Origin of the sequence: Thalassoglobus sp. JC818, assembly GCF_040717535.1 — a bacterium.
Lineage (GTDB): Bacteria > Planctomycetota > Planctomycetia > Planctomycetales > Planctomycetaceae > Thalassoglobus.
The window spans coordinates 403,701-461,371 of the sequence record NZ_JBFEFI010000006.1 but is presented as its reverse complement, the minus strand read 5'-3'; the positions used below and the strand labels follow the sequence as shown (position 1 = coordinate 461,371).

The 57,671-nt window shown below is 52.7% G+C and carries 41 protein-coding genes and 1 tRNA gene (2 of these 42 cut by a window edge); 20 read left to right on the top strand and 22 right to left on the bottom strand.

From position 1 onward, the window contains the following. Positions 1-1,591, bottom strand: partial view of an efflux RND transporter permease subunit gene (locus AB1L42_RS17805; RefSeq protein WP_367059001.1) — the 5' portion only. The gene continues 1,556 nt to the left of window position 1, outside the view; 1,591 of the gene's 3,147 nt are visible here — the first part of the coding sequence; it begins with the start codon at positions 1,589-1,591; its stop codon lies off the left edge, out of view. Between the two features lie 180 nt (positions 1,592-1,771). Then, complete coding sequence (locus AB1L42_RS17800; RefSeq protein ID WP_367058998.1) at positions 1,772-3,106, bottom strand: efflux RND transporter periplasmic adaptor subunit; 1,335 nt, start codon at positions 3,104-3,106, stop codon at positions 1,772-1,774. A 328-nt stretch (positions 3,107-3,434) separates the two neighbouring features. Between AB1L42_RS17800 and AB1L42_RS17795 the strand changes: the two genes are divergently transcribed. Continuing rightward, complete coding sequence (locus AB1L42_RS17795; protein WP_367058995.1) at positions 3,435-4,154, top strand: hypothetical protein; 720 nt, start codon at positions 3,435-3,437, stop codon at positions 4,152-4,154. A 5-nt stretch (positions 4,155-4,159) separates the two neighbouring features. On the opposite strand, the gene AB1L42_RS17790 is transcribed toward AB1L42_RS17795, so the two are convergent. The 5 genes from AB1L42_RS17790 to AB1L42_RS17770 all read right to left on the bottom strand — a co-directional run bounded on the left by AB1L42_RS17790 (position 4,160) and on the right by AB1L42_RS17770 (position 11,187). Further along, complete coding sequence (locus tag AB1L42_RS17790) at positions 4,160-5,740, bottom strand: permease (RefSeq protein ID WP_367058991.1); 1,581 nt, start codon at positions 5,738-5,740, stop codon at positions 4,160-4,162. Continuing rightward, positions 5,733-6,236, bottom strand: a complete 504-nt coding sequence (locus AB1L42_RS17785) for a hypothetical protein (protein ID WP_367058988.1) — start codon at positions 6,234-6,236, stop codon at positions 5,733-5,735. The genes AB1L42_RS17790 and AB1L42_RS17785 overlap by 8 nt, the downstream gene beginning before the upstream one ends. 227 nt (positions 6,237-6,463) lie before the next feature. Then, on the bottom strand, positions 6,464-7,420 hold the full coding sequence (locus AB1L42_RS17780; RefSeq protein ID WP_367058985.1) for a MoxR family ATPase: 957 nt from the start codon (positions 7,418-7,420) through the stop codon (positions 6,464-6,466). Between the two features lie 19 nt (positions 7,421-7,439). Then, positions 7,440-9,929, bottom strand: a complete 2,490-nt coding sequence (locus AB1L42_RS17775) for a transglutaminase-like domain-containing protein (protein ID WP_367058982.1) — start codon at positions 9,927-9,929, stop codon at positions 7,440-7,442. Continuing rightward, complete coding sequence (locus tag AB1L42_RS17770; RefSeq protein ID WP_367058979.1) at positions 9,919-11,187, bottom strand: DUF58 domain-containing protein; 1,269 nt, start codon at positions 11,185-11,187, stop codon at positions 9,919-9,921. The genes AB1L42_RS17775 and AB1L42_RS17770 overlap by 11 nt, the downstream gene beginning before the upstream one ends. A 730-nt stretch (positions 11,188-11,917) precedes the next feature. On the opposite strand from AB1L42_RS17770, the gene AB1L42_RS17765 reads away from it, so the two are divergent. The 6 genes from AB1L42_RS17765 (at position 11,918) to AB1L42_RS17740 (ending at position 17,640) form a co-directional block, all read left to right on the top strand. Next, the gene (locus AB1L42_RS17765; RefSeq protein WP_367058976.1) at positions 11,918-12,271 is read left to right on the top strand and encodes a hypothetical protein; all 354 of its coding nucleotides are present in this window, start codon (positions 11,918-11,920) and stop codon (positions 12,269-12,271) included. Positions 12,272-12,382: 111 nt separating this feature from the next. Next, positions 12,383-13,279 (top strand): SDR family oxidoreductase, encoded by an 897-nt coding sequence (locus AB1L42_RS17760; RefSeq protein WP_367058973.1) that lies wholly within the window; start codon positions 12,383-12,385, stop codon positions 13,277-13,279. Between the two features lie 408 nt (positions 13,280-13,687). Beyond that, positions 13,688-14,620 (top strand): DUF1559 domain-containing protein, encoded by a 933-nt coding sequence (locus tag AB1L42_RS17755; RefSeq protein WP_367058970.1) that lies wholly within the window; start codon positions 13,688-13,690, stop codon positions 14,618-14,620. Beyond that, positions 14,610-15,074, top strand: a complete 465-nt coding sequence (locus tag AB1L42_RS17750; protein WP_367058967.1) for a hypothetical protein — start codon at positions 14,610-14,612, stop codon at positions 15,072-15,074. Before AB1L42_RS17755 ends, AB1L42_RS17750 begins: the two co-directional genes overlap by 11 nt. A gap of 26 nt (positions 15,075-15,100) precedes the next feature. Next, complete coding sequence (locus AB1L42_RS17745; protein WP_367058964.1) at positions 15,101-16,804, top strand: hypothetical protein; 1,704 nt, start codon at positions 15,101-15,103, stop codon at positions 16,802-16,804. Positions 16,805-16,902: 98 nt separating this feature from the next. Further along, entirely contained in the window at positions 16,903-17,640 is a 738-nt protein-coding gene (locus tag AB1L42_RS17740; RefSeq protein WP_367058961.1) for a tetratricopeptide repeat protein, read from the top strand. Positions 17,641-17,667: 27 nt separating this feature from the next. Here the strand turns inward: AB1L42_RS17740 and AB1L42_RS17735 are convergent, their stop codons facing one another. The 11 genes from AB1L42_RS17735 to AB1L42_RS17685 all read right to left on the bottom strand — a co-directional run bounded on the left by AB1L42_RS17735 (position 17,668) and on the right by AB1L42_RS17685 (position 37,057). Further along, on the bottom strand, positions 17,668-18,864 hold the full coding sequence (locus AB1L42_RS17735) for a hypothetical protein (RefSeq protein ID WP_367058958.1): 1,197 nt from the start codon (positions 18,862-18,864) through the stop codon (positions 17,668-17,670). Beyond that, positions 18,854-19,378 carry an RNA polymerase sigma factor gene (locus AB1L42_RS17730; RefSeq protein WP_367058955.1) on the bottom strand — a complete coding sequence of 175 codons (525 nt, stop codon included), beginning with the start codon at positions 19,376-19,378 and terminating at the stop codon, positions 18,854-18,856. Before AB1L42_RS17730 ends, AB1L42_RS17735 begins: the two co-directional genes overlap by 11 nt. Before the next feature lie 383 nt (positions 19,379-19,761). After that, positions 19,762-20,523, bottom strand: coding sequence for a DUF1080 domain-containing protein (locus tag AB1L42_RS17725; protein ID WP_367058952.1), 762 nt, complete (start codon positions 20,521-20,523; stop codon positions 19,762-19,764). A 219-nt stretch (positions 20,524-20,742) separates the two neighbouring features. Further along, positions 20,743-24,186 carry a PVC-type heme-binding CxxCH protein gene (locus AB1L42_RS17720; RefSeq protein WP_367059074.1) on the bottom strand — a complete coding sequence of 1,148 codons (3,444 nt, stop codon included), beginning with the start codon at positions 24,184-24,186 and terminating at the stop codon, positions 20,743-20,745. A 395-nt stretch (positions 24,187-24,581) separates the two neighbouring features. Then, the gene (locus AB1L42_RS17715) at positions 24,582-26,315 is read right to left on the bottom strand and encodes a LamG-like jellyroll fold domain-containing protein (protein ID WP_367058949.1); all 1,734 of its coding nucleotides are present in this window, start codon (positions 26,313-26,315) and stop codon (positions 24,582-24,584) included. A gap of 3 nt (positions 26,316-26,318) precedes the next feature. Next, on the bottom strand, positions 26,319-26,852 hold the full coding sequence (locus AB1L42_RS17710; protein WP_367058946.1) for a sigma-70 family RNA polymerase sigma factor: 534 nt from the start codon (positions 26,850-26,852) through the stop codon (positions 26,319-26,321). 322 nt (positions 26,853-27,174) lie between these two features. Continuing rightward, positions 27,175-27,248, bottom strand: a tRNA-Arg gene (locus tag AB1L42_RS17705). 247 nt (positions 27,249-27,495) lie between these two features. Continuing rightward, on the bottom strand, positions 27,496-31,176 hold the full coding sequence (locus AB1L42_RS17700; RefSeq protein WP_367058943.1) for a bifunctional serine/threonine-protein kinase/formylglycine-generating enzyme family protein: 3,681 nt from the start codon (positions 31,174-31,176) through the stop codon (positions 27,496-27,498). A gap of 345 nt (positions 31,177-31,521) precedes the next feature. Beyond that, positions 31,522-33,138 carry an arylsulfatase gene (locus AB1L42_RS17695; RefSeq protein WP_367058940.1) on the bottom strand — a complete coding sequence of 539 codons (1,617 nt, stop codon included), beginning with the start codon at positions 33,136-33,138 and terminating at the stop codon, positions 31,522-31,524. 132 nt (positions 33,139-33,270) lie between these two features. Further along, positions 33,271-35,529, bottom strand: coding sequence for a family 43 glycosylhydrolase (locus AB1L42_RS17690; protein ID WP_367058937.1), 2,259 nt, complete (start codon positions 35,527-35,529; stop codon positions 33,271-33,273). A 376-nt stretch (positions 35,530-35,905) separates the two neighbouring features. Continuing rightward, a complete protein-coding gene (locus tag AB1L42_RS17685) occupies positions 35,906-37,057 on the bottom strand; it encodes an LptF/LptG family permease (RefSeq protein WP_367058934.1) in 1,152 nt (383 codons plus the stop codon). 216 nt (positions 37,058-37,273) lie between these two features. On the opposite strand from AB1L42_RS17685, the gene AB1L42_RS17680 reads away from it, so the two are divergent. The 11 genes from AB1L42_RS17680 to AB1L42_RS17630 all read left to right on the top strand — a co-directional run bounded on the left by AB1L42_RS17680 (position 37,274) and on the right by AB1L42_RS17630 (position 47,586). Next, positions 37,274-38,323 (top strand): VWA domain-containing protein, encoded by a 1,050-nt coding sequence (locus AB1L42_RS17680; RefSeq protein WP_367058931.1) that lies wholly within the window; start codon positions 37,274-37,276, stop codon positions 38,321-38,323. 94 nt (positions 38,324-38,417) lie between these two features. After that, positions 38,418-38,990 carry a signal peptidase II gene (gene lspA / locus AB1L42_RS17675; RefSeq protein WP_367058928.1) on the top strand — a complete coding sequence of 191 codons (573 nt, stop codon included), beginning with the start codon at positions 38,418-38,420 and terminating at the stop codon, positions 38,988-38,990. Then, positions 38,987-40,024, top strand: coding sequence for a tetratricopeptide repeat protein (locus tag AB1L42_RS17670; RefSeq protein WP_367058925.1), 1,038 nt, complete (start codon positions 38,987-38,989; stop codon positions 40,022-40,024). Before lspA ends, AB1L42_RS17670 begins: the two co-directional genes overlap by 4 nt. 52 nt (positions 40,025-40,076) lie before the next feature. Beyond that, entirely contained in the window at positions 40,077-40,853 is a 777-nt protein-coding gene (locus AB1L42_RS17665) for a MotA/TolQ/ExbB proton channel family protein (protein WP_367058922.1), read from the top strand. A gap of 2 nt (positions 40,854-40,855) precedes the next feature. Next, a complete protein-coding gene (locus AB1L42_RS17660) occupies positions 40,856-41,266 on the top strand; it encodes a biopolymer transporter ExbD (RefSeq protein WP_367058919.1) in 411 nt (136 codons plus the stop codon). A 114-nt stretch (positions 41,267-41,380) separates the two neighbouring features. Next, positions 41,381-41,836: a biopolymer transporter ExbD gene (locus tag AB1L42_RS17655; RefSeq protein ID WP_367058916.1), complete on the top strand. Its 456-nt coding sequence runs from the start codon at positions 41,381-41,383 to the stop codon at positions 41,834-41,836. Between the two features lie 143 nt (positions 41,837-41,979). After that, a complete protein-coding gene (locus AB1L42_RS17650) occupies positions 41,980-42,462 on the top strand; it encodes a hypothetical protein (RefSeq protein ID WP_367058913.1) in 483 nt (160 codons plus the stop codon). After that, on the top strand, positions 42,459-42,590 hold the full coding sequence (locus AB1L42_RS17645) for a hypothetical protein (RefSeq protein WP_367058910.1): 132 nt from the start codon (positions 42,459-42,461) through the stop codon (positions 42,588-42,590). The genes AB1L42_RS17650 and AB1L42_RS17645 overlap by 4 nt, the downstream gene beginning before the upstream one ends. Continuing rightward, positions 42,583-44,754, top strand: a complete 2,172-nt coding sequence (locus AB1L42_RS17640; protein WP_367058907.1) for a penicillin-binding transpeptidase domain-containing protein — start codon at positions 42,583-42,585, stop codon at positions 44,752-44,754. Before AB1L42_RS17645 ends, AB1L42_RS17640 begins: the two co-directional genes overlap by 8 nt. Positions 44,755-44,917: 163 nt before the next feature. Continuing rightward, entirely contained in the window at positions 44,918-45,337 is a 420-nt protein-coding gene (locus AB1L42_RS17635) for a biopolymer transporter ExbD (protein WP_367058904.1), read from the top strand. Continuing rightward, complete coding sequence (locus AB1L42_RS17630; RefSeq protein ID WP_367058901.1) at positions 45,334-47,586, top strand: prenyltransferase/squalene oxidase repeat-containing protein; 2,253 nt, start codon at positions 45,334-45,336, stop codon at positions 47,584-47,586. The genes AB1L42_RS17635 and AB1L42_RS17630 overlap by 4 nt, the downstream gene beginning before the upstream one ends. A gap of 115 nt (positions 47,587-47,701) precedes the next feature. Here the strand turns inward: AB1L42_RS17630 and nirB are convergent, their stop codons facing one another. After that, a complete protein-coding gene (nirB, locus tag AB1L42_RS17625) occupies positions 47,702-50,725 on the bottom strand; it encodes a nitrite reductase large subunit NirB (protein ID WP_367058898.1) in 3,024 nt (1,007 codons plus the stop codon). 171 nt (positions 50,726-50,896) lie between these two features. Continuing rightward, positions 50,897-52,279, bottom strand: a complete 1,383-nt coding sequence (locus AB1L42_RS17620) for an MFS transporter (RefSeq protein WP_367058895.1) — start codon at positions 52,277-52,279, stop codon at positions 50,897-50,899. A 380-nt stretch (positions 52,280-52,659) separates the two neighbouring features. Here AB1L42_RS17620 and AB1L42_RS17615 point away from each other — a divergent pair, with 380 nt between their 5' ends. Both AB1L42_RS17615 and AB1L42_RS17610 read left to right on the top strand, forming a co-directional pair. Next, positions 52,660-54,546, top strand: a complete 1,887-nt coding sequence (locus AB1L42_RS17615) for an ATP-binding protein (RefSeq protein WP_367058892.1) — start codon at positions 52,660-52,662, stop codon at positions 54,544-54,546. Further along, positions 54,518-55,168 carry a response regulator gene (locus tag AB1L42_RS17610; protein WP_367058889.1) on the top strand — a complete coding sequence of 217 codons (651 nt, stop codon included), beginning with the start codon at positions 54,518-54,520 and terminating at the stop codon, positions 55,166-55,168. Before AB1L42_RS17615 ends, AB1L42_RS17610 begins: the two co-directional genes overlap by 29 nt. A gap of 314 nt (positions 55,169-55,482) precedes the next feature. Here the strand turns inward: AB1L42_RS17610 and AB1L42_RS17605 are convergent, their stop codons facing one another. Both AB1L42_RS17605 and AB1L42_RS17600 read right to left on the bottom strand, forming a co-directional pair. Next, positions 55,483-56,157, bottom strand: coding sequence for a hypothetical protein (locus AB1L42_RS17605; protein WP_367058886.1), 675 nt, complete (start codon positions 56,155-56,157; stop codon positions 55,483-55,485). Positions 56,158-56,251: 94 nt separating this feature from the next. Next, positions 56,252-57,671: the 3' portion of a thioredoxin family protein gene (locus AB1L42_RS17600; protein ID WP_367058883.1), read on the bottom strand. 203 nt of this gene lie beyond the right edge of the window; the window shows 1,420 of its 1,623 coding nt (coding positions 204-1,623); its start codon lies beyond the right edge, outside the window — the gene reads right to left on this strand; its stop codon occupies positions 56,252-56,254.

Here is a 57,671-nt window from a genome sequence, read left to right as displayed (position 1 = left end):
TGAGGATGCCGTTGAGAAAGTGTCCATAGACCCCATGAGGCTTGGCATCGTTTTCATTTGAATCGTTCTCTGAAGTCGGCTCACTTCTAGAACGAACGCGCTCACGCACAAACGTAGCACAGAAAGCTGGGACGACGGTCAAAGCAAGGATGTATGAAGCGCCGATTGTAAACGTCGCTGCGAGGGAAAGCGGCTCGAACAAATACTTAATCATCCCGGTTAAAAAGACTGCCGGCAAAAACACTGCGAGCGTCGTGATTGTTCCAGCGAGAATCGCTCCCGAAACTTCTTCGGTTCCATCGCGGGCAGCATCGAGTGGTGACTTCCCCATTCGTTGATGCCGAATGACGTTCTCGACGACAACGATCCCCGCATCGACCACGGTTCCAATTGCTAAGGCGATTCCGCCAAGGGTCATCACGTTGATGGTCTGACCGGTGAATGCGAAACCGAGACCTCCGATCAAAATTGCCAACAAGATCGTCGACACAATAATCAGTGTTGGCAGGAACCGTCGCAGAAAAATGAAGACGACCACCGCCACCAGAATCGCTCCCAGTCCGACCTGACTGAAGAGATTGGACATCGCGTTGCGAATGTAGTGCGACTGGTCGGAAACGAGGGTGACCTCCGTCGCTTCAGGGATATCGCCACGCTCTTTCATCTTGGGGATTTCAGTGGCAATTCCCTCGTAAATACGATCAACGACAGCGATGGTGTTCTCGCCCGGTTCACGAAGCAGTGGACAATAGACGCTGCGTTTTCCGTTCACTCGAACGATGTTGTACTGCAATGCAGCGTCATCTTTGACGTGACCAACATCGCGAATAAAAATCGGTCGGCCACCGCGAACAGCGACGGGAATCGCTTCGATTTCTTCGGTTGTCGGCAGTGTGTTCTTGGGGTGAATCTGGTAATCGGTCTCGCCAATCTGCGCCGTTCCTGCAGCGAGGACGAGGTTGGACTTCTGCAATGCATCGACAACATCTGTGGCACTGACATGATGTGCCTGAAGTTTGGCTGGATCGACATAGATCATCATCTGTCGAAATTTGCCGCCGAACGGATGCGGAATCTGCACTCCCTTGAGGCCTCCCATTTTGTTTCGAACGGCGTAGTATCCGATGCTATACAACTCGGACTCGCTGAGTCCCTCACCGGAAATGGCAGCTAGAACGACCGGCAGATTCGATGGTTCACTGCGAAGCGTAAAGGGCCACTCAATCCCAGGCGGCAAGTGGAACATGTCGCTCGCTTCAAGGTTGACGATGTCATTCATCGCCGAGCTGGGATCAGCTCCCGGCTGGAAGAAGACCTTGATGACTGTTGCGCCGGGAACGGTGCGCGATTCCTGATGTTCGATCTTACCGGCCAGAGTCAACGCTCGCTCGACACGCGACGCGACTGACTTCTCCATGTCGAGTGTGGGCAAGCCGGGATAAGAGAAGAAGCTGACAACAACCGGCTTCTTGAAATCGGGTAGGATGTCGACCGTGATGCCGGGAATGACCGCAGCTCCCAGCAAACAAAATGCGATCGCTGCAGCGAGAACGGCATAGCGATTCTTGAGTGAGAAATTAATTAAACCCATCGAACTCTCTATCTATGGCCAGTGCGCTTTCTGTTTCATCTCGAACCGGAGCGACTGATTGGATCTATGTTGCGAAGGTGAGAGCACTCATTGAACTTGGGAATTCGAAACCTGATGTGTCGAAGTGAACGCAAAGAGTGTCGAATTTTTCAAGTGGGTGCACAGGCAGGAACAACATGTTTAGCGACTCAGAGGAACGACTTTCTCGCCGTCAGTGAATCGCTTCAGGTGGGCGTCGATGACTTGTTGACCCGGAGCGAGTCCAGCCACGATCTGAATGGAAAGTCCATCGTCCAGACCGGTTTCAACCGGAGAGACGGAAACGGTGGAGTCACCTTCGACGATGTAAACGTAGGCTTCGCCCGTCTCCGAAAACCGCACAGCGCGAGCGGGTAACATGGTCGCAGCGATTTTTGTCGAGAGTGAAATCGATGCTTCTCCGAACATCCCCGGAATCAATTTACCGTCGGAGTTCTCGACTTCAGCTTCGACCAACATCGTACGCGTGCTCGGATCAAGGTCTCCTGCGAGTCGTGTCACGCTGGCAGTCATTGGCTCTTCGTCGGGGAACGATGGGAATCGGAGAGTAATGGAATCGCCTCGTCGAATCAGAGCGGCGTCGACCTCCGGAACGGGAATCTGAATGCGAACGGTCTCCATTTGACTGACGACAAATAGAGGCTTACCGCTGCCGACTTCACTTGTCTCCCGCACGAGATCTCCGGGATCAACGTGTCGTTGAGTCACAACCCCAGCGAATGGAGCTTTGAGAGTGGAGTAGTCAATCAGAACATCAATTTCTTCAAGCTGCCGTTGAGCGATGGCAGTCTCGGCTTCATCCGCTTTGAGATCCGCTTGAGCCGAGGTCAACTGTGCCTGAGCGACTGCGACGTCTGCTTCGGCGGAGTTGATTGCCGAAGCTGTGGCTTCTTTGTTGGCTCGTTCTGAATCCCGCTTCTTTCGAACTTCATCCAGCACGCGACTTTCTAGCGACTGACGCTGCACAAGATCTTGAGTTCGGTTGAATTCCGCTTCCATTGCAGCCAGCGAAGCGTCCGCGCGATTCATTTCGGACTTGGCTTGAGCGAGTTTGGCTTCCGCTGATCGAACGTTGGCCTCAGCCAGTTGAACGCCTGCCTGAGCTCGGGCTTCTTCAGATTCAAAACGAGTGATTCGGGCTTCGATGATTTCTCTTTGTTTGCGCATCTCTGGCACATTAATGACCGCCAGGGTTGCGCCTGCTTCGACAACGTCTCCGATGTCCGCCTTCACTTCACCGACATAGCCTGAAACCTTGGCACGCACCTCAGCCCGATAGTACGGATGCACCGTGGCAGGCTGTGTCGTTGTACGCTGAACTTTCGTTTCCGAAGCAGAAACCAATTTGACTGGGATCGATTCCTGCTTCTCGGCTCTCTGCGGACTTGGCTGTTGGTTCGCGCAGCTGGAAATCCCAATTGAAACGATGAGCAAGATGGCGAATTTGCCGTAAGCACGAAAAGCAGATCGCATCATGTGCGGAGGTCTCCTCTAAGCGACGTTGACCAAGCTTTCACTACCGAAAGAAGGGCCGAAGTCTCGCTAGTTTTTTTCGACAGTATAAGCTGGGGCGGAACCCTTCGCGATGAGCTGGGGATTAGAATCCGCTAATCATTCAACGACGCATGCGCGAATCGACACGCGAATGGCCGAACTAGAGCAAGTTGCTCCTTCCTGTGCACTCGCTTGCACTGTTTCGTAAGTTAAAAGGCTGTGTTTGCTCGTGCGAGATCGTGCACACAAAATCAGAAAATGCTCTAAAAATCAGTGCCATTGTTTCAGGCGGTTCGACCGGACCTGTCTGATGAGACGCATTTCAGTGAGGAGCAGCGATCTGTCGAATTGTTTGGCTGATCAATCTCGTTTTCACGGTAGGATGTGTCCAGAACTACTCGTTCGCCAGCAATCGGCCATCGCAGCCAGGTATTGCACTCAATCGGACTATTTCGCAGCGAATGCCGAGTATTCCGAGCCCGTGAGGACATCCGAACTTGACCAGTTCAAGGTATCAAATACGAGGATTTCCACGACCGAGGCCGAAACATTTCTCATCCGAAGGTCGCCCAACACCATCCAAGAGTCGAACGAGTCACCCTCTTCAATTCGGACCGTCGCACACAAGCGGAACTCGCGAGGAAGCGTCGATTACGGCGGAACACTGGTTCTCGACGGAAGAGAATATCGGCCCAAGCTCATCGGAGAGCGACCGGTCGGACCGAACGTGATCGTTGCCAGTGAAACTGTGGGTGGTGGAGATAAAGTCCTTGAAGATCGAAGGTTGCGCACGATGCCGCAAGTCGAGCCGACGCTCGACGTAGTGAACATGAACCTTCCGGCCGCACTTTCGATGGTTGGCGGACAGCATCCGGCAGTCGGATTGGCACAATGGCGAGTGCAGGAAGCATATGCGCAGCTTGATCAAGCCGAAATGCTATGGCTTCCTTCATTGCAGGCGGGAATGGGGTTCAATCGTCACGACGGAAACCTCTTTGCAAACATCTGGGCGACAGCAGATCCTAATTGAAACCCTTAACGTTCGTCGAGAAATGCGGTTTTGAGCCGGACCTGGCTGATGTTCACTTTTGAGACCAACTCGCGAATCTCAGCGGTGTCTTCGTACTCAGCATGGTTGTCACCGTGCTCTTTGTCCTCGTTGTAGTGTTCAACCTCATGTTTCAGTAACTCAAGTTGCTCGCGGAGAATTCGAGACTTGATGCGGTGGTAGTCGCTCAGTTTCCAATCTCGCAGGTAAACTCCGACCTCAAGTTTTCGGCTCCAATCTTGGTAGATATCAATCCAGTACTTGGAGTGAACTTCGTCTCCGACGAGGGCTGCTCCAAGGGCTTCCGCTTTGGCGATGTTCATCTCTTCGAGAACTTCTCCGGGGGGCGGGTAGTAGGCGTAGCACCCCAGGATGCTGGCGAAAACAAGGCCAACGAGAAAAAGTCCGCCGAGGACTGGAGCAGGGACGATGATATCGAAACGGCTCGGTTCGGCCGTCTCCTGTTGCTTCTCAAGCCAAGCCTCGATGCGGCAGTTTCGATCAAATAGGTTGAGGATTAGGCCAAACAGAACGACAGCCCCTAAGGCAATGCTGGCATACAGCTCGTAAGGTTGGATGTCACGTTTGAGTTTTTCGATTACAACCTGTGAGGCATTCGGGACGACACCGTGAAATGGCCGGCAATAAATGTCGAACGCGTGAGTATGGTCGGCAGCATCGATTTCGTGTGGGTAGAGCGGACGGTCGACTCCGTACGCCAGACCGAGAACGATCGCCAGTAAGAGTGCGAACCAGACTCCACACTTCTTGAGCCCGTATTGCCGCCACATCCAGGCAGCCAGCCCGAGATTCATACCTGCCCCGAGGACCAGCAACACGAAGGCTGCACCCGGGGAATTGGCGTGCTGGAACATCATTCCCAACTGGCTCATGGCGAGCATCGGAGTGGCATAGACGGGGACAGCAACTCCGGACATGGTCAGCGGAGCGAAGGGATTGTCTCCGTTCATCGCGTGCTGCAAGCCACCAGCAGGGATGATCACTCCCAACATGGCGACTCCAATCAAGCCGATGAGAATGAAGATCGCCGAAACTCCTCCCGCTTCTCGACCAGCTGCAACGGCGATCGAGAGCATTCTCTTCAATCCAAACGCGACTTCCGCTGGAGGCGGTTTGGTGTTGCCGCTGTCAGGGAAAATTCGATCCCAGACGAATCCGACTCCGGTCACCACGAGCAGCGAACAGAATGCGAACGTGATAATGGCCCAGGGTTCCGAGAGTGTCAGTCCGTATAAAACGGATAGGGGATTGAACAACGGAGCTGACATGGCGAAAGCCAGAATCGTTCCGCCTTTCAAGCCTGTGCGACGCAATTCGCGAATCACTGGAATGACACCCAGCGAGCAAATTGGAAGCAGCATCCCGATGCCCCATGCCTGCACCAACGACCGTCGCGAGTTGTCTCCAAACATGCGAACTGTCAGGTCGCGTCCCATGAGTCGTCGAAAGACTCCGGCGATAATCAGGCCAGCAAGAATGAACGGAGCAGCGCTGAACAACGATTGCAGGAACCGGAGCAGAAAACTCCAGATGAGTGTTTCAGCCATTCTGTTGTTCTCCAGCTACGGTCGGTTCGGAAGTTTGGGAATCTTCGACTTGTTGAGGATTAGCGCCCGGGTGTGACAAATCCGAAAATGGAACGATGGCTTCGAGTTCGTCGAGATGACTGTTCCAACTCTCAGGTGGTTGCTCAGAGGATGGAGAGGCTGCAATTTTGCTGAGTTCCTGGCTGGTCTTTTGGACCGTTTCCCAGTTGTCACGTCTGAGGTCGCTGTCTGCCGCGAGTTCAGGAAGCCAGACAATGATGTCGATCATTTCCTGTTTCATCTCGTCGGATGCTGATCCGTCGAAAAACGCTGCCTCTCGCGAATTCAATTCCGACACAGCCTCTGCAAAGTTCTTGGGTTTGTGAGCGGGGATCACGTGCTCGAGGTGCTCTTCGGTCTCACTGTCGCTGCACCCGAAGCATGCAGAAATCATGAGTACGACCGCGAGGCGCTGAAGCCTGAGAAAACGGCTGGATACCGTTGGATGCGAGGACATTGGGGTGTCTTTCTGACAGGACCGACTCAACTTCATTTCATTGTTTCGAGCCAACAAGTGGCAGGGCTGATGAAGCGAGAACACGTCAATATGTAGAGCGAATCAGGATGAAGACAGAACTGGGTCTTTGAATGCAGGATCGATACTGAACCACTCTCCGCGAGCGATCAAAACACGTTACTTATTGCCACTTTTATTGATTCGTGTACAGGTGAAAGCGAATTGCATCAATCAAATCCACCAGGAACCTCGACTGATTCCGTCAATTCGTGGATAAGGACTCTGGAGTTGCTGTGCTCGACGCCAAGTCGAACACTCAGCACGGGCTCAGCAGTTTCCTGAACATCGTCCGGGGTGACGAAGTCACGGTCACGCAAGAACGCCAATGCTTGACATGTCCGTTGCCAGATGAGTAGCCCTCGGGGGCTGAGCCCAAGATGGATGCGAGGATGGTTTCGGCTCAGTTCACCGAAGTCCAGCAGATAGTTCTGAATGCATTCGTCGACATATATCGCTTCGACGGTTTCTTGTGCCTGTGCCAGCGATTCGCTGGACAGGATCGATGAGCTTTGATCGAGACTCTTGCTCTTTGAACCGGTGGCTGCTTGCAGCATTCCGAGTTCATCAAGGCGAGCCGGGTAGCCGACGCTTAATTTCATCGCGAAGCGATCAAGCTGAGCTTCCGGAAGTGGATAGGTTCCGTGTTGATCGATGGGATTTTGAGTCGCCATCACGAAAAACTGTTCAGAGAGCTGATGGCATTCTGCGTCGACAGTCACCTGTCGCTCGGCCATCGCTTCCAGAAGAGCACTTTGTGTTCGTGGAGTCGCCCGGTTAATTTCGTCGGCGAGTAGAACGTCGGCAAAGACGGGGCCTTTATGGAATTCGAACTCATGACTCCGCTGATTAAAAATACTGAACCCGGTGATGTCGCCGGGCAACAGGTCGGGAGTACATTGAACGCGCGAGCATGAACCCCCAATGGCCGTTGCCAGTGCTTTGGCGAGAGTTGTTTTTCCGAGTCCCGGCTTGTCTTCCAGCAAGAGGTGCCCACGTGCCAACAAGCAGACGAGAACTCGCTCGACGACTTCAGGTTTGCCTTTCAAGATGGAGTTCAGTCGACTCTGGACAAGGCGAAATTCTTCGCGCAGTTCAGTGTCGGAGTGCGTTGCTTTGGTTGTCATCGCGTGTCCGACCGTACTTTCATTTTCTAAGAAGTTCACCATGATTTGCTCGGGATTCGGGTGGATGAGATTCCACGATGTTTTTCTCTAAGCTGTCGTTGGAAGGCTGTTCGTTGTACAGACCGCGAAACCAACTCAGAGAGCAGTTCCGTCCAATCACATGACAGAGTTCAATGGTCTCAGGAGTCAGGTTATTCAAGTGGCGAGCGTAGGCCGCGATGTCAATTTCACGGCGCAACTGATAGAGCATTTGCGATTCTTCGACGTGTGAGTTGCATGCCATCAGTTCGCTCAACCACTGATGATGCGTAATCGAGATTTTCGGTTGGTGCCCAATCAGACGAGCACGCTGTCGTAGGAGTTTCAGTGTGTTAGCAACAGCGAGATCTGGAGTGCGCCAAAGCTTCAACCGCCAGAGACCTGTTTCAAAACGATCGACGAGCCAGCATCGCGCCCACCAGAGAGCGACGAGAGTCAGCCCAGCGGCGATTGCCAGTATCCAGTGACGGATAATGAGATCGATCCCAGCGACGATGACGTTCCAGGCTTCCTGAAACAGCCCGAGTGGTGGTCCGAGGACTTCGTATCCGGGGGTTGCTTCGACAGTGATCCAGTCTTCGGCATAGACTCGAACTTCTGTCCAGAAGTGAACATCTTCAGCAAGTACTGGAGTGTGCTGCGAATCGGCATCGTATCGATTTGGATCGGCATAGAATCCACTCACTACCCGTGATGCATATCCCAGGCTTCGCAGCAACAGCGCCGCAGCGGTTGCGAATTGATAGTCAGGCCCCTCATGAGATTCGAAGAGGAATTGTTCCACTCCGGGCGTCTCCGTGTCCTGCGGTCTCCAGTCAGGATTGAGTTTGTAGTGAGTGCGAAGATAGTCTCGGACAGCTGCGATCTGAGGCCATCCTTCGTCAATACCGTCACAGATTTGCTCCGCAAGGTCGTCCAGAGCTTCACGATCGATATTCGTCGGGATGACGGAGATTGCTTGATCCGTGTGAGCCCTCAGAAACAACTTCTCTTCAGTGTTGAGCGCATCCCAATCGATTGAACGGGACGCTACATGAATCGGCACGAGACTCGGCAGTGATTTCCGGTCGAGAGCCACCAGCCCGGGAGGTCCATGTTGGAACATATCGGGCCGATCGACGAGGTCAATATGAATCCCGTGCGTGTAGAGCGGCGATGGAATGACATTCGTGTCGAGATTGATGATCTTTAACGCATGCGTTTCCGCCGGGCCGAGGAACTCGTGAAATTCACCCGCGTCATGCAGTCGTAGCCAGGGCTTGCCAGCTGACTCCGAGATCTCGAAAGGTTTGTGGTGGAGTCGTTGCTTTTGCGGATACCAGGAGATTCCGTCGAAGAGATCATAGATTTGTGACCGAAGATGAAGTGGCACCCGCCCCGCCACATAAAACATGGCGTCGCTGTCGACATCTTTGACTTTTCGTTTCTCTGAATCCTTGGTAGGTTCACGCAGAGTTGAGAATTCCCGGTTGGCTTTTTTGATTTGACTGTGAAGGTGCTCTTTGGCTCGGGCACCAAGTTCCGGAGGAAGTGCGATGGCCCGGTCGCTCGTGTTCATCTTCACCTCTTCCTGATAGAGGTCGTCGAACACGTCGTACAGACTCGGCTTATCGTCCTGCATAAACGGAGCGTCTTCGATGGGAGCAAAGCTTTGAATCGAATCTGTCCCAGCGACGAGTCTTTCTCCGCTGCCCACTCCGTTTCGCGAATAGGGACTGTCGTCTCCCGTTCCCCCAGAACTGGGAAGAAATCCATGAAGGGCCATCGCTGCCCGCTGATTCGCACTGATCGCGCCGATTCCGACAACGATCAACAAGATGGGAACAGCAACGACCCAGCGAGGCCAACGGACTTTTTCCCGACCTTTCAGACGCCGACTGACGTTTTCCCAGTGCGAAACCGAAAGCCAGACGACTCCACCAAGTGCAAACGTTCCGGCGAGCCAGTGGGTGATTCGATCGTGACAGGTGGTGACTCCAAAAATGACCAGAAAGAGGCTGAGAGCCACAGTCAGTTTTTGCGGAGCAGGTTTCACGCTGGCGATCGCAAGTCCGATGACGAGATTCCGAATCGCGCTCATCGTGATGATTTCAAACGGCTGACCGCTGTCGAGAAATTGTCGGGAGATGCCTTCCCACGCCAGAGCACTCAATCCGGCAAGGACGAGCAGAGGAGAAACGAAGAGGTCATGACCGAGTCGTTCAATTCGCCGGCGAAACCACCAGGAAGCGATCAGCATCCCGAAAGTTTGAAGCAGCAAACATCCCCAGAAAAGCGCCCCGTAATGCTCATCTGCAACAACGATGGCATGGACAAGTACCGCAATCGCTGCGAGAAGCAATGTCATCAGCTGCGAAGAGGTACTCGAAAGATCATCAATTCCTTCAGGCTGTGAATGAGCACTCTTGAGAGTCTTGCCTTGCAGCGAAACTGGACTGGAACCGGCTGACTGAGCGGGATCACTGGACATGACACGCCTTTCGCCAACGAGCGGGAAGGACATCCCGAAGCACTTCATCGGATTTGACGTCCAGCCAGGAATGGCAGTCGCAATCAGCCTGCTTCGACGGTGAAGAGTCTTGGGCATCCCCGTTCGTCTGGACGACGATATATCGCTCGCCGCGGGAGACGTGCGGGTGAGTCCGATGGTGACGCAGAGCGAGGTCTGTGGTCACAGCGATCGTGGGAAGACATCGAGTCGGTTGATCGAAATGGCAAGAGTGATGGCAATGAATTCCGTCGGCGGGTACGCGGGCCAGTGCATCCAATCCGCGACGCAGATCTCCGAAGGAACTGCCGATTGGAATCAGTTGTTCGTGAATTTGAAGTTCGATGAACGCATGATTTCGATGCATGGATTCGATGATGCTCGCTGCAATCGAAAGAGCTTGTTCGAGTGAATTTCGGCGGGAGTCAAAACGGTGTCGAGAGTGATCGATGTCGACGAGAAGACGCACTGCAGATGTTGCGGGAGTCTGTCTTTCCATCACAATCAGCTTTCCCGTCCGTGCTGTCTGCAGCCAATGCACTTGTCGCAGTGAATCTCCCTCGCGATACGGTCGGATTCCGATCATCTCGCCGGTGTCGCCGCATCGGCGGTCAGTCAGCTGATCTTCCCGTGTTTGAATGTCGACGACATCAGGCATCGCATCCAGAGGCACCGATTCTGGCCAGACCACCAGTTCGCTCTTGAGCTCAATCGGAACGAAAGCCTGCCAGAATCCAAACGGGAACGCAGTATCGACTTGTGGCAGTCCTTGAGGAAAAACACCACGACTGGGAGGGGTGAAAACCCATTCGAATTCAGTGTCGGACCAGCCCTTCACGCGGGCCAAGGAGATGCCTTGAGACTCATCGACTCCGTCGTGAAATCCTCGGCGAATCGACAATCCCCACGCGGGCCAGGGGTATCGGTTTTTGATGCGTAACTGAACGAGGGCGGAATCGCCAAATCGGCATCGCGTTTGAATGAATTCAGCTTCGGCGCTCAGCCCGCGCGAGCAAATCCATGGCCAGACAGCTCCCAGAAGACCGACGAGCAGAATTGCAGCTAGAATCGCGAAGCCGACCGGATTGACGAAAAGTCCACAACTTCCCGCGACAATCGCTGCAGCAGCCAGGCACGCCAACGGGTGCTTAATCCAATAAACCCAGCGATTTGCCCAAGGGCAAAAATCATGGTTCAGAACGTTGTGAGCTTTGTGAAGTGATTCGTGAATAACCTTCACTTCGAACCTCTGGGGCTGCAAAAAGGCTTGTCGTTGCGACAGTGAAGTAATATTGGACTCTAGTTGCACAACTGTTGCAACCGAGTCGGTTGTGAATATGTCATGAAGATGCGTTAGACGGGTGAAGCATCGGAAAGTCCGGATTCGGATGAAGCTGGCGACGACTTGCTTCCGCTTTGCTGTGATTCCAGGCAGTCGAAGATCGTCGAGTGACAAAGCTTTCATTCAGTTGAGTGTCTGAACTTCTTGTAGCGTAATTGTTTACGGTGTCGTTCGAGGGCTTGTTCTGAGCCGTCGAGGTGCTCAACACAACCGATCGCGGAGCATTCAGGTGCTGAATGGAAGCTGGATTGCGGAAGTGGGCGTTGTCGCCGCTTGTTTTCCAAAACGCATGAAGCTTGAGCCTCCAGCATGGATGAATCCCGCTCAGGTTCGCACGTGATCAACGTGTTGAGCAAAATCCTGAAGCAAGTAGCGGAGGTAGCCTTTTGCACGGCGGTGATCGCAAAGTTTTTGCGGTATGCCTGATTAGTTCGATGAATTTTCTCAGTCGGTGGGCGCGCCTCTGAAGATCATCAAAAGAAATGATTATGTAGGCACGCTCCTTGCATCTGTGGTGTTTTGTCGACGCAGCTCGCTCGCTTGTTCGAATGGCGGGCGACTCTCTCGCGATGTGCGCTGAGGGGCAGCGTCTCTCTCTCTTCCGACTTCAAGAATCAGGAATAATCCAATGAAAAATCAGGAGACTTTCTGCACTGATGAAGATCTCAGTAGCTGGGAACGTGTGAAGCGAGCCTTCGCGAACGACTGGGAGCAAACGAAGGCAGACTTCGGGGACGATAGTTCCCGAGACATGGATCAGGATGTCGATGACACCATCAAGCAGGCCATGGGAAGCGACGACTCCTTTGAAAATCACGAGCAAGCCTTTCGGTTTGGGTACGCCGCCAAGCGTCGGTACACATCCGCTTACCCAAGCTGGAACGCTGACCTCGATGCGAAGTTGAAAGGCGAGTATCCGGGGAACTACGACCGGGATCGTCCGTTGATTCGTCACGCTTACGTCTACAAGTACCCCGTTTGATCGGAGGCTGACTTTGAGTGATCGAGTCTTGTGCGGATGTGATGGATTTCAGTGCCACTTTGATAGTCCATTGCATCCGCTTTTCGTTTTCGAAGCGAAGGGATGTCAGTGATGGCGAATAAATCGAAAGAGCAGGGTGACGCTCAGGACAAAATGGTGCGGCCTAAGCAGGCCCAGGACCATCAGCCTGGTCGAGAGTTTCAGATGACACCTCTTCCCGAATGGGATGTTCCTGACGAATTGAAAGGGGCTCGACGACTCGCAGGGAAGGTAGCACTGATCACAGGCGGCGATAGCGGAATCGGTCGGGCTGTCTCGGTGGCATTCGCACGTGAAGGAGCAAAAGTCGCGTTGGTCTACTTGGATGAAGACCGGGACGCACAAGAAACTTGCGCACTCATGGAAAAAGAAGGAGCAGAATGCGAAATCTTCTCAGGTGACGTGAGCGAACCTGCCTTCTGTCAGAGTGTGGTTGAGAAAACAGTCGCCAAATTTGGCCAGTTGGATGTGCTGGTGAATAATGCAGCAGAGCAACATCCCAAGGATTCCATCGAAGGCATTTCGCCTGAACAACTGCAACAGACATTTGCCGCGAATGTCTTCAGCATGTTCTACCTGACCAAAGCTGCACTTCCATATCTCGAGGCTCAAGCAGACTCTTCGATCATCAATACGACTTCAATCACAGCCTATCGGGGTAGCCCGGGCTTGCTCGACTATTCTGCGAGCAAGGGGGCTATTGTCAGCTTGACTCGATCATTGTCGCAATCTCTCGTTTCAAAGGGGATTCGAGTCAACGCCGTTGCGCCCGGGCCGATCTGGACACCTTTGATTCCTGCAACGTTCTCGGAAGAGAAAGTCGCGACCTTTGGAACAGACACTCCAATGGGACGAGCTGGGCAACCATGGGAATGTGCCACAGCGTTTGTGTTCCTCGCTTCTCGAGAAAGTTCGTACATGACGGGGCAGGTGATTCACATCAATGGTGGGGAAATCATCAACGGCTGAGTTGGTTTCCCAAAGCGAACGAGAATCGCCCGGCTTGATTGGTGTGAGTGTTGCCCGGGTCAAAGCTGGCTATGGCGTTGTATTTCACCTCCTGAGATTGATGTGTGGCACAAACCGCCTTTCAATATCGAGCCGATTCATACCCAATTTGCAGGATCGTGCGGGCTCGATTGAGCGAATTCTGAAAACGGGCTTCTTGTCGGTTGACATTCCAGAATCCCTTGTTGAGAATGAGTCTCAGTTGCAGTTGTGGCCACGCTCGTCAGGCCAAACTCAACTGATGAATTTGCTTCCGAGGTTTAGCCAGCCACCCAGCGTCGCAAGGCAGCCAGCCATGCTCGGAATTCGACGACACCCCTGTTGGAGTGTCCGTTTCCCAACGACGGTCCGAGTTCTGGAGGTTCTGGCATGCATCGCCACGAAAAATTGATGCGTTCGCGCGGGTTCACACTCATCGAGTTGCTTGTTGTGATCGCGATTATTGCGATCCTCATTGCACTTCTTCTTCCAGCAGTTCAACAGGCGCGGGAAGCGGCCCGACGAACTCAGTGCAAGAACAACATGAAGCAAATCGGTCTCGCAATTCACAACTATCACGACGTGTACTTGCAGTTTCCGAATGCGAATTCCGGCGGACTCAACTACTCGAGCCTCAGCGGCTCAAGTCTGTTCGCCAGCATTCTCCCGATGATCGAACAATCGTCAGCCTACAATCTCTACGATTTCACCAAGGGAAATGCAGATCCAGAGAACCAGGCTGTCGTGAGTCAGGTTCTTCCGTTCTATCTCTGCCCTTCGTCGCCATCGCGTCGACAGGTTCCGAGCTGTGATACAGATAGCGGAAGAGCCCCCGGGAACTACGCAGCCTGTATCGGGTCGAAAGACTTCAATCAGTACTGGTCGTTCTATCGTCTTCCACGACCGGAACTGGATGGAGCGATCGTCTACACAGACAGCACGCCCGGTAAGACGAAGTTTCGCGATTTCCTCGACGGAACCAGCAGCACCATGATGATCGGCGAAACGGCCTACAACCTTCCCGATTACAAGTTCAGTTCTGGAGACTGTGCGGGACAATCACGGTACTCGTTCACCTACTGGGCCAGCCCATACCCCGGATCAACGGCAGCCACGACGGAGTTCGATTTCAATCCTCGTGATATTGCAGAAGACGGCATTTTCGACAGCAACTGGACCCGCTCTTTCCGAAGCGATCACGTTGGGGGAGTTCAGTTCACCTTCTCTGATGGCTCGGTCCATTTCATCTCAGAAAACATCGATGCACAGCTTCTCGACGGACTCGCGACTCGATCTGGTGGGGAGATCATCGGTGAGTTTTAAGAGCAGGTTTCCTCAGTATTTTTTGAGCTGCGGACTGGCTGCTTTGATGATCTGCGCGATTGGGTGCGGATCTGGGGGCGAAGGACCTCCCCGTGCTGCTGTCGAAGGCTCTGTCACGTTAGATGATGTTCCCTTGAAAGAAGGTGTCGTGCGGTTTGTTCCAACAGGAGACACCGGAGGCCCCAAAACAACTGTTCCCATCAGCGAGGGCCAATTCAAAATCGATAGCGCATCCGGACCGGTAGTTGGTGAGCATCGAATTGAAATCGAGTCGACCGATGACGGTGGCTATGCCATGGATGACGAGCAGGCGATTAAACAGCTCAGGGAGCAGGGAATTAAGACGATCGAAGTCATCCGCGTTCCTCCTAAGTACAACAAGCGAAGTCAGCTTGTCGAGAGTGTCGCTGCGGACGGCCCGAATACTTACAGCTTTGAACTTTCCAGCAAGTAACTGGTGATCTCCTTTTCAGGACCATTATGATGAAGAATAATCTTGTGCTCAAATGCACGTTGTGTTTAGTTGCGTGGTGCGTTGTGTTCGGTCTTTCGAGTCGTGTGAATGCACACTTCATCTTTCTCGCTCCACAAGCGACGAAGGGCGACACCACTCGCATCGAAGTCTACTTCGGCGAAGATGCTTCCGCCGATGATCCTGCATTTCTGAAATACACAGACGGAATGAGTGCATGGGCTGTTCAGGCTGACAAAGAGATGAAAGCCTTGGAGATCGATCGCACAGAAGACTCTGTTTCGACAGCGATTCCAGCTGGCGAGACCGACAGTACGCTCATCGTCGCGACTCATGATCTTGGAGTGATGGATCGCGGTGACACCGTTTTTCGTCTGAAGTATTACGCGAAAACTGGGCCGTCAGTGAATTCAGCTGCTTGGACCTCGATTGATACATCGAAAGCTTTGAAACTGGACGTCATCCCTGAAGAAGCCGCAGACGGTATCAATCTGCACGTGCTCTTCAACGGCGAAGCAGTTGAAGGCAGTGAAGTCGTTGCCAGTGGACCCGAATTGTTTGAGTTCGAAGGAACAACCGGCGAGTCTGGAACCGTCGTCCTCCCGATTGATCAACCTGGGCTTTATTCGATCCGTGCCAAGCACGTCGAGCCAGAGTCAGGTGAGTTCGACGGTAAGGAATATCCAGAAACACGCCACTACACCACCTTGACATTGCGAGTGCAGTCCGACCTGTCACAGGCTGTGAGACGAGACCTCCAACCGCTTGAGCAGCCTGTGACAAGTTTCGGTGGTGCAATCCTCGGTGACAACGTCTACATCTACGGTGGACACTCCGGGTCAGCACACTCGTATTCCAATGAAGAGCAGGGACACACGCTTCTTCAATTGAACCTCGACAATGGTCAGTGGACTGAACTTGCTGATGGTCCTCCGCTGCAGGGATTGGCAATGGTTGCTCATGGCGACCGGCTTTATCGAATTGGTGGATTCACTGCCAAAAATGCTGAAGGCGAAGAGCACGACTTGTGGTCTCAAGACTCTGTCGCAGCTTACGACCTCAAGGAAAACCAATGGGTCGACATGCCTTCGCTGCCTGAGCCTCGTTCATCTTTCGACGCAGCTGTGCTCAACGACACGATTTACGTGATTGGCGGATGGCAACTCCAAGGTGAAAGCGACGAAGTTTGGCATCAGACAGCTTGGTCGATGGATTTGAATGCAGAAAACCCAGAGTGGACAGCCCTTCCAGCACCACCATTCCAGCGTCGAGCACTGGCAGTTGCAGCCTTCAATGACAAGCTCTACGTCATCGGTGGAATGCAATCGGAAGGCGGTCCAACAACCGCGATGAACATCTACGATCCGCAAACTGAAAGCTGGTCAGAAGGACCAGAGCTGGTCGTTGAAAAGGCAAAAGACGCTGATGATGACGATGACAGTTCCGGAGGTGGATTCTCCGCCGGGATGACAGGGTTCGGAGCATCGGCATTTGCCGCAGGCGGACATCTTTACGCCAGCACTTTCAAAGGCAACCTGCAGCGTCTCTCCGACGATGGTTCTCAGTGGGAGATTGTGGCCAAGACTCCTACTGCTCGATTCTTCCATCGTATGCTGCCAGTCAGCGACCACGAACTGCTTGTCGTGGGTGGAGCCAGCATGGCTGTCGGAAAGTTTGAGGAAGTCGAGATTCTCGACGTGAGTGAAGAGTAACCTGCATGTAACGATTCTTTGGTGGTTGCGGGAAACTCCCGCAACCACTTTTTTTTGCGCAGTGAACGATCGATCGACTGAGAAGCTGGAGAATGTTCGTGATTCTTGAACAAGCGGTGATCAAGTACGAAGCGGGCGATTTCGATTCTGCTCGGAAATTGACGAAGCAATTTCTGCATCAAAATGAACATGATGGTCGCGGTTGGGAATTGCTGGGCTTGATCCAATATCGAAGCCGCCAGTTTCCCAGTTCGGTTTCGGCTCTGGAGCAGGCGAGTCTCTATATTCCACTTCGCATCAAAAGTCGCACTTACCTCGCTTTGGGTTATGGCGAAATTGGTAAGCACGAACTTTCGAGAGATTTGCTCATCGATCTCATCGCTGATCCTGCCATTTCGGTCGCTCTCTTAATCGAAACTGCTACAGGTCTCGATTCGATTGGACGACCGGACCTGGCTGTGGATGCCTGCAGAAAAGCAACTGAACGAGATCCCGACAATGCGCAGGCTTATTACTCGCTGAGCTACTATGTTGCACGTGCTGGACTAACAACAGCGATTACAGAGTCGCTCGCGCGTCACGCGATTTCTCTCGATCCGACAAATGCCCGCTATCGAGTTGGGCTCGCTGGTCTATTGATGAGCCAGGACCGTCACCCGGAAGCTTATGAATTGGTCAAAAGTTTCGATGATGAGCAACTCTCTGGGATTCATTGCAAACAGTGCCTCGGCCGAATGCGCGATCTTTATCAACAGGCGGGCGATCATGATCGGATGATTCTCTGTCGAGAAAAGATTATGGAACTCGAAACACATGAGATGCAAGGTGGATGTTGATCTTCGACAGCCCGTCGACGTTGCTCGTCAAACCATGAATCGTATTGCTGTGTGAGTTCCGTTTTCGGGGAGGGCTGTGAAGTCATCAAAACGCTCAATCACTTGAGTGTTCTGGACGTTGAGATCTTCTTTCACATGAAGAACAAACGCCCCAATCGCAACGAACGCCATGACTCCAAGAAAGATCACGAGGAACAGAATCACCAGTGCTGGGGCTTTCGGCAACTGTATTCCGTCTGAAGATGGAGCGACCTCTACTGCATCCTCTTGCTTCGGGGCAGCTTCTTCGCCTTGGGTCACCATTTCTTCCTTCTGCTGTTTGTACGATCTCCAGCAGATTGAGAAGAACACGACTTCGAACGGGATCACCGCACCGACAATGACTTGAAACAGAGTTGGCCCCATCTCCCGGATTTGGAGCTGCGTCCCCGAGTAAAGTCCAGCCAATGCTCCCGCCAGTGTCGGTAGAATGATCACAATAGCTGTCCACCAGGAGGGGACCAGCTGATTCCAGTTTTCTGCCCAACTCTGCCAGCCAGAAGACATCCCACAACCGTTGGCAGGTTTTGAAATCGCAGCCACGAGTTCCATGATGTCTCCGGCGTTTTCGTCGTCTGTTTCCCTTTCGAGGTTTTCGATCAGCCTTTGAAGATCATCTCGGCGTGGCTCAAGTTGTTCCGTCACAGCGGTCTGGTTGAGCCGATAAACTGCCGAATAAACCACATAGAGGAAGATCGCTCCGATCCCGGCAATCACGCAAAAACTAAAAAAGCCACCTGAGCTATCCCAAGCGACATTCAGAAAGAATGCCATGATTGAGATGCAAAACGGGAGCAAGTACCACCAAAAGACATTCCGCAAGAGCCAGATTTGGTGTTCTGTCTGTTCGAGCGACTCTTTCGCGTAGAAGAGTAGCGGTTCGCCCGGCTGGCTCGGTCTTTGCGGATGGCGTGAACGGTCAACGAAGATGAAGCCAGCGACCCAGATCATCGCTGGGATGGACAAGTACCAGGTCCATGGCAAGGACAACATGCTTCCCATCACTAGCCAGATGGGGATCATCACGAGCGAAACTCCGACTTCACGGAAGTCACGCCAATAAATCATTGACTGAAAGCGGTCATGTGAACGATGGACTTCTTCCGTCAGAAGGTCGGTATTCATCGTGACGTTCATTTGAGCCTCGTCTGCTTTCCACGCTTGTCGATAATCGTCAAGATTCATCGCAACCTCCGTTCAAAATCGTCGCGAGTTTCTTCTTGACTCTGTTTAACTTCACACCAACGCGGTTCTCTGAAATTCCGAGCACTTCAGCCATTTCCCGATAGCTCAGTTCGTCGAGATACAGCAGGACGAGTGCCGCATCCGTCTTTGGCAATTGATGAATCGCTCGATAGAGTTCCTCGACCATCTCTTGTTGCAGAAGTTTCTCCGAGCAATCAGAGCGATTGGCCGCCGGAACGTTCATGTCCACCAGAGGCTGTTGATATTGGCGTCGAGGTTTGTCTTTCCGTTGCCAGTTCATGGCAGTATGCAGAGCGACGCGATAGAACCAGGTCGCTGCACTTGCCTTGCCCGAAAACTTCGGGACTGACCTCCACGACTGAAGCAGTATTTCTTGCGCCAAATCCTGGCACTCTTCGCTGTTGAGTGTGTATGCGCGAGCGACCTTCATGACCGAGGCGCTGTGCTCCTCGAGCCAGTTGATGAACACCAACTGTTGATCTTGATCATCCACGAACGGCCTTTACCCGGCGCGACAGACACTCATTCACCAGTGAATCTGCACCCTCACGTCAAATTGACGAACTCCACGAGCTCATACCTCGATTCGCAGGGTTTCAGGTCACTTCTAAGAATATTGGTCACACGAGGAAGAGATTACTTACAGCAAAATCTCGATTTCCTCCGGAAAGTGCCAAACGTAAAGAGGAGAGCGGGTTGCAAACCTTGATTCTGAGTGCGTAAAGACCAGCACTCACGAGACTTCTGAGTGGATGCAGCAAACTGGCAGGGAGCCAGAACATTTTCTGATTTTGTGTGCAAGATCTCGCACGAGCAAGCACAGCCTTTTAACTTATGAAGCAGTGCAAGCGAGTGCACAAGAGAGAGCAACTTGCTCTAATCCTTGTTCTCAGTCAGCCAGATGTTTCGAAACTTGACCGGTGAGCCGTGTTCCTGAAGCACGATCGGCGACGTGGGTTCTTCGGGAAATGCTGCATACTTGTTTCGGCGAAGCGAAAGTTCGACATCGTCATGAATCAGTTTGCCATTTAGGCGGATCGAAACTCGGGCTGCGTCTCGCTCGATTCGGTGACCATCTTCATCAAATCGTGCTGACTGAAAGTCCAGGTCGACCGTTTGCCACTTTCCGGGCGGGAGTGCCGCGTTGACCGCGGGCGAAGCAATTTCATAGATCGATCCACAGTCTGTGAGTCCAGGCTGTCTCTTTGCCGAACTGTCGAGGATTTGCATTTCGTAGAGCGGTCCGAAGAAAATTCCGCTGTTTCCTTGTCCTCCATCTTCAGGCAACTGAAACTCCAGGTGCAGCGAGTAATCGCGGAAGCGTTCCTTCGTAGACAGGAATTGCTTGCGTCGCTTGCCATTGTGTTCGAAGCCGATCTGCATCGCTTTGTCGTCAACAATTTTCCACTGGATTTCTTTCTGATCCTGCTTGGGATTGATCTTCAGAAAAGAGAACGGCTCCCAGGCATGGAAGTTGGAACCGTCAAAGAGCACAACGGCACCCTCAGGGGGAGCGAGTCCGAGTGTCGACTCTGATGAATTCTTTGACTTTTCGGCCGCATGGATCAGAGCTCCTGAGAACAAAATGATCATCAGTAGACCAGATAGAATCTGCAGCTTTTGATGATGAACTCTCATCGTCGACATACTCCGAATTGTTTTGATTTTGTGCTCTTCAAATACCGAGCGGTCAATCTCTCGATGCCAATGATAAAGCTGCCGCTGTCATGAAGTTCAGTCAGTTCACAACAGCGGCAGCGAGTCAGTATCGAAGTTTGATTGGATTGGTTTTCGTTAGTTTGTATGAGTAACTTATGCGAAAACTTACTCAATCAGGCGAACAGCGAGTATCGTGCTCTATTTCTTGAGGCTGATCAGGTACTTCAACAGGTCATTGAATTCCTGACGGCTCTTGAGTGAGCGAACCAATCCTTCGGGCATCATCGAGACCTTCGATTCGATCAACTCATCGACGGACTGATGGGAAATTGTAATCGGCTTCGGAGCTGCCAGATTTCGCAGGACGATTTCTTTGTCATCCTCGGAAATTCGGATTCCGGTGACGACTTTCCCATCGACGGTCATGACGTTGATCTGAGCAAACTCCTTGTCGATTTTCTGCGACGGATGCAGAACTGAGTTAACCCAGTCGACCGGGTTCACTTCTTTCTTGAGTTGTGTCAAATCCGGTCCCATTCGCGGAGCGTTTCCGGGTGGATCATGACATGCGAAACATGAAGCGGCTGAAGTGTAGAACAACCGTTTTCCACGTCGTTCATTGCCTTCTTCCAAGGCGATCTGTGCCAGTTCTTCCGGAGGCTGACTGAGAAGTTCCTTTTCGAGAGCCAGGTTGTTGATCTCTTCCGGTTGCTTCAAGTCTTCATCAGACATCAGCTCTTTTTCGAGCGGGTGAAGCTTCTCCAAATCTTCCGGCTTCCAGAAGGTCGTTCGATCCGATGACGCAGCGCGAACTGACGCAACGGTCTCCGCTTCAATTGGAGAGGCGTCGTTGCCCCATGTATTACGGACGAAGGTCAACACGTCCGCCATTTCGTTGTCGTTCAAGAGATCACGAAACGCAGTCATGGGAGGAACACCTCGAGCAGGATCGTAGGTCTTGCCTCGGACTTGCATCTTTCCCCACATTCCATGTAGCGCAAGTTTGATCAAACGTTCCTCGCTGCCGGTGACCCAGGGGCTTCCGACCAGTGGAGGATAGACAACTCCGTTGCCCTCACCACTTGTCTGATGACAGGTCGCACAATGTGATTCACGCTGGAAGATTTCGCTTCCTCGGCGATACGAATCGTGATACTTCCGGTCGAGATGGCGAGGCGGACGATAGGTCACCACGTGCAGTTCCGGTGGAGCGGCGAAGTCGGAGGCAAGCTTGGTGTCGAACTTTGTCCAGAAGTGTTGAACCGTTTTAGCAGCGACAGCGGCATGTGGAACTTCCGAGTTCAGCAGCTTTTCCAGTAGCTCGTCATTTGTGGCATTGTGCTGCTGGTGAAGCCACAATGCTTCCAGAATGTGATGGGCTTCTTCTTCGTCATTCGGATCAAAGTCTTTGGCCCAGGCTTGGGCTGCATCAATGACTTCATTGGAATCGCGGGCACTCAATTCGACTCGCGTGCGATGACGAACACCGTCGACCGGGTGCTTGAGATTCTCCAGAAGCTTTTCAATGGGTTGATCCGCAATCGCAACCGGTTCCTGCAGCGGTCGATCTTTCATGGTCAGACGCAGGATTCGGCCATGTTTGTGGTCACGACTGGGATCGCGAATATTGTGCTGCATGTGGCCGATGATCATGTTGTGCCAGTCGGCAACGTAGAGTGCTCCGTCTTCTCCGACAATAGCGTCGCTTGGACGAAAGTTGCGATCCTCACCGCTTAGAAGTTCCTGAACTGGAGTCCCCCAGACGTTTCCGTACTCGCGACGTCCTCCGTCTCCTCGATCGAGGTCGTATTGCTTGATTCCCAAGAATCCGATCACGTTGAGAATCAGGAAGTCTTGCTGCATCTCTTCAGGAAAGTGACCCGAGGAGAGAATTTCATTCGCCGGGACCGGACGGAATTCCTTCTCCAGCAGCGAGTGCATCTGGAAACCGTTGCCTTTAGGTCGAACCTGATACGATTTTCCACCGGTTCCGTCGTTGGCGTACAAGTATCCCCAACGATCAAAACTCGTTCCGTGCGGATTGGGGCTGTTGGCTGCGACTGGTGTGATGGCGAATGTCCGAGGATCGAAGCGATACATCCCCGAACCACCTGTGCTCAGGTTTTGCTTCCAGGGAGTTTCGTGATTGTGGACCAGAAAAATCCCGCTCTGCCAGTAGATTCCGCCGTCAGGTCCATAGATCAGATTGTTCGCAGCATGGTGAGTGTCGGAAGTTCCTAACCCTTGAAGAATCGGAAAGCGGACGTCGGCTTTATCATCTCCGTCAGTATCTTTGAGAAACAAAAGATCAGGACCGGATGTGACGAGAACACCACCACCCCAGAATTCGAATCCCAACGGGTTATGAACATGGGCAAAGATTTTCCGTTCGTCAGCGACGCCGTCGCGATCATTGTCGACGAAGATCATCAAGCTGTCTTTGAGATCATCACCCGGTTCCCATTTCGGGTAAGAGTTCCAGCTGGCAGCCCAGAGTCGTCCTTTTGCGTCGACTTGAAGTTGGACCGGATTGGCCAGGTCCGGGAACATGACTTCTGACGCAAAGATGTTGAGTTCGAAATCATCTGGAATCTTGATTTGCTCCAAGCTCTCCTCTGGAGAAAGGTAATCCGTACTGCCCTCTTTCTCAGCACTGGAACTGCGACTGCCGCCACCAACGTTGGTTTTAACGGTCACCGGAGAGGGCACATTAGTGTCGTCCGGCTGAATCGATTTTCCGCTCGCAGCTGCCCAAATCACGGGATCACGATTGGCCGTCATCAGGTCCAGCATCTTCAACTCGTGTACGAGCACGTCTGCGTTGGTTTGTCCGTCAACGAAGCTGAGCGTTGAGCGTGAACCCCAAATGTCGTTCCCGTCCGTGGCACGATAGCGATTGTGCCAGTGCCAGTTTTTGTCTTCGACTGATTCGTAGACCAACGGAAGATTTTTCTCGTCGACCGATGACTCGCCTGCAAGCTGTTTTGCGATGACATCAGCAAGCTTGCGGTATCCCAGTGCATTCAAGTGAATTCCATTCAGCGTCAGCTGCTCTTCAGTCGCTTCATATAACTTAAGAGTCGGAGTATATAAGTCGACAAAGGTTGCCCCTGAGATTTCCGCAGCACGTTGTGTGGCCAGCGTGTAAGCCTTGAGATTAGCATTTAATTCTTCACCGTCGGGCAGATTTCGATTTCCGGTGTTCTCATAGGCGATCGGACTGAACAATACGAATCTCGCATCGACTCCTGCTTCTTTGCGAAGCGCTCGATACTTTTCGACAAGCTTGACGAGTTCTTGCTCGTATGCAGAAGCCTTTTCTGGGCCACCGTGAGATTCATTGTAACCGAACATGATCCATACGACGCTTGGAGCGACGTGTTGCAGGTACTCGGTGTCGTTCGTGAAGCCTTTGTTTCGCGGACGTTCGTTAACGACATCACCGGAGAAACTCATGTTTCGAAAGCGAACATTCATTCCCTTCAGATTCGACTGCAACACCGTTTCGACCCAAGGGGCGTGTTGCATGCGATCTGCCAGCCCGTTTCCGAAAATGGCGACAACGTCATCGTTCTGGAATTCAAATAAATCTTCAGAACGGGCCTCCGTGCAAAGCAGGAAGCTGAGCGATGTGAAGAACATGCAGGCAGCCTTCACCGCGAGGCTGCGGAAAGGTGACAGCGTTCGTTGGCGATTTCTTTGATGCACTTGGTTTCTCTGTTTTTGGTGAATGGCTTTGAACAGAAGTAATCCAGGTTTTCCTTCGACAGGAAGTGTGGGGTTTACTTTGAGGTAGGGTCGTAAACGGCCGGCGTGGTTGTGTTCTTGGGAGGGACTGTTGATCGAACGCCGTGATAGCAACGTTTCTGTCTTGAGGTTGTCTCTTGTTCCAATAAGCGAGTTTGGATGTTACGCGACAGGAGTGCGATCCTCCAGTCTCTCGACGGCATTTCATGAGTTGTCATCATTGCTTCGAATTGATGAGGTCAAGCGAACTCACATCACTGCACAATTGCAGAGCAGTGTCATTCGGGATGTTATGGACGTCCGACTTCGTAAAGCCGACGCACTTCGTCTTCGTCGATGGGTTGCCCAAAGATAATCAGTTCGTCCATGCATCCATTCAAGTTCCGAATACTCGATCGAGGTTGTCGACTGGTTGGGGCACTCCAGTTGCCAATCGTCGCGTTTCCGATACTTAGCAACCCTGGTGGTGCTGATTTGAGAGGTTGACGGGTTGCTAATTCTCCATTGACGTAGTGAACAACACACGAGTTTTCGGCGTCGTAAACTGTCGCTAGATGCACCCACTGTCCAAGCCGGAAAAGATTGAAGATCGGCTCTGTCTTGTAGCTGTTCGATTGATCAACCGCGTGGCGGACTCCCAGGACGAGCGAACCACTTTGCCTGATCTGCCAGTGTGGTTGATTGACGCTGAAGCCATCTGCCAATACCAGTGAATTGAAGAGTCGATCGAGACCGTCAATTCGAATCCAGGTGGAATATGACAGGGACTCAAATTCTCCAGGAATCGTGATTCTGACTCGGTCCCCCGGCCGCTTAAATTGCAGGGATGCCTTTCCGGGCCATCGACCCTCAGCCCATTCACACCCAACAATTGCCCCCTCGACTGTCGAGCTGTCCGGACCATGCCCGACCAGCAGGCGGTCTGCGTGATCGTTTCTGTCGAAGGGAAAGTAAGCGATGACACGCGGGTCATTCGGAAGTGAATCGCGGAAATTCTGCCAGTTGCGGAGCCGTTCTCGCTGTCGCGCGTCTGTGAGTGTGCTCAACCGATCTGGGCTGACGAAGTCGGTGTCTCGGACGGAAATGGAGTTGGAAGTTCCGTCACTCTCAACAGCGAGCGCATCGCCGGCGTTCAGCTCTCGTAACGTTGCTTGATTGCGGTTTGATTCCGCGTCGTAGAGTTCGATCTTCCCGTCGAAGACGTGAACTTCAGCGGTCCCATTTTCCGGGACGTTCAAACCGAATTCGGTTCCCAGGTCGACCAGTTCGAAGGAAGGAGCGATCACCGAAAATCCACGAGCCGGTTTCGGAACGTGGGCACGAAGTCGCCCCTTTCGACAAATGACTTGAGACTCATCAAGGATTTCAATGTCCGCCGGTCCTTCAATGACGACGGTCGCACCACAATAGAATTCCAACTGGAGCAGACCCGATTCCCATGCCATTGAACCAGGAGGAATGGTTTCCCCAACTTCCCAGTGATCAGTCCCGGTTCCGGACAGCCCGGCGATTCGCGTGAGCACCGCAACTCCGCCATCGTCGAGATCTGCTGGATCGGTGCTAATTTCTCCATCAACGAGAAGCGAAGATTCTTTCAGCCCGAGAAGTCCTTCCTGCCGAGCAAGTACGGCAATAAGCACTAACGTCGCAGCCGTCGCGATGATCCAACCGGTCATCGATTTGAGTCGGGCCCAGTCGGCAAGATTCTTGGCTCCGCTGTGAGATTGGCTTCCCTGAAGTTGTCTACTCTCTTCATGAGCAGCGGACGCGACAACTTGATTGACGAAGTCCTCGCTATCCTCAGCAGCATGTGCCCGTACTTCCAGAGCAGACAAGAATCTCGCTTGGTCGCGCAACTCGTCTTCGTATTGCGATAGTCGATCGCTGATTCGAAGGTGATCGCGGAGTTGTTGCAATCGAGCAGAGTCATGAGAGATCAATTCGACCAACTCGGCGATCTCTGCATCGGTGAGATCGTCATCAAGAATCAGACTGAGAAGTTCTTCGAATCGGTTCTTCGACACGGCTCATCCCTCAACGACTCGGAATTCAATGCACTGCTTCAGCTGTTCACGAATTCGCATGAGCGCCTGCCGGACGGCAGTTGCCGTCATTCCCAAACTGTCGGCCAGATCCGGAGCCCTCCATCCATCCCCGTAGCGGCCAGCGACGATTTTGCGACTCTTCGGTGCGAGTTGTTCAACGCAGTCTCGAAGCGCAGACATTCGATATTGGTTCCAATCTTCAGCTTCTACGCTCGTCTCAGGTGCCCTGACAAGGACTTCAGATAGCTGTTGATGAAGGATTCGGTGCCGCCTTTTATCTTTTCGAAGTTCGTTTCTGACCAGATTTCGAGCGATCCCTCGAAGCCACTTCCCGAGGTCCCTCTGCGAATCGAAAGAATCAATTTCTCGCCAAGCAACGAGAAAAACTTCTTGAGCCAAATCGTCCACCCAGTCAGGAGCGACTCCCAACGTCCGCACAAACGAACGCAGCTGCTCGTGCTGTTCCACAACGAGTTGTGTGAATTCAGGTGAGATCGTCTGAGTCGATTTTGGCATATGGTTACCTTGTCACGAGCCCTGTCAGTGTGACGTACCAATCTCGATTTTCCCAACATCAGCTTCGCTGGAAAGACATTCAAGCAACACCGCGATTCCAATCAAGTTGCTCATTCCAAAATCACGAGTGAAGTCAGAGGCCCTTCCGATCGAAGTTTTAACGACTCGAACTAGAAGTCCCCCACTCAGCCAAAGAAGCGGTTGAGACCAGTGCAGAAGGAAGACGAAGCGATCTCGAAGCGGAAGAGGAGTACACTGCCCAAAACGAAACAACCCTCTCAAACGTCCTCCTAAAGACATCTGAGAGGGTTGTCTCATCAAGTACACCCGGAGGGATTCGAACCCCCAACCCCCGGTTCCGAAGACCGGTGCTCTATCCAATTGAGCTACGGATGCGTAGTGACCAGTCAGTGAGTGTTGCCATGTTTAGCGGGCAACGATTCACTCATTGGGACGAGAAAGAGTACACGATTTGCGAACAGAATCAACTCGAGATCAGTCGCTCATGCCGTGGATACTCAAACTTTTTCTACTCCATATGGGAGAAGCAATGTGATGAAGAGTCTAGCGGGTCGCTTTTGAAACGCAAATCTCGAAGTGCTTGAAAACCGGATGTTCTGAATTCCGAGGTGTAGATTGCGGATTATCGACTTGCGTGACGATCGGGAAGTGCTGTTGCTTGAGTGATGAGTGGTCCGCGAACGACACGAAATCCGACAACGTCGGTTCGCTTGGACTGAAGGGCGTCGCGGAAGACGAAAGTTGACATGCAGGCTTTGTATGTGTTTTGGGAGCTTCCTCCACGAAAAATGCGGTGAGAAGGATCGCTTCCACCCCAGCACCATTCGTGGACGTTTCCCGTCAGATCAAAAAATCCCCAGACGTTGCACAGCTTTGTCCCGCAAGGTTGAGTTGTGGGGCGTGAGTAAACTGCAAACTCCGGGAGCAGTTTGACACTCGTTCCGAAGAAAAAATCGGTCGTCGTATGAGTTCGGCAACAGTATTCCCACTCTGCATCGGTCGGCAGGCGGAATCCATCGATCCCATTGCGAAGAGTGACATTGTAATAGTGTGATGATCCGTCACCTGGAAGCGGATCGAGCTGTTCAATTTCATAGACTTCTTCGAACCCAAGCTTCCGACTCAACCAGTTGCAGTATTGAGCAGCATCTTCCAGACTAACCTGTTGCGCAGGATGTGTTTCGTCGATTGATCTTCCAAAGTTTCCGACGTCTCTCCAGTAAGGCAGTCGCGAGCTGGGATCGCTGTAGAGCGCGAAGTCTTTGAACTGTTTGACTGTAATCTCCTTCTCGGACATCCACAGATTGCCCATGCTTTGGAATGTTCCAGATTCCAGTTCTGCTGAACCAGCTGGAATATTCAGGAACGTCAGTTCCATCGGCGATTTCCACCAGCTTTGACCATCAATCGGAGTGGGTGAAGGATCGATCTCAGGAATTGGAAGTTCGAGTCGCTCGAGCGCCCATTTGCAAGCACTGTGAGGACCTGACTCTGGAGATGTGAGAAACCATTCAGAAAGAAGCTCTCCCCAGCTATCTCGAGTTGCGTCGGGAAGGTCCGGAATGCCTCCGACAATCGATGCGAATGCGGATCGCAAATCGGGAGACTCGACTTCGGTCAGCCAATCGGAGAGTCGGTCGATTCCTCCATTCCAGATGCGACATTCTTGAATGAACGCTGTTCGGGGTTCTGGGTTCCAGATTCCAGTTTCCGGGTCGGGATCGGTGCTGAGAAGCATTGATGCCAATGAATCATCACCCATGAGAAAAGAGACAATCGCGACGCGTGCGGCATCTCTCCAGCGTCGCTGCGAGATCAGATCATCTGCCGTTTCTTGAAGGATTTGAGATGCTTCGAGCGGTGAGCGTCCGAATGCTTTGGCAATCATACCTGCTTCAGAAGAAGGGGTTGCTTCGTCGAAAATTCCATCGATCAGATTGGAGAATTCGATCAGGCCATAAGGAGGTGAGAAGCCCCACTCGCGCAGAGCCCAGCCAGCAGCGATTTGCGTTTTCGAGTCGTTTCGCTGGCGGTACCACTCGTTCATGAGCGACTGCCAGATCGATTTGTCGCGAGGGTCGATTTCATCGATCGAGCCAACGGCGTAACAAAAGGCGGAACGTACATCAGGCGTGGAGCGGTCTTGCAGAATCCCTGCCAGATTCTCAAGATTTCCATGCCAGTGGATAAGTTCGTCAATGAATACCGTTCGGGGCTCGACGGTCGAATTACTTCGAATTGATGTCGAGGCAGAATCTGGTTCGGCTGTGAGGATTTTCGTTGTCAGGGTGAGGTCACGAAGATGTGTTCCGACGATGGCGAGCCGCGAGAAAGCGTCCCAGTTCTTGCTCTCCCACTCTTTGCTTGCTCGAACGTTGAGAGCAGCGTGGGCTTTCGATCTCGATTCTTCCAAAGCTGGGATGATATTGAAGGCTTCTTCCGGTGGAGTGTCGGGATTCGCGACAGCGTCGATGAGAACCTCAATCGGTGCTTGACCAATTTTCGCGAGAGCATAAGCAAGAGATAGTTGTTGCTGACCGAATGTGTGATCGAATTGCGACTCCAGTTCTTCAGCGACCAACGCCATGGGAAGGGAGTCGAGGGTGGCGAGGTTGGCCGGAATTTCGGACCCTCGAGACAGTGCCACGTTTTTGACTGCGTTCTGCGTTTCCGCGCGAATCAACTTCAGCGAGTTGGACTCTGCTCGATTCCACTGCCAGATGATTCCCGCAATACCCAAGACAGCGACGATCATTAGTGATGTCGCGACGGTTAGGCTTGACTGGTGCTTCCGGACAAACTTTCCGAGACGATAAACGGTGCTTGGAGGCCGTGCGTGAACAGGTTCATTGTTGAGGTAGCGAGAGAGATCGTCCTGGAGTTCTGCAGGGCTGGAATAGCGACGCGTTCGATCCTTTTCCAAAGCTTTGACGGCAATCCAGTCCAAGTCGCCTCGCAAAGAGGATTCAAGGCTTCGAAGCTCAGTCCCTCTCTTCGAAGAAATCATTGCTGCTGTATCTTCGCTATCCAACAGACGCTTGCTCGGTCGTTGTGGTTCTTCGTCCCGAATCGATGTCATCACCTGTTCGATCGCCAGGGTCTTGACTGACTCTCGCTTCACGGGAGTTGAACCGGTCAAGAGTTCATAGAGGACGACTCCCAGAGAGTAGACATCCGTTCGAGTGTCGATGTCGAGTTTTCCCATGCTGGCTTGTTCGGGACTCATGTATTGAAGAGTGCCGAGAACCTGACCACATGCGGTGTTGACGGTTTCTTCGCTAAGCCGGTCACTCTCATTGAGTGTTTTTGCGAGTCCGAAGTCAATGACCTTCACTCGCCGTTCGTTTTCATACTCTGTCACGAGCAAGTTGCTGGGCTTGATGTCCCGATGGATAATACCACGTGAGTGGGCGTGCTGAATCGCATCACAAGCTTGTTGAATCAAGTCGATTCGCTCTGCAAGCGTAAGGCGAAAGTTGTCGCAATAGTCAGTGATAGGAATTCCGTGGACGAATTCCATCACGACATATGGCAAACCTGATTCCGTCGAACCAGCTTCGTAAACAGTGGCGATGTTGACATGATCCATGAGCGCCATGGCTTGCCGTTCCGACTGGAAGCGAGCCTGGACTCCTCGGGACTCCAGTCCCTGTCGAATGACTTTCAACGCGACTTGTCGCCGGACCGGTTCAAGTTGCTCAGCCAAATAGACGGTTCCCATCCCGCCCTGGCCGATTTCTCTCACGATTCGATAGGGGCCGATCGATCGAGTTGCGTGGATCGACTTCTTGCTGTGAGGGATCGGCTTGGTCGAAGATGAAGAGTCGGATTGAGTCTTGTTGGGCTCTTCCACAAACAGCGAATGAATCGTATTGATGTCATTCGGAAACTCTTTGAGCATTTCGTCGAGGCTCACCTTCTCTCCGTCATTTTGAAGGGCAGCCTGCTTCAGGCGTACCAACTCGGAGATGGTTTTCTCGCGCTCAGGGGCGCTCATTTCTTCGGGCAAATACTCGGACAAACGACGACTTTTCCCAGCTTGAATGTCGAGTTCAAATTGAGTGACGATCGAGGCCAATTTGTCGTCAAGTTTCGGTCTTTCCGATGTCGTCGAGTCGTCCGTCGGGAACACGACGGTTTGCTCGGAAGCGAGGGACTGGATTTCGAGAAGCTTTTGCCGAATTTCGTCTCGATCCTGCTCCGGAACTGTCTCGACGTACGCATCAATGCTCGGAGTGTTGCCCGCGCGGATTTCTTCCTCGAAGCGCGCGTACAAATCACTGATGTCGTCTGACCGGTGCATCCTCTACTGACCCTTAACAACCCGCATCTTCAACGAAAGACCTAAACGGCTGACGAAAAGGGTCTTCCACATCATGAATTTACGAGATCGCCATCGAGATGTCACGCATTTAATGAGAGCAGAAGGCGATTCTCATCTCTGCGTGTGACGATAAGAGCCTGCAATCTCATCGACAATTCCGGATGAGACAGCCCGAAAAACCTTCTCGCTGTCATCTTGCAGGGTGACAGGGCAATTTCAAGCAAATTTGATTGTCGACAGCACAAACTCGTCACAAATGCCGGAAACGCGATTCGCTCAAAGTGGACATTCGGGCAGGCGATTTCGCTTCGGTTGGAAGTCCGTTCACTTTTTCGGCTTCTTGGGCCGATCTTTCGGCCACGGCAAGACGTTGGCCTCCTCAGCCCAATTTGTCCAGCGGGCGATCATAGAATCGACGCGTTCTGGGTGCTCAGATCGCAGGTCGTTAGTTTCGGTGCGTTCTTCGGAAAGGTTGTAGAGTTCCCAGCTTTCTGGGGAATGTGCATTCAGCGTGACGAGTTTCCAGTCTCCATCTCGCATGGCAGCGTGGGCTTCGTGTTCCCAGAAAAGCGTCCTATCTTGAACCTGTTGTGGTTGAAGAAACGCTGGCACCAGGCTCTTTCCCGCCGATTGTTTAATTTGGTGGCCGTTGAATTCTTCCGGATAAGCGGCGTCAGCGACGTCGAGGCAAGTTGCGAGGATGTCAATGACGTGGCCGGGTTGGTGAGTCAGGCCACCGGGTGTTTCGATTCGTTGAGGCCAGTGAGCGATCAGTGGAGTTGCGATTCCTCCCTCGTGAACCCAGCGTTTGTGCATCCGGAAGGGAGTGTTTGAGGCATTCGACCAAGCTTCCCCCATGCTGCTGGATCGTCCCGATTCATTTCTCCAGTCGGCGAAATTCTCTTTGGAGTTCTCATTCCATTTGTATCCGAACATCCCACCTTCAGCGCAGCAGCCGTTGTCTGAGAGAAAGAAGATCAGCGTGTGATCGAGTTGTTCCGATTCACGAAGTGTCTGAATGATGCGACCGATGTTCTCGTCCATTCTCTCGATCTGTGCAGCATAGATCTCTCTGCGAAACGCTAACTCCTGCTGATCGTCAGGAGTCAATTCGGACCATTCCGGACAACCAGAGGGAGAGAGTTGAGTTCCATTCTGTACGATGCCCATCTCCTTCATTTTCTGGAGTTTTTGAGCACGTAAAACGTCCCAACCTCCTTCGTAACGCCCCTGGCAGCGGTCGATGTTTTCTTGAGGTGCTTCGAGAGGCCAGTGCGGAGAGTTATAGGCTGTATAAAGAAAGAAAGGTCGCTCGTCAGACTGTGACTCTTTTAGAAACTTAATCGACCAGTCGGTGAAGACGTCGGTGGTGTACCATTCTTGTTCCGGATGGAGCGTGTTGGGAGGATTAACAGTTGGGGCGATCGCCAGTTGATCGTTGTAATAAACGGGGCAACCTGGCAAGACTTTGAAGTAACTGTCGACATGGATGTGGATTCCATAAAAGTGCTGGAAGCCACGGTCAGTTGGCCATTGACCTTGTTGATGACCAACATGCCACTTCCCGGCCATCATGGTTCGGTAACCCGAACTTCCGAGTGCCTCAGCGATCGTCACACAGTTCTTGTTGAGGTATGGGTGATAACCAACTCCTCGATCGGAGTAAACCATGTGTCCGACACCCGATGCGTGCGGGTATAGACCAGTCATTAACGAAGCTCGCGTCGGACAACATCTCCCCGTGTTGTAAAACTGTGTGAAACGTAAGCCACCCTCAGCGAGCGAATCGATGTTCGGAGTCTGGATCTCTCCGCCATAGCAACCGATGTCTGAGAAGCCCATGTCATCGGCCATGATCAGGACGATATTTGGGCGATCGTCGTCTGCGAAAATCTGTCCGGAAATCAGGATCGTCAGAACAACAATACAAAGGGGCTTCATCGTGAGAGTCCTCAACGTCTGTCGTCGTTAATTAAGAATGTTTTTGAATTCGGTGTGCACTGACTCGAAGGAGCTAACTCAGCTTTCTGTGAAGTGAGATCGCTTCCGTGAGTGCCATCGGCAGAACGGTCTCTATTCTTCGAGTTGAAACTGCTGGGCTTCGTCTGGACCGGGAGTGGAGTATCCGGGGGCTTCAGCGCGAATGGAGACCTCTCCGTTGTCACGGATTTGAACATCAAGCGGAACGAGTGTCACGCCTTGTTCATTGATCGTTTGAGCTGTCCGTCCGAGGTCCTTGGTTTCGATTCCCTCGGCGGACAATGGAGGCTGATTCGCGTTGAAGAATGCTGTGCACCACCAGCGTCCCTGATGGTCCTGGAACGGGGTTCCATGGCCGAGAAAACGGCCGACGAATTGACGTTCGCTGTAGGGTCCTTCGATCTTGTCCGCAGTCGCATAATAAAGGTTGTAGCTGCCGTGTCGCATCTCGCCGGTCGACCAGCCTGTTCCGAACAGAACGTACTTGTCGCCGATCTTGTGAAGCAGGCAACCTTCGTGGCCCATTTTGCTCGTTTCGCCACTCGGGCCGATCTTGATGGGTTCCTTTTGAAAGCCGCTCCAGTCGGGTTTGATCGGAGCGATAGACGTTGCTCCCCAGATCATCCACCACGTTTCATCGTCATCTTGAAAGAGAGACGGATCGTGACGTTTGCGAATGGAAACGCCCATCGGATTATCCCAAGGGCCATTCACCTCAGCCCCTTGAGAGAGTGAAAGATTGGCACCTGCGACGGGCGAGGGACTCGTATGGATGAGTGCCCAACGGTCGCCGATCCAATGAAGCTCCGGTGCCCAAAGCCGCCATTCTGACTCAGGAGTGTTTTGGAATTTCTTAGGTTGTTTTCGAAACCAGATGCCTGACTTCAATGTAAACGGAGTTCCAAGAGACTCCCAGTCGATGAGATCACGGCTTCGCCAGACTTGTGCTTGCCAGCCGACCAGCGATAAGTCTCCGAGACCAGTGTTGTACGGATCGAGATGCTGGCGCGGGTCGTCGGGAAGTGGAGTCGTCCCGGTGAGGTAATAGTTGCCATCCGGTCCGAGTGTGATAAACGGATCGCGAATCCATCCCTGTTTGACAAAGACAGCTTCCTCATGGTCTTTCAGTTTCGATTCGAGGACGTCCCTCTCTGGCACTTCTTTGATTTTGGGAGGTTGGCTTTGTTGAGTCGGAGGCTGACGAGTCAATGATTGAATGACTCTCACTTCAGCGGGAGAGTAAGGAGTTCCATCGGCACGAAAGACATCGTGATGCCAAGGTTTCGGCTCTTGTGTATATGGATTGCTCCATGAGTCCCAGGGGTAAATCGTTTGTGACTTACCATCGACAAGTCCCCAGTTGTATGCTCCGACGCGATTTTCGTGGAAGATCGGAAGGATGGCTTCAAATGTGGATGCATTTCCGCGAGCCATATACTCAGTACACAAGACTGGGCGGCCGAGTTTTAATAGTCCTTGTGTTAACTCTTTCGCCACCTTTGGTCCTGAATAAGTGTGGAATGAGATGACGTCGGATGCCTCAATGGAAAAGCGTTGAATTGAACTTGGTGATGCGAGGTAATTGCCAGCCCAGACTCCACAGGTAAGTGGCTGTGATGGATTCACCTCTCGAGCCCACTCGAAGGTCTTCCTCAGAAGTTCTTCTGCTCGTTTTGCCTTTTCTTCTGGCGGCAGTTCCTCCTTTGTTCCGTTCACACCATAAGAGTTTGCAACATCGTTGTCGGGTTCGTTAAAGAGGTCCCAAAGAAGAATGCGGGAGTCGTCTTTGTATCTTCGGATCACTGCTTGAACGTACGGTTTCAAGCTGTCTTGCTTGGTCGAGTCTTCAAGAAGTTTGCGTCCCGGCGATTGAACCCATCCGGAATTGTGAAGTCCGGGAGTGGGCTCAGGCTGCTTGCCGAGTTCTGGGTACGGATGCCAGACGCCATCGAAGATGACCATCATCGTGCTGATGCCGTGTGAGTCCGCGATCTCAAGATACTTGTCGACGCGTTGAAAGAATCCTTCAGGATCGGCTTTCCATGCGAGGTCATGCAGAAAGACTCGCATTGAGTTCATTCCGATCGCAGCAGCCCAGCCGAGTTCTCGATTGATTGTTTCGGGATCGAATGTGTCGGCTTGCCACATTTCGAGCTGATTGATTGCGGTCGAGGGGACGAAGTTTGCGCCGACTGGCCACGCAACGGTGTCGTACCACTGATTGGCTCGCTGGGCACTCCACCGTCCGGGTTGGTCGGAGAAGTCAGCGATCTTCGGAGCAGCAGTTGGTTGGCCAAATCCGAGGTTTGCCCAGAGCAGGAGGAAAGCCATTGAGAGCGCGAAATTCTTCATGAGAGAAGTCTCATCGTCATGGGGCAGTATGGAAAAATCTGGATGCGGGAGGAAAGGTCTCCCGATACAGTGCAGCGATCCGTGGAAGCTCTTCGCCGCCACAATTCTGACCGATGGACTGAATCAATCGGCGCAGGTCACAACGTCGGTTGTTGGGCTCGTGGTCTCTTCGAAGAGTCGATGCAACGGTCAACGAACGAGACAACACAGTAGATCGCTGTCTGTTGATTTGTGACCGATCGAAGCTCAAATGTCGAACGGTTTCGCTGAGAATTCGACATAAGTGGTAGCAAGAACGCCGATTCCAACCGGTCTTCGGCAAAGCACTTCAGAGGCTCTGAATTTCTTCGTCACTGCTCGTTGATTCGGTGACGAACTACGTTCTGACTGAGCCAGTCAGCCAACCGGCGAGACTGCCGCCTAAGATGATGGGCGCCCAGGCAGCTTGTTCGGCTGGAACAATTCCGGATTGCCCAAGAAAACTGCTTCCAATCGAGATGCCGTAAATCATCGCCAACACAATTACGCAAGTGGCGATATTTGTCACCTGCTGCATTGTGCTCATCCGGTCTTTTCGCACGATCAGAGGAATGACGATGTAGAGGCCGACAAGCGTCAGAAGCGGTTGCGTGATTCGAGAATGAAGATGCATCAGAATTCCGCGTCGCGAAATATCACTTCCATACGGTTCGTGCAGAAATCTGAGCAGTTGGGGAGTCCCCATCAACCGGTAGTTGGAGGTCTTGCGGCTCATCTGGCTGAAGCTGAGATGAGTATTGATGAACACATCCGTTCCGTTCGTTTGAGGAACGATGTTCTGACGACCCAATTCCGTCAGCGGGAATTCCTGGAAAGGAACTGACGTCTGTTTGAGGAGCCAGCCTCCCGGTCGTTGCGTCCCGTCTTCGTCGGATTGTGGAGGGAGATAAACAGCGTCCTCCGCTTCCAACGTGAAATAGTCGGTCGTCAACAATGGCGGTTGAATACGAAACTGAGGCTTGTGAAGCCGCTTCTCTTCCGGATAGACACCTTCGCCTGTCAGAAACATTTGCCACCGCAAGTCGAACTGCGGGTCAACGTTTTGCGCATCTTCGGCAGACTGCCCATGCTTTCTTTGAAGCTTCGGAGCGATGGCTGGCAGGACGAGTTCCTGGTTGGCCAGCAATGCACCACTGATCGCCAGAACGCCGACAGCAAGCGGAAGCGTCAGCCGATAGGTCGGGATGCCAGCTGCGAGAACCGGATGAATTTCACCGGATTTGAGCAGCAGTGCGAGTGTCGAAACCGCGGAAATCACAACGATCGAGGGACCAGCGAGATCGATGACCATTAGCGAGTGGTAGAAGTAGTGATGCGCCATCAAATTGAGGAGCATCAACGACGTTCCGTTCGCTTGTTCGACACTTTCCTGAAACGAATCGAGATTCGTGAATCCATCGATCACCGCAAAGAGTCCGATCGATGCGATCAGAAACACTGCAATAATATGGAAGTAGCGAAATAGTAAGTATCGGTCGTAGGTTGTCACGATTTCGGACCAGTCGGGCAGAACGGTTCGCCGGATTAGAGATCAAAATCGCGAAGAAGGTCAAGATGATCTCGTGGGGCTGCTGACTCCTGCTCGCTCTTTCGCAGTGCGACTGGAGCGAAACTGGTCATCCGATCAAAAAGTCCACATTGACCCAATTTCTGCAAACGCCGTAAACTTTGAAACGATCACCCGTTTCAACATCAAGCGATGACAATGAGCCCATCCGCGAGGGACAATTCGCCATCACAACTTACGGACTGGCTGCGCGTTCAACTGCGCTGGGTCACCGTCCCGAGTTGGCTGATTTCCGGCTTGTTCCATATCGCCCTGGCGGCGCTGATTGTGTTCCTCACACAGCTACCAAGTTGTCGGGGAGATCTTTCCGGCGACGATGGCGAGTCTTTTCGTGATGTTGGCATTCATGTGCGGCCAGCGAAGAATGAAGCTGACTCCGACTCAGAAACAGAACTCGATGAGACTTCAGAGTCTTCGGATCTGGTTTACGAAAACCCGTTGAAGTTCGAAGAGCCGCTGCTGGACACCACTCCTCCGGTGGAGTTGCAACTTCCATCGATCGACATTCCCAATCCTGTCATCGGGGCTGGGAGTGTTCCGGTTCCATCGAGTGTTCCCACTCAAGAGCTTGTGAAGCCGAATTTGAGAAACGATTCGCCAAGTTCGTCCAATCCCTCAGGAGGCGATGTCGCCGGTGGCACATCGTTCATGGGAATTCGCGATGTCGGCAAGAGTTTCGTGTTTGTGATCGACCGTTCTTACAGCATGGACAACGACGGAGCACTCGCTGCGGCGAAGTCAGAGTTGCTGGCGAGTCTGTCTCAACTCGACGAGAATCAGCAGTTTCAGATTATTTTCTACAGCAACGAAGCAGAAGTGCTCCGACCTCGTGATGACCGATTTGATATGTTCTGGGGGACCGATGCCCAGCGGATGCAAGTCAGTGGCCGGTTGAAATCGATCTTCGCCAGTGGAGGGACAGACCACCTGCCAGCCTTGAGTCGAGCACTCAACTTTCGACCGGATGTCATCTATTTGTTGACAGACGGAGCGGCTGAGTCAGCGCTCGATTCCTCCGACATGAACGAGATCAAACGTCTCAATCGTAGCGGGACCCGAATTAACTGCATCGAGTTTGGTCGATCATCGGAGCCAGCGATCAAAGGCGAAGCAAATTTTCTGTGGCAAATCGCTCACAGAAACCAAGGCAAGTATGTGTATGTGAACGTCAATCGTTCCAGACTGTGACAACTGATTTTAGCCTCGCGATCAAAACGGAATCGATCGCTGAATTGTTATTCAAGACATTGTTCGTGACAGCGAGCAAGATAGTGGGAATCTGATGCAGGAGACGAATTCCGAAGTGATGTCACACAAGTCGCGATGGATCTGGTTCTCAATATTGACGGTCGTCATTGTTGCGATCGATCAGTGGAGCAAGGTCTATGCGATCGAAAACTGGAAAGGACTTCCGCCCCGGACATTCTTCAACGATCTGTTTCGCATTCAATATGCAGAAAATCCGGGAGCCTTTCTCAGCCTGTTCGCGGGCTTTTCACCAGAGTTAAGGTTCTGGTTGTTGATCGTGATGACCGGAGCGATGATGTTCGGCATGACAGTTTATCTGCTGTTCAGTCGAACCGTCAGTAAGTTGGTCTTCTTTGCTTTCACACTCGTCGTCGCTGGAGGAGTGAGCAACATGATCGACCGAATTCGCTTCGAGTGCGTGATCGACTATTTCAATTTGGGAATTGGATCGGTGCGCACAGGGATCTTTAACATCGCTGACATGGCGATCTCGGCAGGATTCTTGTTGATGCTGCCACTGATTTTGTTTGGTGAGAAATCGTCTCCTTCCAAGGAGCCAACAGAATCCTCTTCGGATGCGACCGCGACAGGATCGACAGCCTCGTGACATCACTTAACGTCAGATCTGTCCTGCACTCGAAACATTGCTATCTGGTGGCAATCGTTTCGGCTTGGGTCAGCTCGTCGACTCTGCTCGCGCAGGACCGTGTCACCTATCTGCCTGACGGGGCTGCCGCTCCGTTTACTCTCGTCGGAGAAGTTCTCGATTCCACTGGTGAAGAGCTGCGGATGCGTCCGTCTGGAGGACTACCACAATCCATCCCGGCGGACAGCGTCGTTGAGATTGAAACGCATTACGATCCTTCCCATTTGAAGGGGATCGAATTCTTTCAGAACGATCAAATTCAGGACGCTGAAACAGCATTTCGCGAAGCACTCAAACGGGAACCGCGAGAGTGGGTCGATCGAGAACTGCTCTCGTGGTTGACTCGTTGCTATTTAAGAGAAGGTCAACTGACGGCAGCTTTGCAAACGTTTCGAGAACTCGTTAGTTCAGATCCGCTCACTCGTCACTGGGGGTTGGCTCCGTTGGAGTGGTCATCGCGACAGGTTTCCGCATCGCTTAGGCAGGCAGCGAAACCGCTCGTTGTCGAGAGTCGAGCGACTGACCGATTGCTCGGCTCCAGCCTGCTGTTGTTTGATCCTATTGCGGGACCTGCTGCTCGAGCGGAACTCAATGATTTGGCACGCAACACGAACCCGAGGATTTCGAGACTGGCACGTGCTCAGCTGTGGCGATTAACGGTTTCGAACGGCGATGTCACACAGAATCGGTTGATCAATTGGCAGAATGATATCGACGCACTCCCGGCTGGATTGCGGGCTGGTCCACAGTATCTGCTGGCCAGAGGATATGTGCAAATTGGATTGCCCCGACTGGCAGCGGCAGAGTATCTGAAGCTGACGATTTTGTATTCTGAGCATGAAGTCCTCACTGCGTCTGCCACGCTGGAAGCAGCGCGACTGATTGGTGAGACGGGATTGACTCAGGAGGCAGATCTGTTGTACCGCGAACTTCTGGCCCGCTTCCCAAGGTCAGAAGCAGCGAAACTTGCGAAAAATCAGATGCTGACCAATTAACTTATTTCAGCTCACTTAATACAGCGAAGCACATTCCTCACGGATTGAGAAAATGGCACAGACTTGTATGAGACAGTTCACGATCTGGGTGACGGGCTTCCTGTTCCTTCTGATTTGTCAACCTGCGTTCGGTGCTGAGGGAGGAATCTTTCAGGACGGTCAAGTGAACCCCAAAGGGCTCCTTCAAGCTGGGGGAATTATTGGCTATGTGATCATCGCGTTGAGCGTCGCGACGGTCGCATTGATCATCGAGCACCTGTTGAGCATTCGAAAAGGCTCGCTCATGCCCCGCTCGCTCGCTGAGAAGCTTCAGCAGTTGATTTCAAGCGGTCAGTATCAGCAAGCGGACGCGCTTTGTCGTGAGCGTCCCACTTTTCTGTCGTACGTCGTTTCATCGGGAATTCAGGAGGCCAACTTTGGATACTCGGCCGTTGAAAAGGCGATGGAAGATGCTTGCGTAGAACAATCTGCTCGATTGAACCGTAAGATCGAATACCTGTCCGTGATCGGCGCACTGGCTCCGATGCTCGGGCTGATGGGAACCGTCTGGGGCATGATTCAAGCATTCGCCGAATTTACGGAGAAGGCGAATCCGATGCCCGCCGACTTCGCACCTGCCATTTCGGAAGCACTGGTGACGACTCTGTTCGGTCTGTGTGTCGCCGTTCCAGCTCTCGCAGCATATGCCTGGTTTCGAAACCGGATCGATGAATACGTCGCTGAAGCAACACTGCTGAGCGAACATCTCATCGCGCCGCTTCGCAGAACTCTCATGGACAAACGAAAACCCACTCGGGCAGCGGCCGCCCCTCAGCCGACTCGAGGTTGATCATGCGGGTGCCCACGCGAAACCGTGAGCGGGGAGTGCAGTTCAACATCACTCCGCTCATCGATGTCGTCTTTCTGCTGGTGATCTTTTTTCTGGTCGCTTCCCATTTCGCCCGGTCTGAACCGTCGGAAGTGGTCAGTCTACCGTCAGCCCAAGAAGTCGGAGACGACGATGTCGCCAGGCGACTGGTGGTGACTGTCACTCAGGACGGTCGATATCTCGTCAAAGCCAACGAAGTCGATGTAGATCAGATTGAAGAAATGATTCGAGATGGAGCCGGTTCCGATCCGGAGACATACGCCGTTCGAATTCGCGGCGATGAGCAGACCCCCTATTCCGCGATCGAACCGATCATGTTGATCTGTCCACGATACGGAGTCACAAGATTTGGATTTCACGTGCTTCAGGAATAACACATGAGCCCAGGAATCGTGAACTCGACTCGAGTTTTCACGCGGTGAACTTGATCAGCGAGCATTTGAATCAATGGGTTCTGAACACTTCGACAAGGAATTGACAGCTATCAAATGAGAGTTCCACAGAGACACAAAAAGGATCACGAATTCGGAGCAATGACTCCGATGATCGACATTGTGTTTCTGTTGCTCATTTTCTTTGTGGTAACCGCTTCGAGTCAGGTGCAGGAAGAAATTCTGCCCACGAATCTTCAGGCTCAAGGGTCCGTCGAATCACTGGTCGATCCAGTCGAAGAGCCAACGCTTGAGGTCGAAATCTGGTTGAAGCTTTCTGTGGATGACGCAGACTCAACGACCGTCGTCGATATGAACGGCACCCTCTATCGCGATCTGGAAGTTCTCAAAGACCAGCTGAGAACGCTTGCCGAGCTGGGACCGGAGAATCCCGTCATTCTGGACATTGCTGGCGATGTTCCGCTGGGTGATGTGGTTGACATCTACGACACCAGTCAGGCAGCTGGTTTCGAGTCGGTCAACTTCGCCGTCGATGCTCCGAATTCCAATTGATTCAAATTGCCGATCATCGGTACTCTTTCAGTCGAATCTCCGTAAATTCTGATAGTCATTTCGAAGTCAGCGAGGGGAGTTCGCTTCACTGAATTTTCGACGCGATGGATCGCGTTGGTCTCAACTCAAAGGATTGAGGAACCTTGATCCGCAATTTCTTCATCACATTTCTGGTGTGGTCAGCCTGCTTGACTGAGTTGGCATGGTCGAGTTGGAGTGAAGCTCCATTTCGTCCCGCCTGTTTTCCGATTGTTGTCTTGCTGGCAACATACCTGTGTTCACCAAGCTGGGTGGTCTTCTGGGCTGGCCTTTGCGGGCTATTGGTCTCCACGCTGGCCGAACGTCCGGTCGTGGAGTGCGTGGGAGTTTACGCTGCGGTCGGTCTCCTCGCGGCTTTGACGAGCCCTGATGCTGACAAACATGTTCTGTTGACGAATCGATTGATTCGATCACTCTGGATTCTGGGCGGACTCGTGTTCATCGAGCTTCATCATCCACTGGAGGTGATGCGCCGTCTCATCGCCGGAACTGAACCGGTCTTGCTGGGAAATCTCGGAGTCACTGTCCTCTGCGCTGTCGCACTATGTCTTTTGGCCACTTCGATGGATCGAAGGAGCGAAGCGTGAGCGGTTTCCTCGTTGCCGGCAACAAGTTTCGATCTGTCATTCCTTCGAATGCTGCGATTGCGATTCGTCAGCACAAGTTGAATACAAATTCTCCCGCGACGCAGGTTGTCAGGGAGCGTGATGCATAATCAACCGTTCTCAAGATTTCAGTCCGTTGACGCTGGCTCTGCTGAAAGAAGTCATGGCCCGCAGTGGAGACTGTGGGCTGTCCAGTGTTTTGTGTGTGTCGTTCTTTTCGTCATCGCTGCGAGAGTCGTGACTCTGCAGGTGACTTTACGACAACGGTTCCTCGACGTCTGGTCCGAGTCGACAGAGACCGAAGAATTTTTGAGTGCGCGCAGTGGGCGCATACTCTCGCGTGACGGAGCCGTTCTCGCGTACGACGAAAGACGCTACGATCTTGCAGTCGACTATCGGTGGCTGGAGTCCCCTCCGGATCAACAATGGCTCCAGAGAGAAATCTCGCGACGTCTCGGAGCACGCGACCGACGCGATGAAGCCAAGCGTTCTGCCGTTGAGCGACAAATCTTTCAAGAGCGAGAACGTCTCTTCGATCAACTCGCTGAATTGACGAAGACATCGCGCGAGAAGCTTGAGTCGGATGCTCGCGCGACTCAACTGAATATCGAACAGATGGTTGCCGACGTTGAGGAACGGCGACTGCAAAGAAATCTCGAGTCGTTCAAAGTTCAGCAACTCAACTGGCAGGACGGGATCTGGGGGATTGTCGACACGATTCGCCAGGAACTCACAACTCCGCCCCGTCGGTATGCTGATGATCCGATCATTCTCAAGGAAGAACTTCAACCTCACATCCTGATTGAAGAAGTTCCCCTCTCCGTCGCAGCTGCGATTGAATCACGTCCGCATGAATTTCACGGCGTCTATGTGAAGACTCGCTCGGCACGTATTTACCCGCTCGACGATGTGGCAGCCCACGTGATTGGAGTCCGCAGACCACCGCGAATGGATGAGGAAACCACCGGTCAGGGAGGTGTTGAAGAGTCTTACAATCTTCAATTAAGCGGCCGCTCAGGACAGAGACTGAACGTTCGCAACCGTCGCGGTGACATCATCGAGTCGACTGTGATCGCGGAGCCTCGAGATGGGAATGAAGTTGTCCTTACGATCGACTCACAGATTCAGGAAACTTCGGAGAGACTTCTCGATGAGAAAGTCGCTCTCTCTTCGACGAGTTTGGCCGCAGAGTCTCACGCCTCCGGCGGAGTCATCATCGTCATGGACTTGTGGACCGGAGATGTTCTCTCGATGGCAGCATCTCCCCGCGTCTCGCCTCAGGCTCAAATGAAACCGACGCGTGCTGAATGGGAAGAGATGTTGGCGCGCGACAATCAGCCGTTCTTTCCGAGAGCGACACGAATGGCTTTGCCGCCGGGTTCTGTATTCACACTTGTCACAGCGATCGCCGCTTTGGAAGAGGGTGTGATTGGCCCGGACGAATTCCAGGAGTGTCAGGGGTTTCTTCATCATCCTGATCACAATCGCTGCCAGCATTTTCTGCAGACAGGGGAAGGCCACGGCGTGCTGCGACTGGAAGAGGCACTCTGCCAGTCGTGCAATGTCTTCTTTTTTCATCTCGCAGAACGGTTGGGAGTTGAGCGTCTGACAAATTGGGCAGGCGCGCTCGGCTTTGGAACTCCGACTAACATCGACCTGCCGTCCGAAGTGGCTGGCAAAGTGTTGACTTCATCTCTTCGTCAGGATGAGAAAATCACTCAAAAAAATGCAGCCCTGCAAATGGCGATCGGACAGGGAGAGTTACTGGTCTCCCCGCTACAAATTGTGCGTCTGATGGCAACGATCGGAAACGGAGGGTATCTCGTGACTCCACAAATCGTTCATAAGCAGGGGGGAGTGATGAGGACGAGTTCTGAAATGGAGAAGGTTCCTCGATTAAAACGTGAGACGCTCAAAGTGATTCAGCGCGGTATGGAAATGGTCGTGCAACACCCGCTCGGCACCGGTGTGGAGGCCATGACGCCCGCGATGACCATCGCAGGCAAAACGGGAACAGCTCAAGCGAGCGGAAAAACTTCGCACGCCTGGATGGCCGGATACGTCCCAGCGAATGCTCCTCGTTTTGCCTTCGTCGTCGTGCTCGAACATGGAGGCTCCGGGAGCGAAGACGCAGCACCAATCGTTGCTGAGTTGATGACTGAATTGATCGGCTTGGGCTATCTCCGTCCGCAATGGGATGACTCGTCGTCTCGAAAAGAAGACAAGTCCGACTCCGTCTCGATCAGTCTCGATCGCTCTCAACCTCGGCAGTGAAAACCATTTCTCTCATGTTACGCACATTGCCTAAGTTTTGTTTCGTTCTTGAATTGATGACCTCGAGTGAGAAAATTCTTGCAGGGGACGACCTGGGAAGCGTTAGAATGAATCCAGTCTCCTGGAGTGTTGACGACAGAGATCCGTCGAAGGAAATGCACCGATGCCGCTAAAGACCCTGGAAATGGAGGAGCCAGCGCTCAACCTGACACCCATGATCGACATCGTGCTTCTGCTGGTGATTTTCTTCATGGTCGGGACTCAATTCGCCGAAGATGAAGGCCAGTATGAAATCGTTCTGCCGACGGTTTCCGAAGCCCAGCCTCTGACCTCGCTCCCTGATGATATTGTGATCAGTGTTACACATGATGGAAGCCTGATCTACGACGGTCAGGAAATGTCCCTCGATGAAGTCGAAACCGAACTCCGGGCTGCGAAGGGGCGATATGCCGGGCAAGCAGTCGTGATTCGCGGAGACGGGGCAGGGCCGTATCAGCATGTTATGACCATCTTAAACCTTTGCCAGCGGACACAGATCAAGAACGTCCAACTTGCGAATCGCGAACAGGATGCCGGGCCATGATCCTTCTGACACCGAATTATCGGGACGAAATCTGGCATCTGGGGATGCTTCTGATTTCGATCGTTCAACCGGTTCTGGTTGTCTCGCTGGCGATCGGCTTTATCTTCGTCTCCGCCCATTTGATCACGATGATCGGCACGCGATGGGGAGACCGCCGCACAAACTCCAAAGCTCTGTTCTTTTCACTTGCGATTCACTTGCTGCTGGCATGTGGATTGATCGCCTTGATTCCCGAATATCGACCGCACATTTCAACGAATCCATCAAGTTATGAGAGTGAGCCCATTCGTGTCCGGCCTCCACAAGAGAAATCGGACCTGCTGGCTTCCAATGCTGGGCCGGGAAATACGCCTGTCTGGGACCAACTGAAGAATCAGCACACCGAAGACTGGGAACGGTTTTCTGCTCCGGCGATCGAGTTGGAAGACTCCGCTCAAGAATTATTGCGAACGACTGAAGAATCCGATTACAGCCCGTCGTTTGCAGGCGATGCTCAACCATTGCCACTCGAGACTCAACCTGTCCCACAGCAGGAAATCAACGCTGAACAGGGAGTATTGGAAGAGGCAGCGATTGATCTCCAAACAGAGAAGTTGGTCGTCGAGTCGACACCCAGTGAGGCAGCTTATTCCGAGGTTCGCGATCGAATGACTCGCGAGACTTCCAGTGTGACAGCTGACATCGACGATCCCGACGCAGCCCGCCCCCGTGCTGGCAGCATTGATCGACTTCGCCCCGAATTGGCCAGAGACCGGCAGACGATGAACCTGCTGGCGACTTCCGAACCCGGAATCCCTCAGGTCGAAACTGGTCGTGCTGATTCAATTCGTCAGATTGAGGCTCCCGTCGCGATTGCCCTCGACCCTGAATCAGCAGGCGTGATGAGAGCACCGGAAGAAGCATCCGCGTCCCCTCGTTCCTCTTCAGGTTCTGGTCTGACTCGAACGCGCCCACGTCCAGAACTTATGACGGATGACGACACGATCAGCCGCTACAGACCTTCAGCGACACCCAGTCGGCCCGATACCTTTTCGCCAGATCCAAGTGCTTCACTGAGCGGAATGAATCAGATCGCTCGCGCACCAGAGCAACCGCCGCAACTGAGACTCCCGGGCCGAAATCTTCCCGAGCGGTCTGAGCAACGTACTGTTCCATCGGCTTATGTGCTTCGTTCAGAGGACCTCCGAGAACGGGCAGTGCTGAAGTACGGCGGATCAGACGAGTCGGAGTCCGCTGTCGATCGCAGCCTCAAATGGCTCGCACAGATGCAGCACCCCGATGGCTATTGGGATGCAAGCCGGTCGGGAGCCGGACAAGTTGGCGTGGACGATGAAGGGATTGATCGACAATACGCTGGCCGATACGCAGATACCGGAGTGACCGCATTGGCTGTGCTTGCGTTTCTCGGCAAGCTCAACACAGTTGATGAAGGGGAGTATTCTGACGTTGTGAACCGCGCTCTTCGCTGGCTCATCGCCCAACAACGACCACGAAGATGGTCCAATGGGGAAGAAACGATCGGTTACCTCGGAGGCGAAGCGACACAATTCGCAGGGATGTACTGTCACGGAATGGCCACTTTCGCCCTTGCGGAAGCGTACGCCATTTCCAAGAACGACAGCACTTCCCGGTTCCTGCGTCAGCCGCTCGAAGATGCTGTGAGTTATATTCTCGAAACTCAAATTAGCGATGGGGGATGGAGATATATCAAAGGGCAGCCGGATGGCGATATGAGCATGTTCGGCTGGCAACTCATGGCGCTAAAAAGCGCGGAAGCAGCTGGAATCGAAATTCCTGAACGAGCCAAAGAGCAAATGCGAAAGTTCCTGCGTGATCGCCGACTCGGCAGATACGGCGGGCTAGCAGGCTATCGCAGTTCAGATCCGCCCACCCCAGCCATGACCGCAGAAGCGATGTTCTGCCGTCACGTTCTCAGCGTCGACAACGATCGTTCAGCAGCCAATGAAGCAGCCCGATACTTGCTTGCAAACCGTCCCAGTCGATCGACGATTAATTTGTATTACTGGTACTACGGAACGCTCGCGATGTATCAGCACGGCGGGGACGACTGGGATCAATGGAATAACGCACTTCGTGATCTGCTCATTGCCGAGCAACGCAAAACGGGTCCTCAAGCTGGTAGCTGGGACCCGCGTGGAGTCTGGGGGCGATACGGTGGACGAATCTATTCCACAGCGATCGCGACACTGAGCCTCGAAGTCTATTACCGATACTTGCGAGAAGAATAAGCTGCGACAGTTCCTTGGGCCTGCCGATTTAAGACCGCTCGTTCTCTACATTTCTCTAGCGATCCGAGCTTAGAAAAACTTCTGTATCAGACCTTGCGAACCAACGCTACAAGTCTCAGGTTGCGTGACTCGCAACTGTGTTGGAGAGTTCCTGGGCTGGAGATGCCGTCGCACATGAAGTCGCCAGTCGGCAACCGATTTCGGTGGCGAGAAGTTCGTCCAGCACTTCCGTCGGGGGCAGATTGAGATAGACGTTTCCGTCTTCCACTTTCACCGGGAACGTGCTGATGTGATAGTCTTCACCTTGCAACGACTCGCCCGATTCCAGGGAGAATGTTTTCTTGTGGAGCGGGCAAGCAACCTTCGGTGTTCCGGATTCATCCCCGACGATTCCGCGAGAAAGGACAAAGGCCTTCTTGTGCGGACACATATTTTGGCTGGCGTACCACTCACCGCGAGACTCGAAGCGAAACACAGCGATTTGACTCTTCCCGTACTTGATGGTCGCTCCTCCATCAACTGGGAAGTCATTTACAGTTCCGACTTGTGTCCAGCGGGTTTCTGATTTCGACGTCGTTTCTTCCAGCTGATGCTGATGTTCGTCGAGTGTATGGAACTGTTCCAGCGAAACCAGTTCGCCGGGCCAGTCACCGGGGCGATGTTGGCCGCGTTCTGAAACGATCTCGATACACGGTTCTTCCTCTTCGGTGTTCACGAACTGTCGGAACCGTTTACGCTTTTCGGGATCTTTGACAACCGTGGTCCACTCGCACTGATACGTTGCGATCAGATGTTCAATCAACTCCTCGAACTCACTGCACAAGCCAAGTTTGTCGTCGATAATGACTTCACGCAGGTGGTCAATGCCCCCTTCGAGTTTTTCGAGCCAGACGGAAGTCCGAGTAAGTCGATCGGCAGTCGTAATATAGTACGCGAGAAATCGATCGATGTATTTCGTGGCAGTCTGCTCATCAATATCAGCGGCCAGTAAGTCTGCGTGTCGAGGCTTCGATCCTCCGTTTCCGCAGACATAAAGATTGTATCCGTTCTCCGTGGCGACGAGACCGAAGTCCTTACATTGTGCTTCGGCACATTCACGAATACAGCCTGAGACTGCCGATTTAATTTTATGCGGGGCTCGAATTCCTTTGTATCGATTCTCGATGCGAATCGCGAAACCGACCGAGTCCTGAACTCCGTATCTGCACCAGGTCGTGCCGACACAACTCTTAACGGTTCTCAAAGACTTCCCGTAGGCGTGACCGCTCTCCATTCCAGCATCGATGAGTCTTTCCCAAATGTCGGGGAGGTCCTGAACTTGAGCACCGAACATGTCAATGCGCTGGCCACCGGTGATTTTGGTATAAAGACCATACTTCTGGGCTGTCTCAGCGATGGCGATCAGTTTGTCCGGAGTGATTTCGCCACCCGGAACACGTGGGACGACGGAATAGGACCCGCCTCGTTGCATGTTAGCCAAGAATCGATCGTTGGTGTCCTGCAGAGTCTGGTTGTCCGTGTCCAGAATATGATCGTTCCACAAGCTCGCCAGGATTGAAGCAATGGCGGGTTTGCAGACTTCACAACCGCTTCCCTGACCGTACTCAGCCACGATCTCGGCAAAGGATTTCAAGTTCTTAGTCTTAATAATCGCGAACAACTCCGTCCTGGAATAAGGGAAGTGTTCGCAAAGGTGATTGACAACCGTTCGGCCAGCTTTCTTCAGTTCAGAGTTAAAGAGATCGGTGACCAGTGGAATGCACCCGCCACAGCCCGTTCCAGCACGCGTGCAGGTTTTGACGTCTCCGACCGATTCCAGATTCTGTTCTTCGATGGCAGAGCAAATGTCTCCCTTCGTGACATTGTTGCAGGAACAAACCTGAGCAGAGTCCGGCATCGAGTCCAGCCCGACAGCCGATGAGTTCTTCGAGCCGATTACAAGTTCGTGTGGGGAGCAGGGAAGAGGAGTTTCACTCTGGGCCAGCATCGACAATGATCCGTACTCCGAAGCATCCCCAACCAGAATCCCGCCACGCAGTCTGGTTCCGTCCTTAGAGAAGACGAGCTTCTTATAAACTCCATCGAAAGGATCTTCGAAAGTTAGCGAAGTCGATTCCTGTTCCGGGGCTTCATAATCACCGAAACTCGCCACATCGACTCCCATCAGCTTCAGCTTTGTCGATAGGTCCGTCCCGGTGAAAACCCTGTTTCCACCTGTCAAGTTGGTCGCGACACACTCCGCCATGTCGTACCCAGGGGCCACAAGTCCGTAAACCATTCCTCCATGTAATGCACATTCACCGATGGCGAAGATGTTTGGATCAGACGTCTGTAGCTGATCGTTGACCTCGATTCCGCCGCGCGGGCCGACATCGAGTTGACTCTCACGAGCCAGATCATCGCGCGGACGAATCCCGGCCGAGACAATAATCATGTCGACGTCGAGGTGTTCGCCGTCATTGAACTCCATGGCTTCCACGACACCGTTGCCGTGGACTTCTTTCGTGGCTTTGTTGAGGTGCACTTTCACGCCCAACTCTTCGATCTTTCCGACGAGAATTCGAGAGCCAGCGTCATCGACTTGTCGCGGCATGAGACGCGGGGCGAATTCAACGACGTGTGTCTCGAGTCCGAGATCGTAAGCAGCTTTAGCAGCTTCCAGCCCGAGTAAGCCACCTCCAATGACAGCACAACTTTTGGACTGTTTGGCGTATTCGATGATTCGTTCGAGGTCTTCGATCGTGCGATAAACGAAGACGCCTCGCTTATCGATTCCCGGGACGGGAGGGACGAACGGATACGAGCCGGTTGCGAGCACAACTTTCGAATAGGAGATTTCAGCTCCTCGATCGGAGCGGACGATTTGTTTCTTTCGGTCAATTTCGCAGGCGCGATCACCGACGTGCAGTTCCACTCCGTTGTCGCGATACCAGTCCATGCGGGCGAGCATCAGCTTTTCAGCATCTCGATGCGCGAAGAACGACGTCAGGCCGACGCGGTCGTAAGCAGCCCGGGGTTCTTCGCAGAAAGTCTCAATGTGATAGTTGCGATCGACATCGAACTCGATCAGTTTTTCGCAGAACCGGAGTCCGACCATACCGTTGCCGACAACAACGATCGTCTGTTTCTGTTTCTCCATGGAACTAGCTCACAATTGGCCTTCGACGCGAACGCTGCCGAGGGTGTGTTTGAAAGTTGTCAGCAAGGAGTTTCGGAGTCCCTGGGGAGGGTAGAACTCGAAACTCCTTGCTGACCGAGAATGTCAAAACGTGAAATTCGGTGATCGTCAGGCTGACGATGCAGGCCGTGGTTAAGCAGGAGCCCCAGCCGGTTCTGGTTCTCCTGGAACCCGACGATCGGCTTTCGCCTTTTCGGTTTCCGCACGCACTTCGGCTTCAGAGGCATGGCTGAAGCGAACGGTGAACGTGACGAAGGAGACACACGTCACAATCACACCGAGAATGAAGAGAGCGGTTGGCCAGCTGATGCCTTCGGCTTTGAAAAGAAATCCGGCAGCGACAGCTCCAGCGTTTCCACCGGCTCCCACGATTCCTGCAACAGCTCCGAGAGCTTTCTTGTTGATGAATGGAACAACAGAGAAAGTGGCACCTTCGCTCATCTGAACGAAGAGGCTGAAGATGATCAGTGTCGGAATCGCGAGTGTCAGAACGTTCATTTGCGAGAAGATCATCAACGCGATTCCTTCGCAGAAGAGCGTGATGAAGAGCCACTTAACTCGTCCCGACAGTCCCCATTTGTTTCCAAACTTGTCGCCGAAGATTCCCCCGGTTGTTCTCGCGAAGATGTTCATCAAACCGAACAGCCCGGCGATCGATCCCGCGACTCCAACTGCTTTGAGTGGGTCCATGGTTTGGAAGTAATCGAAGTAGTCGACGAAGTAGAGGGCAGCGACATTGTTGATTGTCAGTTCAATTCCGAAACATGCTCCGTAGATCACGAACAGCGCCCAGACTCGGTAGTCTTTGCAGGCTTCCAGGAATGCACCGGCAGCTTGTTTCTTTTCTGGCAACTTTCCAGCTGCTCGAAGCTCAGCGAAGTTTCCTTCGGGTGTGTCTTGCGTCAGAAAGTAATAGGCGACACCAGTTAAAGCACAGAGGACACCAGCCACGAACATCGAAGCTCGCCAGCTGACAGCTTCACTGAATCCGAGGATTCCGACAAAGCCTGCGAACACCAACGGCATGACGAGTTGAGTGACCCCGCCTCCGAGGTTTCCCCAACCTGCCGTCGTCGCGTTTGCGGTTCCCACGCAGTTTGGAGCGAACATGATGGAGGTGTGATACTGCGTGATCACAAACGATGCTCCAATCACACCGATCGCAACTCGGAACAGGAGAAACGAAGTAAAGTCAGAAGCCAGTCCGATCGTCATGACGGGAATCGAACCGAGGATCAGCATCCAGGTATAGGCCAATCGAGGTCCGATGCGGTCACACAGCCAACCGATCACAAGTCGGGCCAGCACGGTGACGGCCACTGAACCAATAATGCACCAGCCGATTTGTTCCCTCGTCAGGTCCAGTTCATCTCGCACCACTTTCATCAACGGTGCGATTCCAAACCATGCGAAGAAGCAGAGGAAGAAGGCGAACCACGACATGTGGAAGGCCCGCATTTGCGGCGACTTGAAGTCGAATAGGCGGATACGTGTTGCTTTACCTGTGGTTTCCATTGTTTTCCTCACGTCACTTTAAGTCTTTCGAGGGCGATCGGGCGCTTGGTTTCGAGTCGAGGCAAGTGACCTCTCCGCACTCCTGATACCCATCTCGTGATTGCGAAGAATTTGTTCGGAAAACCGAACAGAAGGAGGCTTAATCTGCCAGAGAGGTGCATAAACGACGCGCAAAGATGCACGTCATGGGAGCAGAGAATCCCGGAGCAAACGCATCAACATTTTCAACTGTGTTGGCGGATCAACGACGAAGGATGCATCGTTGCTGCGAGCTTTTTGATCTGACTGGAGTTTTCCCGGTCCGGTACGGTTTTTTCTATGAGATGTTCGAATTCAGAGGTTTCTGTCCGAATTTTGAACTCCCGCGAACTTGCGCTCTCATGAAACGGGAACCGGAACAACTCATCCATGGCCTTCTGGTGCGCTACTTCGGCGTGCTGTCGTTGGTTGCTGCGCTGTTGCTTCTCGATCAAGCGGTGGTTCAACCGCTCTTGCTTCAATTGAACGGACTGGGACCTGTCATCAATCTTGCCGGGCGTCAGCGCATGCTCAGTCAACGAATGACCAAAGCTGTTCTCGCGATCGCTCACGATTCCGATCAACAAGGCGAACGGACTGCGGAGCTGACCGAGTCGCTCAGCCGATGGCAAGAAGTTCACGACGGCCTTCAGTTCGGAAACGAATCGCTTCAACTTCAAGGAACCAACGTTCCCCACATTCAGGCAGCACTTCGCGAACTCGATTCACATGTTCGCGCGATTTCAGAATTGGTGACGAAAGTCATCCAATCGTCGAACGCCAACAATGACGATGTACGTCAGATCTTGATTCATGAGAAAGAATTCCTCACTCGAATGGATTCGATCGTCGGCATGTTCGAAGAAGAAGCAGCTCGACAAGTCGCGAGGCTGCGCTGGCTCGGAATGACAGCCACGGGTGTTGTGCTCGCACTAATGATCGGTCTCGCCCGGATTATCATCACACCCGCTTCGAACTTTATTCGCTCTCAATTCTGCCAGCTTGCAGCAAGCGAAGAGCGGTTTCGATCACTCATCGAACGTATGAACGATGGCCTCGTAGTTTTCGATGAGCAAGGTTGTGTGAAATACGTGAATCACCGATTCGCCCAGATCATCGAACGGTCTCCGGAATCGATCCTCGGAAAACCTCTTCAGAAGTTACTTTCTGGTCCCGATCTCAGAATGTTTCTTCAGATGCTGACCAATGTACTTCCCGCTCCGGATGTTGCCCGTGAACTGAAATGGGAACTCCCCGAAGGTCAACAGTGTGCCACGCTGGCTGCATGTGGACGCGCCCATGTCGACTCAGTCAGCCAGGAAGCTTCCTTTCTGGTTGTGACGGATATCTCTGAACTGAAGCGAGCCGAAGAAGAATTGCGGCAGGCACATGATGCACTCGAAGTTCGTGTCGAAGAAAGAACACAGGCGCTCACTGAAACAAATAAAGCATTGGCGACGGAAGTTCGTGAGCGACAATCTGCCGAAGAACGGAACCGTCTGCTCCAAGCGGAACTCGCTCACACGACTCGCGTCACTACTCTCGGTCAGTTTGCAACCGGCCTCGCCCACGAAATCAATCAACCGCTGGGAGCCATTGCAAATTACGCGGATCTGTTGATGGTCCAGCTTGATTCGAATGTGTCGTCTCCGCAGACGTTAAACGAAACTGCCGGGCGAATTCACGATTCGGCTCTGAGGGCTGGGGAGATCGTTCGCAGAATGAGAAGCTTCTTAAAACCGAAGCCTGCGAATAAGAGCGAAGAGAGCATTAACTCGTTAATTGATGAAGTGCTCGATCTCTGCTCGCCAGAAATTCGATCGAATCAAATCGAAGTTGTCACCGATCTCACGGAGACTCAAGATTTCAAAGTCTTCGTGGATTCCATTCAAATCCAACAGGTGCTGGTCAATCTCATTCACAACTCCATACAGGCGATGGCGACCACCGGGCCGCAGCGGACGTTGTCGATTAAGACGGAGAACCACATTCAGGAAGTTTATGTCTTCGTTGAAGATAACGGCCCTGGGTTTCCCTCAAATTGTCAAACTGCGGAGATTGTCCCCTTCCAGTCGACGAAGCCGCAGGGGCTGGGAATGGGTTTGTCCATCAGTCATTCTCTGGTGACTTTTCATCAGGGGAAGCTGTGGCTTGAAAACGTTGTGCCTCACGGTGCCCGAGTCGGTTTTTCCTTGAAAGTCGTTCAAACTGTTAGTGCAGATGCCCACTCAAACCATCTTTGTCGTTGATGATGATCGAGACTTTCGAGATTCACTCGTCGCACTTCTCTCCACGCTTGGATGGAAGGCACAGGGGTTTTCGTCAGCGGAAGAATTCATTGAGTTTTATGCTGCGCAGCCTGGATGTCTGATTCTCGACATTCAAATGGATGGATTGAATGGGATTGAGCTTTATGAACAACTGCTCACGCAAGGAAAACGGCTTCCCGTGATTTTTGTTACTGCTCATGCGGACATCAACACAGCAGTCTCTGCGATGCGCACAGGTGCGATCGATTTTCTTGAGAAGCCATTCGACCGAAAAGCATTAACTCGGCAGATTGAACGAGCATTGGAAATCGACGAACAGTGGCAACGGAGTGAAGAGCGGTTTCAGCAGCTCAACGAATCTGTCAAAGAGTTAAACCCGAAAGACTGGGAAACTCTGGAGCTGATCATTGAAGGCGAAACCAACAAGTCCATGGCCGCGAAGCTGCATTTGACAGAACGGGCAGTGGAACTCCGTCGACAACGATTAATGAAACGGCTGAATGTTCGCAGCCTCGCAGAGCTTCTCGAGTTGACCGTCGCTCATCGAGTATTGGCAGAGGTGCGGGCGATCAATCAGTCGCAGTGGCCCCGTCTCAAATAATTCTCCTTAATTCGCTCGTCGAATTGACTGCCTGAACGGCAGGTATAAGGCGGTGATTTGCTCGCACCTCTCACAGTATGAGATTTTGCTTTCGACCGATTCTACAAATGCGAAAGGGACCCCAAGCTGGCTTGAGGTCCCGATATCGTATTGTGAATTCTTCGCGTCCCCGAGAAGTAGCTCTCAATCGGATTATGTTATGTAATGAATGAGATTGAGAGTTTCTCTTCTCGAAAAGTACAGAAGCTTATCGGCTGAAAGAATCAAGTGAATCTTAAGGCGCTTTAACGAATGCTTGGGCAATGACACTCTGCTTACGGAAGAGTTTGTGTTGACTCACCGCGTCGATTTGGACTGTCGTTAGGGCCGAGTGGTTCGTCGCTGGGAAGGATTTGGGCCACGTCGACGCGATTCTGATCGCCACCGAACGCATTCAGATAACCGAGAATTTCTTGGTAGTGGCCATAGATTCGCATCGAATCATATCGAGTAATGAAACGCGTCCGGTCGCGACTGTTCAATCGAGTCCAGGCGACGATGGCTTTATCGATTGCACCTGAGAGCACGATGGCATGCGTGCTCTTCAGTTGCAGTTGAGATTGAAGCGGGATGTCAGGATCGCTTCCGTCGAGTGCGAAGGGGAGGTCAATGAGTCCGCCGGACTGGTTTTGAACATCATCTCCTCCGAACGGGTCCGTTCCCTGTTCCATCTGAGTGTTGGTGTCGATGGCTGCTTCAATCTTGTCGCCCAACGGAGCATCGTCCGGATTGTGAGTCACTCGACGGCGCCAGCGATCACAATGACACAGATGAGACATCAAGTGATCGCGAGTTGGGTCGTCAAAACCTCCTCGATCAGACAGTTCGTCGTTGGCCAGCAATTCCGAACGAAACGTGAACAGCGGTGACATGGCCGCTGCGATGTGCAGATTTCGCAGGGTCATGATCGCACGGCGAAACTGCTCGCGTCCGGGTTCTCCAATAGGCATGGTCGATTCCTTTCCAAGGTTGCATTAACTGGGGTGGTTAGTTGAATTCGATGTATGGACTGACGTTGAGGCGTGATCTCAATGAATTAGTGATTCAGTTCTCGAGAGTTAATTCGGCCGGTACAGAGAGAGGGGCGACTTCTTGCACTCGTTGATTGATGTCAGACATCAGGCTTTGCAGAACTTTCTGAGATTCTGGTTCCGCAATCTTCACTCGTCGGTCAATTTCGTCTTCGAGGAACATTCCGCGAAGTGCGTCAAGTACAGCCACACGTCCCTCTGATTGTCGGATCGCAAGTAGCTCACATGCTTCATCCAACTGTCTGGGAAACGGTGCCCGCACGAGCGGAACCTCCTCTGTTGGAGTCGGCTGTGGTGTGGAAGCATCCGATGCACTCAGAGTCTTGAACGTCCTTCGCAGCAGCCAGACCGTGGCCATTCCCACCAGCCCACCACTCGCTGCAGAACCACCCACGACTCCGAACCATTGCAAAGCGGTATAACCGAGCCACAGCCACTTGCCTGGCTTGGTCGGACTTGTTTCGTCCGGAGATTTAGTTCCTGGAGTTAATGATTGAATTCGACTTTGGTCAGATCCAGTTACTAATTCTGGACTGGTTGTGGGTACAACTTCTACCGATTCAACAACAGGGGCTTTCTCTTCTGGTTGAGCTGCTTCAACCGTCTCTTCGACAGAAGTCTCCTCCACATTTTCGGAAGGCTGTTCCTCAGCAATATTCAAACGCCGGAGAAGATCGTCTTTCGAAAAGTAACCCGTGAATTTCGCCTCGACCGTCTGAAACGTCGGAACCGATTTGATCTGATGTTGATGAGCGAACGCTGAGAAACGGTCGTGATCGAGAAAGTGAATATGGAACTTTTCAGAGAGCGCATTGCGGAACGACTCATCAGCGTGCCAGTCGTGCAAGAATTGTCGGCAGGGGCCACACCACTTCGTTGTCCAGATGACCAGCAGTGGTTTTGAAATGTTATGACATTCACATCTTAACATCGTGTGCCTCTTGCGAGACATTCTCCAGTCAGCGAATGCGTCACGCAGTTGCACAACAGAAAGTCGATAGTGAGCTTTGAGTCGCTGTTCGATGGAAGAGACGTCCTTCTGAAACTCCAGCAGCACCTGTGGTGAGTCCCGGGAAAGTAGGAACTCGACAAGCGAGAAACCGACGGCATACACCATCGAAACATCATGACTCTGATGCGGATACTCGAGCGCACTCAGCCATTCCGCTGTGATCAGTCTCGGATCAGCGAGACAGGCCGTCTCTCTGAGTCGCTGTTTGGAAGCTTCTGATTCAAACAGTGTCGCACACCCCTCATCCAGCCATCGCTCGATGGGATGACCGATAAGTGAAGCGCGCACTAGGTGGTCGACTTCGTGCGGAATCACATCGGTGAGTATCGCTTGTCGAGTGCCGCTCACGACCATCTGCGGGTGACGGATTCCCTCTTCCGTGAACTGAAAGCGAGTCGTTCCACCGCCGGAATGATTCGCC

Coding starts and splice junctions, on each gene's coding strand:
- AB1L42_RS17800 (WP_367058998.1), bottom strand. CDS start 3,106: ATGATGCGATCTGCTTTTCGTGCTTACGGCAAATTCGCCATCTTGCTC.
- AB1L42_RS17795 (WP_367058995.1), top strand. CDS start 3,435: ATGAGACGCATTTCAGTGAGGAGCAGCGATCTGTCGAATTGTTTGGCT.
- AB1L42_RS17790 (WP_367058991.1), bottom strand. CDS start 5,740: ATGGCTGAAACACTCATCTGGAGTTTTCTGCTCCGGTTCCTGCAATCG.
- AB1L42_RS17785 (WP_367058988.1), bottom strand. CDS start 6,236: ATGTCCTCGCATCCAACGGTATCCAGCCGTTTTCTCAGGCTTCAGCGC.
- AB1L42_RS17780 (WP_367058985.1), bottom strand. CDS start 7,420: ATGACAACCAAAGCAACGCACTCCGACACTGAACTGCGCGAAGAATTT.
- AB1L42_RS17775 (WP_367058982.1), bottom strand. CDS start 9,929: ATGTCCAGTGATCCCGCTCAGTCAGCCGGTTCCAGTCCAGTTTCGCTG.
- AB1L42_RS17765 (WP_367058976.1), top strand. CDS start 11,918: ATGAAAAATCAGGAGACTTTCTGCACTGATGAAGATCTCAGTAGCTGG.
- AB1L42_RS17760 (WP_367058973.1), top strand. CDS start 12,383: ATGGCGAATAAATCGAAAGAGCAGGGTGACGCTCAGGACAAAATGGTG.
- AB1L42_RS17755 (WP_367058970.1), top strand. CDS start 13,688: ATGCATCGCCACGAAAAATTGATGCGTTCGCGCGGGTTCACACTCATC.
- AB1L42_RS17745 (WP_367058964.1), top strand. CDS start 15,101: ATGATGAAGAATAATCTTGTGCTCAAATGCACGTTGTGTTTAGTTGCG.
- AB1L42_RS17735 (WP_367058958.1), bottom strand. CDS start 18,864: ATGAATCTTGACGATTATCGACAAGCGTGGAAAGCAGACGAGGCTCAA.
- AB1L42_RS17725 (WP_367058952.1), bottom strand. CDS start 20,523: ATGAGAGTTCATCATCAAAAGCTGCAGATTCTATCTGGTCTACTGATG.
- AB1L42_RS17720 (WP_367059074.1), bottom strand. CDS start 24,186: ATGTTCTTCACATCGCTCAGCTTCCTGCTTTGCACGGAGGCCCGTTCT.
- AB1L42_RS17710 (WP_367058946.1), bottom strand. CDS start 26,852: ATGCCAAAATCGACTCAGACGATCTCACCTGAATTCACACAACTCGTT.
- AB1L42_RS17700 (WP_367058943.1), bottom strand. CDS start 31,176: ATGCACCGGTCAGACGACATCAGTGATTTGTACGCGCGCTTCGAGGAA.
- AB1L42_RS17695 (WP_367058940.1), bottom strand. CDS start 33,138: ATGAAGCCCCTTTGTATTGTTGTTCTGACGATCCTGATTTCCGGACAG.
- AB1L42_RS17690 (WP_367058937.1), bottom strand. CDS start 35,529: ATGAAGAATTTCGCGCTCTCAATGGCTTTCCTCCTGCTCTGGGCAAAC.
- AB1L42_RS17680 (WP_367058931.1), top strand. CDS start 37,274: ATGAGCCCATCCGCGAGGGACAATTCGCCATCACAACTTACGGACTGG.
- lspA (WP_367058928.1), top strand. CDS start 38,418: ATGCAGGAGACGAATTCCGAAGTGATGTCACACAAGTCGCGATGGATC.
- AB1L42_RS17665 (WP_367058922.1), top strand. CDS start 40,077: ATGGCACAGACTTGTATGAGACAGTTCACGATCTGGGTGACGGGCTTC.
- AB1L42_RS17660 (WP_367058919.1), top strand. CDS start 40,856: ATGCGGGTGCCCACGCGAAACCGTGAGCGGGGAGTGCAGTTCAACATC.
- AB1L42_RS17655 (WP_367058916.1), top strand. CDS start 41,381: ATGAGAGTTCCACAGAGACACAAAAAGGATCACGAATTCGGAGCAATG.
- AB1L42_RS17640 (WP_367058907.1), top strand. CDS start 42,583: ATGCATAATCAACCGTTCTCAAGATTTCAGTCCGTTGACGCTGGCTCT.
- AB1L42_RS17635 (WP_367058904.1), top strand. CDS start 44,918: ATGCCGCTAAAGACCCTGGAAATGGAGGAGCCAGCGCTCAACCTGACA.
- AB1L42_RS17630 (WP_367058901.1), top strand. CDS start 45,334: ATGATCCTTCTGACACCGAATTATCGGGACGAAATCTGGCATCTGGGG.
- nirB (WP_367058898.1), bottom strand. CDS start 50,725: ATGGAGAAACAGAAACAGACGATCGTTGTTGTCGGCAACGGTATGGTC.
- AB1L42_RS17620 (WP_367058895.1), bottom strand. CDS start 52,279: ATGGAAACCACAGGTAAAGCAACACGTATCCGCCTATTCGACTTCAAG.
- AB1L42_RS17615 (WP_367058892.1), top strand. CDS start 52,660: ATGAAACGGGAACCGGAACAACTCATCCATGGCCTTCTGGTGCGCTAC.
- AB1L42_RS17610 (WP_367058889.1), top strand. CDS start 54,518: ATGCCCACTCAAACCATCTTTGTCGTTGATGATGATCGAGACTTTCGA.
- AB1L42_RS17605 (WP_367058886.1), bottom strand. CDS start 56,157: ATGCCTATTGGAGAACCCGGACGCGAGCAGTTTCGCCGTGCGATCATG.